Source organism: Mesorhizobium delmotii, from assembly GCF_900149755.1.
In the GTDB taxonomy this organism is placed as follows: Bacteria; Pseudomonadota; Alphaproteobacteria; order Rhizobiales; family Rhizobiaceae; genus Mesorhizobium; species Mesorhizobium delmotii.
The window spans coordinates 117,416-172,143 of sequence record NZ_FUIG01000092.1; the positions used below are offsets into that span (position 1 = coordinate 117,416).

General features: G+C 62.9%; 61 protein-coding genes and 1 pseudogene (2 of these 62 running past the window's edge). 32 read left to right on the forward strand and 30 right to left on the reverse strand.

The genetic code is table 11. The features are described 5' to 3' along the window. On the reverse strand, positions 1–338 hold the 5' end (the start) of the coding sequence (polA, locus tag BQ8482_RS34990) for a DNA polymerase I (protein WP_123151712.1). It extends 2,629 nt beyond the left edge of the window; the window shows 338 of its 2,967 coding nt (coding positions 1–338); its start codon is at positions 336–338; its stop codon lies off the left edge, out of view. A gap of 404 nt (positions 339–742) precedes the next feature. Between polA and BQ8482_RS34995 the strand changes: the two genes are divergently transcribed. The 8 genes from BQ8482_RS34995 to BQ8482_RS35030 all read left to right on the forward strand — a co-directional run bounded on the left by BQ8482_RS34995 (position 743) and on the right by BQ8482_RS35030 (position 8,052). After that, positions 743–2,128, forward strand: coding sequence for a M20/M25/M40 family metallo-hydrolase (locus BQ8482_RS34995; RefSeq protein ID WP_123151713.1), 1,386 nt, complete (start codon positions 743–745; stop codon positions 2,126–2,128). 196 nt (positions 2,129–2,324) lie between these two features. Further along, entirely contained in the window at positions 2,325–2,945 is a 621-nt protein-coding gene (locus BQ8482_RS35000; RefSeq protein ID WP_095496889.1) for a ribonuclease D, read from the forward strand. A gap of 50 nt (positions 2,946–2,995) precedes the next feature. Beyond that, positions 2,996–3,244, forward strand: a complete 249-nt coding sequence (locus BQ8482_RS35005; RefSeq protein WP_095496888.1) for a hypothetical protein — start codon at positions 2,996–2,998, stop codon at positions 3,242–3,244. A gap of 105 nt (positions 3,245–3,349) precedes the next feature. After that, a complete protein-coding gene (locus BQ8482_RS35010; protein ID WP_123151714.1) occupies positions 3,350–3,604 on the forward strand; it encodes a GlsB/YeaQ/YmgE family stress response membrane protein in 255 nt (84 codons plus the stop codon). Positions 3,605–3,630: 26 nt separating this feature from the next. Then, positions 3,631–3,777, forward strand: coding sequence for a hypothetical protein (locus BQ8482_RS35015; protein WP_123151715.1), 147 nt, complete (start codon positions 3,631–3,633; stop codon positions 3,775–3,777). A gap of 208 nt (positions 3,778–3,985) precedes the next feature. After that, positions 3,986–4,375 (forward strand): hypothetical protein, encoded by a 390-nt coding sequence (locus tag BQ8482_RS35020; RefSeq protein WP_123151716.1) that lies wholly within the window; start codon positions 3,986–3,988, stop codon positions 4,373–4,375. 461 nt (positions 4,376–4,836) lie between these two features. Then, entirely contained in the window at positions 4,837–7,092 is a 2,256-nt protein-coding gene (locus tag BQ8482_RS35025) for a transglycosylase domain-containing protein (protein ID WP_123151717.1), read from the forward strand. Positions 7,093–7,299: 207 nt separating this feature from the next. Then, positions 7,300–8,052: an SDR family NAD(P)-dependent oxidoreductase gene (locus BQ8482_RS35030; RefSeq protein ID WP_027153080.1), complete on the forward strand. Its 753-nt coding sequence runs from the start codon at positions 7,300–7,302 to the stop codon at positions 8,050–8,052. A gap of 25 nt (positions 8,053–8,077) precedes the next feature. Here BQ8482_RS35030 and ybaL read toward each other — a convergent pair. Further along, positions 8,078–9,876: pseudogene (ybaL, locus tag BQ8482_RS35035) on the reverse strand (YbaL family putative K(+) efflux transporter). A gap of 205 nt (positions 9,877–10,081) precedes the next feature. Continuing rightward, positions 10,082–10,531, reverse strand: a complete 450-nt coding sequence (locus BQ8482_RS35040) for a baeRF12 domain-containing protein (protein WP_095488474.1) — start codon at positions 10,529–10,531, stop codon at positions 10,082–10,084. A gap of 315 nt (positions 10,532–10,846) precedes the next feature. Between BQ8482_RS35040 and BQ8482_RS38540 the strand changes: the two genes are divergently transcribed. The 8 genes from BQ8482_RS38540 to BQ8482_RS35075 all read left to right on the forward strand — a co-directional run bounded on the left by BQ8482_RS38540 (position 10,847) and on the right by BQ8482_RS35075 (position 17,452). Continuing rightward, the gene (locus BQ8482_RS38540; protein WP_156768434.1) at positions 10,847–11,017 is read left to right on the forward strand and encodes a hypothetical protein; all 171 of its coding nucleotides are present in this window, start codon (positions 10,847–10,849) and stop codon (positions 11,015–11,017) included. Beyond that, positions 11,010–11,483 carry a cupredoxin domain-containing protein gene (locus BQ8482_RS35045; RefSeq protein ID WP_123151718.1) on the forward strand — a complete coding sequence of 158 codons (474 nt, stop codon included), beginning with the start codon at positions 11,010–11,012 and terminating at the stop codon, positions 11,481–11,483. Before BQ8482_RS38540 ends, BQ8482_RS35045 begins: the two co-directional genes overlap by 8 nt. Positions 11,484–11,761: 278 nt before the next feature. Continuing rightward, positions 11,762–13,213, forward strand: coding sequence for a siroheme synthase CysG (gene cysG / locus BQ8482_RS35050; RefSeq protein ID WP_123151719.1), 1,452 nt, complete (start codon positions 11,762–11,764; stop codon positions 13,211–13,213). Continuing rightward, positions 13,210–13,515, forward strand: coding sequence for a DUF2849 domain-containing protein (locus BQ8482_RS35055; protein WP_123151720.1), 306 nt, complete (start codon positions 13,210–13,212; stop codon positions 13,513–13,515). The genes cysG and BQ8482_RS35055 overlap by 4 nt, the downstream gene beginning before the upstream one ends. A gap of 46 nt (positions 13,516–13,561) precedes the next feature. Next, on the forward strand, positions 13,562–15,232 hold the full coding sequence (locus BQ8482_RS35060; protein WP_123151721.1) for a nitrite/sulfite reductase: 1,671 nt from the start codon (positions 13,562–13,564) through the stop codon (positions 15,230–15,232). Further along, the gene (locus BQ8482_RS35065; protein ID WP_095496871.1) at positions 15,207–15,971 is read left to right on the forward strand and encodes a phosphoadenylyl-sulfate reductase; all 765 of its coding nucleotides are present in this window, start codon (positions 15,207–15,209) and stop codon (positions 15,969–15,971) included. Before BQ8482_RS35060 ends, BQ8482_RS35065 begins: the two co-directional genes overlap by 26 nt. 187 nt (positions 15,972–16,158) lie before the next feature. Next, a complete protein-coding gene (locus BQ8482_RS35070) occupies positions 16,159–16,695 on the forward strand; it encodes a DUF934 domain-containing protein (protein WP_027153075.1) in 537 nt (178 codons plus the stop codon). A gap of 136 nt (positions 16,696–16,831) precedes the next feature. After that, positions 16,832–17,452: a DJ-1/PfpI family protein gene (locus BQ8482_RS35075; protein WP_123151722.1), complete on the forward strand. Its 621-nt coding sequence runs from the start codon at positions 16,832–16,834 to the stop codon at positions 17,450–17,452. A 44-nt stretch (positions 17,453–17,496) separates the two neighbouring features. Here the strand turns inward: BQ8482_RS35075 and BQ8482_RS35080 are convergent, their stop codons facing one another. Continuing rightward, on the reverse strand, positions 17,497–18,519 hold the full coding sequence (locus BQ8482_RS35080) for a fatty acid desaturase (protein ID WP_123151723.1): 1,023 nt from the start codon (positions 18,517–18,519) through the stop codon (positions 17,497–17,499). Between the two features lie 149 nt (positions 18,520–18,668). Next, the gene (locus BQ8482_RS35085; protein WP_244603111.1) at positions 18,669–18,905 is read right to left on the reverse strand and encodes a hypothetical protein; all 237 of its coding nucleotides are present in this window, start codon (positions 18,903–18,905) and stop codon (positions 18,669–18,671) included. Positions 18,906–19,143: 238 nt separating this feature from the next. Between BQ8482_RS35085 and grpE the strand changes: the two genes are divergently transcribed. Then, the gene (gene grpE / locus BQ8482_RS35090) at positions 19,144–19,779 is read left to right on the forward strand and encodes a nucleotide exchange factor GrpE (protein WP_123151724.1); all 636 of its coding nucleotides are present in this window, start codon (positions 19,144–19,146) and stop codon (positions 19,777–19,779) included. A gap of 145 nt (positions 19,780–19,924) precedes the next feature. On the opposite strand, the gene olsB is transcribed toward grpE, so the two are convergent. The 11 genes from olsB to sppA form a co-directional block, all read right to left on the reverse strand. After that, positions 19,925–20,800 carry a l-ornithine N(alpha)-acyltransferase gene (gene olsB / locus BQ8482_RS35095; RefSeq protein WP_165848842.1) on the reverse strand — a complete coding sequence of 292 codons (876 nt, stop codon included), beginning with the start codon at positions 20,798–20,800 and terminating at the stop codon, positions 19,925–19,927. 176 nt (positions 20,801–20,976) lie between these two features. Next, positions 20,977–23,265 carry a hybrid sensor histidine kinase/response regulator gene (locus BQ8482_RS35100; RefSeq protein WP_123151726.1) on the reverse strand — a complete coding sequence of 763 codons (2,289 nt, stop codon included), beginning with the start codon at positions 23,263–23,265 and terminating at the stop codon, positions 20,977–20,979. 112 nt (positions 23,266–23,377) lie between these two features. After that, positions 23,378–24,367 (reverse strand): acrylyl-CoA reductase (NADPH), encoded by a 990-nt coding sequence (gene acuI, locus BQ8482_RS35105; protein ID WP_123151727.1) that lies wholly within the window; start codon positions 24,365–24,367, stop codon positions 23,378–23,380. Positions 24,368–24,419: 52 nt separating this feature from the next. Further along, positions 24,420–24,920 carry a signal peptidase II gene (lspA, locus tag BQ8482_RS35110; RefSeq protein ID WP_123151728.1) on the reverse strand — a complete coding sequence of 167 codons (501 nt, stop codon included), beginning with the start codon at positions 24,918–24,920 and terminating at the stop codon, positions 24,420–24,422. Between the two features lie 8 nt (positions 24,921–24,928). After that, positions 24,929–25,786 carry a TrmH family RNA methyltransferase gene (locus BQ8482_RS35115; RefSeq protein WP_123151729.1) on the reverse strand — a complete coding sequence of 286 codons (858 nt, stop codon included), beginning with the start codon at positions 25,784–25,786 and terminating at the stop codon, positions 24,929–24,931. Beyond that, positions 25,787–26,833, reverse strand: coding sequence for an RsmD family RNA methyltransferase (locus BQ8482_RS35120; protein WP_123151786.1), 1,047 nt, complete (start codon positions 26,831–26,833; stop codon positions 25,787–25,789). A gap of 89 nt (positions 26,834–26,922) precedes the next feature. Continuing rightward, positions 26,923–27,408 (reverse strand): DUF1772 domain-containing protein, encoded by a 486-nt coding sequence (locus BQ8482_RS35125; protein ID WP_123151730.1) that lies wholly within the window; start codon positions 27,406–27,408, stop codon positions 26,923–26,925. Between the two features lie 129 nt (positions 27,409–27,537). Next, on the reverse strand, positions 27,538–28,518 hold the full coding sequence (gene lhpI, locus BQ8482_RS35130) for a bifunctional Delta(1)-pyrroline-2-carboxylate/Delta(1)-piperideine-2-carboxylate reductase (RefSeq protein WP_123151731.1): 981 nt from the start codon (positions 28,516–28,518) through the stop codon (positions 27,538–27,540). A 135-nt stretch (positions 28,519–28,653) separates the two neighbouring features. Next, entirely contained in the window at positions 28,654–28,986 is a 333-nt protein-coding gene (locus BQ8482_RS35135) for a LapA family protein (RefSeq protein ID WP_123151732.1), read from the reverse strand. 82 nt (positions 28,987–29,068) lie between these two features. Continuing rightward, positions 29,069–29,353 (reverse strand): integration host factor subunit beta, encoded by a 285-nt coding sequence (locus BQ8482_RS35140; RefSeq protein WP_006200394.1) that lies wholly within the window; start codon positions 29,351–29,353, stop codon positions 29,069–29,071. Between the two features lie 70 nt (positions 29,354–29,423). Further along, on the reverse strand, positions 29,424–30,374 hold the full coding sequence (gene sppA / locus BQ8482_RS35145) for a signal peptide peptidase SppA (RefSeq protein ID WP_123151787.1): 951 nt from the start codon (positions 30,372–30,374) through the stop codon (positions 29,424–29,426). 320 nt (positions 30,375–30,694) lie between these two features. On the opposite strand from sppA, the gene lptC reads away from it, so the two are divergent. The 6 genes from lptC (at position 30,695) to ptsN (ending at position 35,942) form a co-directional block, all read left to right on the forward strand. Then, positions 30,695–31,408 carry an LPS export ABC transporter periplasmic protein LptC gene (gene lptC / locus BQ8482_RS35150; RefSeq protein ID WP_123151733.1) on the forward strand — a complete coding sequence of 238 codons (714 nt, stop codon included), beginning with the start codon at positions 30,695–30,697 and terminating at the stop codon, positions 31,406–31,408. Further along, positions 31,395–32,006, forward strand: a complete 612-nt coding sequence (locus BQ8482_RS35155) for an LptA/OstA family protein (protein WP_123151734.1) — start codon at positions 31,395–31,397, stop codon at positions 32,004–32,006. Before lptC ends, BQ8482_RS35155 begins: the two co-directional genes overlap by 14 nt. Beyond that, positions 32,006–32,824 (forward strand): LPS export ABC transporter ATP-binding protein, encoded by an 819-nt coding sequence (gene lptB / locus BQ8482_RS35160; RefSeq protein WP_123151735.1) that lies wholly within the window; start codon positions 32,006–32,008, stop codon positions 32,822–32,824. Before BQ8482_RS35155 ends, lptB begins: the two co-directional genes overlap by 1 nt. A gap of 190 nt (positions 32,825–33,014) precedes the next feature. Then, the gene (gene rpoN / locus BQ8482_RS35165; RefSeq protein WP_123151736.1) at positions 33,015–34,541 is read left to right on the forward strand and encodes an RNA polymerase factor sigma-54; all 1,527 of its coding nucleotides are present in this window, start codon (positions 33,015–33,017) and stop codon (positions 34,539–34,541) included. A gap of 268 nt (positions 34,542–34,809) precedes the next feature. Continuing rightward, entirely contained in the window at positions 34,810–35,394 is a 585-nt protein-coding gene (gene hpf, locus BQ8482_RS35170) for a ribosome hibernation-promoting factor, HPF/YfiA family (protein WP_123151737.1), read from the forward strand. An 83-nt stretch (positions 35,395–35,477) separates the two neighbouring features. Next, complete coding sequence (ptsN, locus tag BQ8482_RS35175; protein WP_095488401.1) at positions 35,478–35,942, forward strand: PTS IIA-like nitrogen regulatory protein PtsN; 465 nt, start codon at positions 35,478–35,480, stop codon at positions 35,940–35,942. A gap of 74 nt (positions 35,943–36,016) precedes the next feature. Here the strand turns inward: ptsN and BQ8482_RS35180 are convergent, their stop codons facing one another. After that, positions 36,017–36,274 (reverse strand): BQ00720 family protein, encoded by a 258-nt coding sequence (locus BQ8482_RS35180; protein ID WP_095496852.1) that lies wholly within the window; start codon positions 36,272–36,274, stop codon positions 36,017–36,019. A gap of 165 nt (positions 36,275–36,439) precedes the next feature. Next, complete coding sequence (locus BQ8482_RS35185) at positions 36,440–36,865, reverse strand: Hsp20 family protein (RefSeq protein ID WP_095496851.1); 426 nt, start codon at positions 36,863–36,865, stop codon at positions 36,440–36,442. A gap of 143 nt (positions 36,866–37,008) precedes the next feature. Here BQ8482_RS35185 and BQ8482_RS35190 point away from each other — a divergent pair, with 143 nt between their 5' ends. Further along, complete coding sequence (locus BQ8482_RS35190; protein WP_123151738.1) at positions 37,009–37,950, forward strand: nucleoside hydrolase; 942 nt, start codon at positions 37,009–37,011, stop codon at positions 37,948–37,950. A 51-nt stretch (positions 37,951–38,001) separates the two neighbouring features. Here the strand turns inward: BQ8482_RS35190 and BQ8482_RS35195 are convergent, their stop codons facing one another. From BQ8482_RS35195 to BQ8482_RS35220, 5 genes are all read right to left on the reverse strand, one after another. Further along, positions 38,002–38,616 (reverse strand): LysE family translocator, encoded by a 615-nt coding sequence (locus tag BQ8482_RS35195; RefSeq protein ID WP_123151788.1) that lies wholly within the window; start codon positions 38,614–38,616, stop codon positions 38,002–38,004. 109 nt (positions 38,617–38,725) lie between these two features. After that, a complete protein-coding gene (locus tag BQ8482_RS35200) occupies positions 38,726–40,174 on the reverse strand; it encodes an amidase (protein WP_123151739.1) in 1,449 nt (482 codons plus the stop codon). A 9-nt stretch (positions 40,175–40,183) separates the two neighbouring features. Further along, a complete protein-coding gene (locus BQ8482_RS35205) occupies positions 40,184–41,092 on the reverse strand; it encodes a ribokinase (protein WP_123151740.1) in 909 nt (302 codons plus the stop codon). Between the two features lie 216 nt (positions 41,093–41,308). Beyond that, a complete protein-coding gene (locus tag BQ8482_RS35210) occupies positions 41,309–42,187 on the reverse strand; it encodes a methylated-DNA--[protein]-cysteine S-methyltransferase (protein ID WP_123151741.1) in 879 nt (292 codons plus the stop codon). 249 nt (positions 42,188–42,436) lie between these two features. Further along, complete coding sequence (locus tag BQ8482_RS35220; protein WP_123151742.1) at positions 42,437–42,931, reverse strand: DUF2244 domain-containing protein; 495 nt, start codon at positions 42,929–42,931, stop codon at positions 42,437–42,439. A 22-nt stretch (positions 42,932–42,953) separates the two neighbouring features. On the opposite strand from BQ8482_RS35220, the gene nth reads away from it, so the two are divergent. Then, positions 42,954–43,757 carry an endonuclease III gene (gene nth / locus BQ8482_RS35225; protein WP_123151743.1) on the forward strand — a complete coding sequence of 268 codons (804 nt, stop codon included), beginning with the start codon at positions 42,954–42,956 and terminating at the stop codon, positions 43,755–43,757. On the opposite strand, the gene BQ8482_RS35230 is transcribed toward nth, so the two are convergent. Beyond that, positions 43,751–44,206 (reverse strand): DUF2214 family protein, encoded by a 456-nt coding sequence (locus tag BQ8482_RS35230; protein ID WP_123151744.1) that lies wholly within the window; start codon positions 44,204–44,206, stop codon positions 43,751–43,753. The two genes, nth and BQ8482_RS35230, sit on opposite strands and share 7 nt — an antisense overlap. A 244-nt stretch (positions 44,207–44,450) precedes the next feature. Between BQ8482_RS35230 and BQ8482_RS35235 the strand changes: the two genes are divergently transcribed. After that, the gene (locus BQ8482_RS35235; protein WP_123151745.1) at positions 44,451–44,990 is read left to right on the forward strand and encodes a GNAT family N-acetyltransferase; all 540 of its coding nucleotides are present in this window, start codon (positions 44,451–44,453) and stop codon (positions 44,988–44,990) included. A gap of 50 nt (positions 44,991–45,040) precedes the next feature. Here BQ8482_RS35235 and BQ8482_RS35240 read toward each other — a convergent pair whose 3' ends face one another. Further along, the gene (locus BQ8482_RS35240; protein ID WP_095496906.1) at positions 45,041–45,814 is read right to left on the reverse strand and encodes an IclR family transcriptional regulator; all 774 of its coding nucleotides are present in this window, start codon (positions 45,812–45,814) and stop codon (positions 45,041–45,043) included. Positions 45,815–46,018: 204 nt separating this feature from the next. Between BQ8482_RS35240 and BQ8482_RS35245 the strand changes: the two genes are divergently transcribed. From BQ8482_RS35245 to BQ8482_RS35265, 5 genes are all read left to right on the forward strand, one after another. After that, complete coding sequence (locus BQ8482_RS35245; protein ID WP_095496841.1) at positions 46,019–46,996, forward strand: Bug family tripartite tricarboxylate transporter substrate binding protein; 978 nt, start codon at positions 46,019–46,021, stop codon at positions 46,994–46,996. 130 nt (positions 46,997–47,126) lie between these two features. Then, positions 47,127–47,663 (forward strand): tripartite tricarboxylate transporter TctB family protein, encoded by a 537-nt coding sequence (locus tag BQ8482_RS35250; RefSeq protein ID WP_123151746.1) that lies wholly within the window; start codon positions 47,127–47,129, stop codon positions 47,661–47,663. Positions 47,664–47,667: 4 nt separating this feature from the next. Next, a complete protein-coding gene (locus tag BQ8482_RS35255; RefSeq protein ID WP_123151747.1) occupies positions 47,668–49,191 on the forward strand; it encodes a tripartite tricarboxylate transporter permease in 1,524 nt (507 codons plus the stop codon). A 15-nt stretch (positions 49,192–49,206) separates the two neighbouring features. Further along, entirely contained in the window at positions 49,207–50,391 is a 1,185-nt protein-coding gene (locus tag BQ8482_RS35260; protein ID WP_123151748.1) for a CaiB/BaiF CoA transferase family protein, read from the forward strand. 13 nt (positions 50,392–50,404) lie between these two features. Further along, positions 50,405–51,256: a citryl-CoA lyase gene (locus BQ8482_RS35265; RefSeq protein ID WP_123151749.1), complete on the forward strand. Its 852-nt coding sequence runs from the start codon at positions 50,405–50,407 to the stop codon at positions 51,254–51,256. On the opposite strand, the gene BQ8482_RS35270 is transcribed toward BQ8482_RS35265, so the two are convergent. The 3 genes from BQ8482_RS35270 to BQ8482_RS38545 all read right to left on the reverse strand — a co-directional run bounded on the left by BQ8482_RS35270 (position 51,232) and on the right by BQ8482_RS38545 (position 52,471). Continuing rightward, on the reverse strand, positions 51,232–51,741 hold the full coding sequence (locus BQ8482_RS35270) for an NUDIX hydrolase (protein WP_123151750.1): 510 nt from the start codon (positions 51,739–51,741) through the stop codon (positions 51,232–51,234). The genes BQ8482_RS35265 and BQ8482_RS35270 overlap by 25 nt on opposite strands. A 128-nt stretch (positions 51,742–51,869) precedes the next feature. Further along, complete coding sequence (locus BQ8482_RS35275) at positions 51,870–52,166, reverse strand: hypothetical protein (protein WP_123151751.1); 297 nt, start codon at positions 52,164–52,166, stop codon at positions 51,870–51,872. Positions 52,167–52,231: 65 nt separating this feature from the next. Further along, a complete protein-coding gene (locus BQ8482_RS38545; RefSeq protein WP_165848835.1) occupies positions 52,232–52,471 on the reverse strand; it encodes a hypothetical protein in 240 nt (79 codons plus the stop codon). 151 nt (positions 52,472–52,622) lie between these two features. On the opposite strand from BQ8482_RS38545, the gene BQ8482_RS35285 reads away from it, so the two are divergent. After that, positions 52,623–52,943: a hypothetical protein gene (locus BQ8482_RS35285; protein ID WP_123151752.1), complete on the forward strand. Its 321-nt coding sequence runs from the start codon at positions 52,623–52,625 to the stop codon at positions 52,941–52,943. A 25-nt stretch (positions 52,944–52,968) separates the two neighbouring features. Here BQ8482_RS35285 and BQ8482_RS35290 read toward each other — a convergent pair whose 3' ends face one another. Together BQ8482_RS35290 and BQ8482_RS35295 are read right to left on the reverse strand one after the other, a co-directional pair. After that, on the reverse strand, positions 52,969–53,667 hold the full coding sequence (locus BQ8482_RS35290) for a response regulator transcription factor (RefSeq protein WP_123151753.1): 699 nt from the start codon (positions 53,665–53,667) through the stop codon (positions 52,969–52,971). Beyond that, a protein-coding gene (locus BQ8482_RS35295; RefSeq protein WP_123151754.1) for a sensor histidine kinase crosses the window boundary here: on the reverse strand, positions 53,664–54,728 show its final stretch. 1,653 nt of this gene lie beyond the right edge of the window; 1,065 of the gene's 2,718 nt are visible here — the last part of the coding sequence; its start codon lies off the right edge, out of view; its stop codon occupies positions 53,664–53,666. Before BQ8482_RS35295 ends, BQ8482_RS35290 begins: the two co-directional genes overlap by 4 nt.

Sequence of the window (54,728 nt, forward strand, 5' to 3'; positions counted from 1 at the left end):
AGGCAGGGCAGGTTGAAGGCCCTGGTCGCCTGGCGGATCAGGCCGAACTGCGGGATCAGATCTTCCGGCGGTGCCGAGCGGTTGGCCTTGTATTCGGGGTAGAGGTCGTTGCGGAAGGTTTTCGACGAATAGTCGAAGATGACGGCGAAATGCGTCGGCACGATGCCGACATCGGTGTTGCGGGCGTCCTGCGTCAGCTTCCACACCATGTTGCAGAAGCCGAGCACGGCACTGGTCGGCAGCCCGTCGGATTTGCGGGTCAGCGGCGGTAGCGCGTGATAGGCGCGGAAGATGTAGCCGGAGCCGTCGACAAGGAAGAGATGATCGCCTTTTTTCATGGGACGAAGGGATAGCGCGGCGCGGCGTCGTGGTCCATGCCAAAGGCGGCCTCGGCCACCGGTTCCGGCAACATCCCTGACAAGTCGATCCGATCACGGGTATGTTACGAAAGTGTAATCTTCGTGCCCTTGAATCGCCACGTTCGGAGACACAGATAAACGCCATCGGCATTTTTCGCCGAGGTCCGGAGCAAGGCCCGTCCCCCGCCTATCCCGGACACTTGCGGCAGCCTATCCCCCCTCTCCGGGCTGCCGCATCGTTTCGAGTAAAGGCCGCCGTGGTTCCCCCTCCACCACGGCGGCATTTTTTTGCTCTTTGGAGCCCGTGGTCCAACGACCGCCGGCTTTTCGTTTCTGCCTCGCAGCTTTAGGGTTGCCGCTCAGAATCGAAAGGCCTGATAAAAATGTCCAGAATTTCTCCCGTCCTCGACCGCCTCGACAACAACCTCGACGAGAGCCTGGAGCGCCTGTTCGGCCTGCTCAGGATCAAGTCGATCTCGACCGACCCGACCTATGCCGCAGACTGCCGCAAGGCGGCGGAATGGCTGGTGGCGGAGCTCAAACTGATCGGCTTCGACGCCAGCGTGCGCGACACGCCAGGCCATCCGATGGTGGTGGCGCACCATGACGGGCCGGCGGGCGCACCGCATGTCCTGTTCTATGGCCATTACGACGTGCAGCCGGTCGACCCGATCGAGCTTTGGGAAAGCGATCCGTTCGCGCCTTCGGTGAAGGAGATCGAGCCCGGCCATCAGGTGATCACGGGACGTGGTTCGGCCGACGACAAGGGTCAGCTGATGACCTTCGTCGAGGCTTGCCGCGCCTGGAAGCAAGTGCATGGCGGGCTGCCGTGCCGCATCACAATCCTGTTCGAAGGCGAGGAGGAGTCCGGCTCGCCATCGCTGAAGCCGTTCCTCGAGGCAAATGCGGCCGAGCTCAAGGCCGACTTTGCGCTTGTCTGCGACACCGGCATGTGGGACCGCGATACGCCGTCCATCTGCGTCGCGCTGCGCGGGCTGGTCGGCGAGGAGATCACGGTGAAGGCCGCCGACCGCGACTTGCATTCCGGTCTCTATGGCGGTGCTGCCGCCAATCCAATCCGCATCCTGGCCAGGATACTGGCCGACATCCACGACCAGAACGGCCATGTCACCATTCCGGGGTTCTATGACGGCGTCGAGGAGACGCCTTCGCAGATCCTGAAGTCATGGGAGGCGCTCGGCGAGACCGCCGAGACGTTCCTTGGGCCTGTCGGCCTGTCGATCCCATCCGGCGAAAAGGGCCGCTCGGTGCTCGAACTCACCTGGGCGCGGCCGACGGCCGAGTTCAACGGCATTACCGGCGGCTATACCGGCAAGGGGTTCAAGACGGTGATCGCGGCGGAAGCCTCGGCAAAAGTGTCCTTCCGCCTCGTCCACAAGCAGAATCCCCAGAAGATCCGAGCCGCTTTCCAGGCCTTCGTCAGGGAGCGCATCCCGGCCGACTGCTCAGTCGATTTCCACCCGCATGGCGGCTCGCCGGCGATCCAGCTTTCCTACGACTCGCCGTTCCTCGCCAAGGCCAAGGACGCGCTGTCCGACGAATGGCCGAAGCCGGCGGTGACGACGGGAAGCGGCGGCTCGATCCCGGTGGTCGGCGATTTCCAGACCTATCTCGGCATCGAATCCTTGCTGGTCGGTTTCGGGCTCGACGATGACCGCATCCATTCGCCGAACGAGAAATACGAGATGAGTTCCTTCCACAAGGGACAACGCTCCTGGGCGCGCATTCTCGATGCGCTGACACGCTGACAGGGCAAGAATTCAACTTTCTGTTGATTTTTCATCGGATCGCGGCAAGGACGGGCTAAAGCGCGTCGCGTTTGATCTGCCTGATGCGACGCGCTTTAGGTTGTTGTTTTATGCATGTCGTTATCGCAAAACCGCTGCACACTTTTGCGCGACATGCATTAGAGCGACGCGCGTCCAGTCGCGACCGGAGAAGATGATGAGCGATATCCGCTTCCATAAGAACGACCTACCGGGGCTCTTGCACTACGATGTCGGGGCGGTTGCCATCGACACGGAGACGCTGGGACTCAATCCGCATCGCGACCGGCTTTGCGTGGTGCAGATCTCGCCGGGCGATGGTTCCGCCGACGTCATCCAGATCGCGCCCGGCCAGAAGAAGGCGCCGAACCTCGTCAGCCTGCTTAAGAACCGCAGCATAACCAAGCTGTTCCATTTCGGCCGTTTCGATCTCGCCGTGCTCTACAACGCCTTCGGCGTCATGCCGGAGCCGGTGTTCTGCACCAAGATCGCCTCGCGGCTTACGCGAACCTATACCGACCGGCACGGGCTGAAGGACATCTGCTTTGAGCTTCTCGGCGTCAGCCTGTCGAAGGCGCAGCAATCGTCGGACTGGGCGGCGGAGACGCTGTCGCCCGAACAACTCGAATACGCCGCCTCCGACGTGCTCTATCTGCACCAGCTGCGCGATGTTCTGACAGCGCGGCTGGCGCGCGACAACCGGAGCAAGGAGGCCGAGGCCTGCTTCCGCTTCCTGCCCACGCGTGCGAAACTCGACCTGATGGGCTGGGATGAGGCAGACATCTTCGCCCACAGCTAAGGTGAACCAGGTGTTCGCCGCGACGTTCTGTCGGTCCATGGAGGGATGAAATGGCTGCCAGAAAACCAATCGAAACAGCGCCCAAGGATGGCTCCAAGGTCACCGTCTACTGGAAGGACAGCGACGGCGTGATGAACGAATCCATCGCGCAGTACCGGTCGCTCGACCGCCTGAAGGCGGCCGGCGGCGACTGGGACGAGAACGACACCGGCTGGTGGGCGTATACGGACGGCCATACGCAAAGGAAGATCGAACCGATCAGCTGGCGGCCTGCATCCGGGGATGACGACGACGAATGACGCCGCTGGCGGCGCCGGCTCCTTTCCAATAGTTTGGACCTGTTGCAATCGGAGGTCGATTCGGAGCTTTCTGCTCCACGGCCGTTCGCTCAGGAGGGATCTGCAATGGGTACTGAGAGCCTGCTTGTCTTCATCATCATCGGCGCCATCGCCGGTTGGCTCGCCGGCCTGATGGTCAAGGGTTTCGGCCTCGGCCTTGTCGGCAATATCGCCGTCGGCATTGTCGGTGCCTTCATCGCCGGCTGGCTCTTCCCAACGCTGGGGTTCGCCATAGGCGGTGGCATATTTGCCTCCATCGTCCACGCCACGATCGGCGCGGTCATCCTGCTCGTGCTGATCAAGCTGGTGAAGCAGGCCTGATCCTCGAAGCACATCAAGGGCGCGCCATGAAACAGAACATGCTCTATCTCGTCATCGGCGCGCTCGTCGTCGTGGTCATCGCGCTCGGCGTCTATGTCTATCGCGAGCAAACCAGGCCGAAGGGCGTGGAACTCAAGATCGACGACAAAGGCATTTCGATCCAGCAGAACTGAGCGGCGTTGGGTTGGCACGGCAAAGGTGCCGATGACCTATCCCCCATCAGGCCGAAAATTGACGATAAGGCAGGGGCCGCTCCATCCTTCGATGCACCCGGAGAGAAGCCAAGCTGGATATGGAATGAGAGTGACGTATCGACACATTCGCGGTATGATCTTGGTACAGGGAGTTTGGGGCCAACCCACCTACTATTAGGAGGTTGCCATGAGGCACCAAACACTGGACCAACTGCATACGGTGGCAAAGGTACACAGAGACCCAACACCTCCTGCAATGGACCGAACCCAGCGTCTCGAACGTTGGTCAAAACTTCTTGAACGGCAGCCCAACCGACTCCTCACCGCACTTATCGGGACCGAATATCGTTCGTCACCCGAGCGCGAAATTATGCGTGGCGAAGGCTCGCCAATATCGGTTGCCTTCGAGGATTCGGTCCTGCGCGATGAGGGGCTGAAAGACGATACTTATGGCGAAGCAAAGCGTTTCTTCGAATTGACCGACAATGAGCTCCACGAAATTGTCTGCTACTGCCATGTGGGCGAGACGATGCAATCATCCTGGGCAGCGCTTTCCGTTCGTGCTGCGATTGGCTAACTCATGATCCCCTAGTGCGCGTGACTTTGGTGACAAGGTCATGCGTAGATTCAATGGTTTAGAGCGCGATCGAACGCACTTTACCGATCGCGCTCTAATGACGAGCATAGATTGGCGGCTACCTTGCTATGGGCGGTCCGCGCCGAACGACTGCGGCTGGGCAGTTGATGCCGAAATGCGAGAACGCTCCGCCGTCTCGCGATAGACGCCATTGTTGCCGACCGCCAGGAGCAAGGAACGGAGCGGTGACGTGCCCGTAACGCATTGAATTAACTTTGAACCATTTAACCCGCCCTTAAATCGCCGCATCTACTCTTCACCCCGAACGCCATGGAGCGACGTGCGTCCGTTCGGACGCACAGCGTACGCTCTAAGACTTTGAAGCTTCGCATCGTGCTTTCCGAAAATCGATTCCGATTTTCGGGCCGATGCGATAGGCATCGGGACAGACAGCACAGCGCATGGCGAACCGTAGAGACAGCCGCATCGAACCGAGCTTCGAGGGACCGCCACGGGCGAAATCCTCGGCCGGTTTTTCGGTGAGCGAGGAGGATCGCGTCGTGCCGAGCAACCGCAAGACCTCTGCAAAGCGCCAATCGGCCAAGACAAAATCGTCGCGTCGAGGACGCGGCAAAAGCCGGCGCGGCCTGTTCGGCGTGCTCGGCCGGTTGGCCTACTGGTGCTTCGTTCTGGCCATATGGGGCGGCATCGCCACCGCCGGCATCATTGTCTATTACGGTGCGAAAATGCCGGCGGCCACCACCTGGGCCATTCCCGACCGCGCACCCAATATCAGGATCGTCTCCGTCGACGGAAAGCTGCTTGCCAATCGCGGCATGAGCGGCGGCGAAGCCGTCGGCCTGCATGAAATGTCGGCCTATATTCCCGAGGCCGTCATCGCCATCGAAGATCGCCGCTTCTATTCGCATTTGGGCATCGACCCGATCGGTCTGTCCAGAGCCATGGTGGCCAACGTTCTCGGCGGGCGTTTTTCGCAGGGCGGCTCGACACTGACGCAGCAATTGGCGAAAAACCTGTTCCTGACGCCCGATCGCACGCTGGAACGCAAGGTGCAGGAAGTGCTTCTGGCGCTGTGGCTCGAGCACAAGCACACCAAGGACCAGATCCTCGAAATGTACCTCAACCGGGTCTATTTCGGCTCCGGCGCCTATGGTGTCGAAGCGGCCTCGCGCCGCTATTTCGGCAAGAGCGCGCGCGATGTCACGCTGCCCGAAGCCGCACTCCTCGCTGGCCTGTTGAAGGCGCCCTCGCGACTGTCTCCGGCGCGTGACCCGAAGGCGGCCGAGCAGCGCGCGCAGCTCGTTCTCGCCGCCATGCGCGACGAAGGCAAGATCAGCGCCAAGGAACTGACCACGGCGATGACCGCGCCGGCGTCGCGGGTGGCATCCTACTGGACGGGCTCGGAAAACTATGTCGCCGACACCATCGTGGAAGAACTGCCCGACCTGATCGGCGACGTGCGCGGCGACATCATCGTCGACACCACCGTCGACCTCACGCTGCAGAAGCTCGCCGAACAATCGATCCGCCGGCTGATCGACGGGAGCGGCAAAAAGCTCAATGCCAGCCAGGGCGTGCTGGTGTCGATAGACAATTCCGGCGCGGTACGTGCCATGGTCGGCGGCTATGATTATTCGACCAGTCAGTTCGACCGCGCCTCGGAGGCGCGCCGCCAGCCGGGCTCGGCGTTTAAGCCGTTTGTTTACATGGCGGCGCTGGAGGCCGGCCGTACGCCCGACAGCGTGCGCAATGACGCGCCGGTCAGAATAGGCAAATGGACGCCAACCAATTACGGCGGCAAGTATTTCGGCAAGGTGACGCTGGCGACGGCGCTGGCGAAATCGCTGAACTCGGTGGCCGCCCAGCTGACGATGGAAGTCGGACCTGACGCCGTCGTCGAGGCGGCGCATCGCATGGGCATCCAGTCCGACCTCACGGCCAACACCTCGATCGCGCTCGGCACCTCTGAAGTGACGCCGCTTGAATTGACGTCGGCCTATGTCCCCTTCGCCAATGGCGGCCACCGGCCGGACGTCCATTTTATCCGCCGCGTGACGACAGCCGGCGGCAAGGTGCTCTACGACAACAATGGTGGCGGCGCCCCGCGCGTCGTCAAGCCCGAGATTGTCGGTATGATGAACTCGATGATGACCGGCACTGTCGAAATCGGCACTGCCAGGAAGGCGGCCTTTGCCTGGCCGGCCGCCGGCAAGACCGGCACCAGCCAGAATTCGCGCGACGCCTGGTTCATCGGCTATACCGCCAATCTCACCACCGGCGTCTGGTTCGGCAATGACGATGGCAGTCCGATGAAGAAGGTCACCGGCGGCGCGCTGCCGGCGCAGGCCTGGCATGAATTCATGGTCGCCGCGCATGAAGGCGTGCCGGTGCGGCCGCTGCCTGGAACATGGAGGTCGACGCCTGCGGATACGATCGTGCAGGACGAAATACCGTCCAACACGCCGCAACCGGCGCCGGTACCGTCCGCTTCGGTCAGCCAATCCGCGCCGTCCGCCCAAAAAGCGTCATCGCCTCGCGCTGTGCGTCCAGCCGAAACGGTCGATGGCGGCGGCTTCGGCATGCCGGGCGGTGACAGCAACACCGCATCGATCAAGCGCCCGGTGCCGCCCGGTGATGTCGGCGGCCCGGTCAAGAAGCGGCAGACCTCGATCCTCGACATCCTCACCGGCGGCTGACCCCCTCGTCATCGCTGCCGTGTTCCGCTACATCTCCGGGTTAAAAGTGCTAGAGCGTACTTTGTGCGTCCAAAGGGACGCACGTCGCCCTAAAGCGCGTCGCGTTTGACCGGCCTCATGCGACGCGCTTTAGGTTGTTGTTTTACGCATGTCGTTATCGCAAAACCGCTGCACACTTTTGCGCGACATGCATTAGAGAGATCGCGAATGGCCGAGACCGACACCAGAAAGACCATCGTGCTGACCGGCGCCAGCCGCGGTATCGGCCATGCCACGGTCAAGCGCTTTTCGCGCGAAGGCTGGCGCGTCATCACCTGCTCGCGCCAGGCCTTTGCCGAGGACTGCCCGTGGCCGGCCGGTCCGGAAGACCACATCAAGGTCGATCTGGCCGACCAGGAGGATGTCGGTATCGCGATCTCGGAAATCCGCCATCGGCTGGAAGCGCATGGCGGCCAGCTTCATGCGCTGGTCAACAATGCCGGCATCTCGCCGAAGCTCAAGGACGGCAACAGCCGCATGAATTCGATCGACACGCCGATGCACGTCTGGCGCGACGTGTTCCAGGTCAATTTCTTCGCACCGATCATGCTGGCGCGGGGATTGTTTAGGGAATTGGCGTCGGCCAAAGGCTCGATCGTCAACGTCACCTCGATCGCCGGCACCCGGGTGCACCCCTTCGCCGGCACCGCCTATGCGACGTCAAAGGCCGCGCTCGGCTCGCTGACGCGCGAAATGGCGCATGATTTCGGCCCGCACGGCATCCGCGTCAACGCCATCGCACCCGGCGAGATCGACACGGCGATCCTGTCGCCCGGCACGGAAAAGATCGTCGAGACGATTCCGCTGCGGCGGCTGGGAACCACGGCCGAAGTCGCCGACATCATCTTCTTCTTGTGCTCTCAGCAGGCGTCCTATGTGACGGGTTCGGAAATCCACATCAATGGCGGCCAGCACGTGTGAATGGTGTTTCGCTCCACTGAAGGAGCTATGCCTTCGGCTTCTCGGCCGCCATTAACGGCAACGCAGGTGCCGCAGCATGTCCGATCACCACTTCGACGATGCCGCGCGCGATCTCGCGCTCGCCCATGATAACGATGTCGGCTCCGAGCCCCTTGAGATGCTCGACCTCGGCATCGGAATGGGCGCGGGCAATGACGTTGATCTTCGGGTTGGCGGTGCGGGCGCGCAGCACGATCTGTCCCGCCTCGAAGGCGTTGGGGATGGCGAGGATCAGCCGCTTCGCGCCCTCGGGATTGGCTGCGGCGAACACCTCGCTATTCGCCGCATTGCCGGATACGGTTTCGATGCCGTCGTCCCTGAGCTTCGCCAGCGTCTTGTCGGCATCCTCGATGACGAGGAAGGGCAGGGCGGCCTCCTTCAATGACGCGCCGACGAGGCTGCCGACACGGCCATAGCCGACCAGGATGGAGTGGCCGGTAAGCGCTGTGCTGGGTGGCGGGCCGTCCTCTTTCACCGGTGCCGCAACCGAAGCCAGTTGGCCTGGCTCCGTCGCGGGGCCGATCGGCTTTGCCTCATCGAGCGGCGCCGTCTTGCCGGCGCGCCTTTCCAGCCAGGGTTTCATCCAGTCGACGGCAAGGAACATCAGCGGGTTGAGAACGATCGACAGGATAGCACCGGCGAGGATCAGGTCGCGTCCTTGTTCGGGCAGCAGCTTCAGCCCGACGCCGAGCTCGGCCAGAATGAACGAGAATTCGCCGATCTGGGCAAGGCTTGCCGAAATCATCAACGCGGTCGCGATCGGATAGCGGAAGGCGACGACGATGACGAAGGCGGCCAATGATTTGCCGATGACGATGATGGCCAGTGTCGCCAGGACCGGCCAGCCATTGCTGACCAGGCTGAACGGGTCGAACAGCATGCCGACCGAAACGAAGAACAGCACGGAAAAGGCGTCGCGCAGCGGCAGCGATTCCTCGGCCGCCCGATGGCTGAGTTCGGATTCGCTCATGATCATGCCGGCGAAGAAAGCGCCCAGCGCCAGCGAGACGCCGAATAGCTTGGCCGCGCCGAAGGCGACCCCGAGCGCGATGGCCAGCACCGCCAGCCTGAACAATTCACGCGACCCGGTATGGGCGACGTAGTGCAGGATCCAGGGAATGACCCGGCGGCCGACCACCAGCATGACGACGACAAAGGCCGCGACCTTGGCCAGCGTCATGCCGACGATACCCCAAACGCCGTAGCTCGCCGGCAGCAACAGCAGGCCGCCGCTGTGGATCTCCATCTGCTCCTGGCCGCCCAGCACACCGGCCAGTGCCGGCAGCAATACCAGCGCCAGCACCATGGCCAGATCCTCGACGATCAGCCAGCCGACGGCGATGCGGCCGCGCTCGGTCTCGATCAGACGCCGCTCCTGCAAGGCACGCAGCAGCACTACGGTCGAGGCGACGGAAAGCGCCAGCCCGAACACCAGCCCCGCGCCCATCGACCAGCCGAGCATCCAGGCAAGAGCGGCGCCGAGCGCTGTCGCGAAGCCGATCTGGACGATGGCGCCGGCACGGCGATGGCGCGGACCGACAACAAGTCCTTCAGCGAGAAATGCAGGCCGACGCCGAACATCAACAGGATCACGCCGATTTCGGCCAGTTCATTGGCGAGGCCGGCATCGGCGACGAAGCCCGGCGTGTTTGGCCCAACCAGCACGCCGGCGATGAGGTAACCGACCAGCGGCGGGATGCGGAAGCGATTGGCAAGTGCGCCGAAGACGAAAGCCAGCCCCAAACCTGCGACGATGGTGGCGATAAGGGGCGTGTCATGCGGCATGGTCTATGGAGCGCCTTTCAAAAATCACGATGTCGGATATGCGTCGCCAAAAAGCAGCCGCCTTTGCAATATGGCGGCTCGGATGGCCGCGAGGCAACCCGCAAATGCCATGAAATCGACGACAAAGATGGCAGAGGGCGAGTTGCCTCGGGGCTGGCAACGGTTGCTGCAAAAAAGAAACGGCTAGCGCGCCTGATGCCTGCGATCAGGCCGCCTGCAGCAGGTTCTCGATGTCGACGATGGTGTGGTTGGTCAGTGTCTTCGGAATTTCCACTGTGATCTTCTCGGCAACTTCCTTGTGCAGTTTTCGGCGCATGTCGCCCAGCACCTGCGGCGGTGCGATCAGCACCATCTCCTTGAAAGCGCCGCGGTGCGCGAGCTTGTACAGCCGCTCGGCAATTTCGTCGGCGAAACGCTCCTTGCCGAGACGATGCCAGTCAGTGTCCTCGACTGCGCTGCGGTGGACGGAAGGGCCGTCGCTGTAGCGGCCGGGGCGGTCCGAACCTTGCTCTCGCGTCGCCGGATTTGCCTGTTCCATCTCCTGCACGACCTGAAGGTCGGGATATTGGGTATCACCACGGTTCTCGAGGAACAGCGCCTTCTCGCCGTCGGCCACCACGATCCACAGTCCGCGTTTCAGCTTGAGGTTGTTCACGGAGCGCTCCTTTTTCCTGTTTTTCATGGTTTTCTAGGCCCGTCTCTGGAGCCATTGCCGCAGCTGAACAGCCAGGCTCGGATTCGCAGGGCAAACGCGCGCCGAGGCAGGAATGTTCCGGTGACGACAAGAACAGCGAGCGAGCCAACCAACCAGCCAAGGATGACGGTGTTCGGCCACGACATCGAAGCGGGCTATCATGTAGCAGTCTTCGTGCCCGAGACGTGGCAGTGGAGCACTCACTCGCCACAGGGGCAGCCTGCTTGACGGGCTGCGTCTTAAGGCTGGAAGAATCCGGCGTTTGGAATCGTTGATATGGCGATACACCCGTTTGAGGTGATCCCCATGCAAGCACGATTGATCGTCAGCCTGGTGTCCTTGCTTGTCGATGCGCGCCTTGTGATCGCTCCCGCCTTTTCGGCCGGTGGCGGTGGCAGCGCGCGTTTCACAGTGGATAACAACATCAAGGGAGGTCCAAATGTTTAAGTCTAGCACAACCGCGACGCTGCTTTCGTTAGGTGTGGCGCTGAGCGCGGCGGCGTCGGCCGATCTCGCGCAGGCGGCGAAACGCACCATCACCATGGTCGCGGTCGAGGCCAAGGGCGGGACGACCGTCGACAAGGAGCCGTTCCCGACCGCGGGCCTACCAGAAGGTAAGGGCTACGAGCTCGAAGCGCCCAACGCCGAGGGTCGGTGGGAGGTATCGGCCTACCGCTGGGAGCCCAATCAGATCATCGTGAACCAGGGCGACGAAGTCACGCTCGAAATCCTGGGTGTCAATGGCGCGGAGCATCCGGGGGTGATCGACGGCTACGATGTCAGCTTCACTGTCAAGCGCGGCCAGCTCACCACCGTAACCTTCACCGCCGATAAGACGGGTGTGTTTGAATTTCGGTGTGGGACTCATCAGCCGTCGATGGTGGGCGAGTTGATCGTGCTGGCAGGCGGTTGATCAGCGTGTTCGGCGCTTGGTGACTTTAATCTACTAGATTGGTAGAATTTAGAAGAAAGTGTTTTGTGATACACCTCGCTTGCCGCTAGAACGGCGGCAGATCAAGGCGCGCAACAGCGGCTTGGATCCGCTCCATTCGTGGGTGTGGAATTTTTTTCTCCTGCCTTCGGTGCTTGCGGAAAAGCGATTGCCTCGCACGAAGCGATGCGCGAGTGCGTTCCTTCTGCTTTTTCGCGCTCGCGCGTAGAACTGACAGCGTATTCAGGATTCCGCTCGCCATGCCGCAGGCCATAACCAAGCTCAACGCCTTTCCCGTCTTCATGCGGGTCGAGGGCGAAGCCGTGGCCATCGTCGGCGGCGGCGAGGAGGCTCTGGCCAAGGCACGGCTGATCGGCCAGTCGAGCGCCGTGCTGCGCATCATAACCGATGCCGCCGAGGCCGAGTTGCTGGCCTTCATCGCCGCGAATGGCGCCATCCACATCGCTGCCGCTTACGATGCCGCGCATCTCGAAGGCGCGGTGATGGTGTTTGCCGCCAGCGGCAATGAGGCGCTCGACCGGCGCGTTGCCGAAGATGCGCGCCGGCTGGGTATTCCGGTCAATGCCGTCGATCGGCCGGAGCTGTGCGATTTCTTCACTCCGGCGCTGGTCAACCGCGCGCCGGTCGCCATCGCCATCGGCACGGAAGGGGCAGGTCCGGTGCTTGCTCAGATGCTGCGCAGCCGCATTGACCGCATGCTGTCGCCATCGCTCGGGCCGCTTGCTTCGCTTGCCGCCTCGTTGCGCGGCACCGCCGAGAGATTGCTGCCGAAAGGCAATGCTCGCCGCCGCTTCTGGAGCGACTTTTTCGGCGGCGCACCGGCTCGCGCCATGGACGCCGGCCAGCTTTCGCAGGCGCATGACGCCGCCGTCGACCTGTTGCTTTCGAGCGCGCCGGCATCGGGTCACATTGCGCTGGTTGGCGCGGGTCCAGGCGCCGAAGACCTGCTGACGCTGCGCGCCCACCGCCTGCTGATGGAAGCCGATGTCATCGTCCATGATGCGCTGGTGCCGGAGGCGATCGTCGCCATGGGCCGTCGCGACGCCGAGCGTCTGCCGGTGGGCAAACGCAAGGGCTGCCATACCAAGAGCCAGGCCGAAATCAACGCGCTGCTGATCGAACTCGGCCGCGACGGCAAGCGCGTCGTGCGGCTGAAATCCGGTGATCCGCTGGTGTTCGGGCGGGCGGGCGAGGAAATGGCAGCGCTGCGCGATGCCGGCATCGCCTATGAGGTGGTTCCGGGCGTCACCGCGGCCTTCGCCGCCGCCGCCGATTTCGAGCTGCCGCTGACGCTGCGCGGCGTGTCGTCGTCGATGGTGTTCACCACCGGCCACGACCTCAAGGGAAATTCGCTGCCCGACTGGGCCAAGCTCGCCATTTCCGGCGCCACGGTCGCCGTCTATATGGGCCGCTCGGTCGCGGCCGAAGTTGCCGGCCGGCTGATCGAGGCCGGCCTGTCGCCGGATACGGCGGTCGCCGTGGTCGAGAATGCCAGCCTTGCCAACCGCCGCCGATTCCACGGCACGCTCGCCGACCTGCCGTCGCTGGAGGTCCGCGCCGACCTTACCGGCCCGGTCATGACGATTATCGGCGATGCGGTCGCCGGCGCCAACTTTGAACGTTCCGAGCCGCTCGCGGCACACAGGCATGAAGGCGCGGCCCAAACAGCCGCCGAAGGAGCTGAACGATGAAAGTTCTGACCGCAAACCGCCTGACCAACGGCGAAGCCGTCTGGTACGCCAATGGCGGCTGGGCCGAGACCATCGACCATGCCGACGTGGCCCATGACAAGGTGGCTGAAGACCGGCTGGAGGCAATCGGCGCCACGGCCTACGCCAACAACGAAGTGGTCGACGTCAATCTGATCGACGTGACCGTCGCCAATGGTGTGGTCGAGCCGGTGCGGCTGCGTGAAAAGATCCGCGCCGCCGGCCCGACCAATCGCAACGATCTGGGCAAGCAGGCCCGCCCGGTAGCCGCCCGGGCGGCGTAAACGACAAATTTGATGAAACGGGCGGACGCGCCCGGAAAGACCAGACATGTACCGTTACGATGAGTTCGATCACGATTTCGTCCAGGCCCGCGTCGCCGAGTTCAGCGATCAGGTCACGCGGCGGCTTGCCGGCGAGATCACCGAGGATCAGTTCCGGCCGCTGAGGCTGATGAACGGCGTCTACCTGCAGTTGCACGCCTACATGCTGCGCATCGCGGTGCCTTACGGCACGCTGAACAGCAAGCAGCTGCGCATGCTCGGCCACATCGCACGCAAATACGACAAGGGCTACGGCCACTTCACGACGCGCCAGAACATCCAGTTCAACTGGCCGGCGCTGTCGGACATTCCGGCGATCCTGGCCGATCTGGCGAGCGTCGAAATGCACGCCATCCAGACCAGCGGCAACTGCATCCGCAACGTCACCGCCGACCACTTCGCCGGTGCCGCCGCCGACGAGGTGGCCGATCCGCGTCCTTATGCGGAAATCCTGCGCCAATGGTCGTCGGTGCATCCGGAGTTCTCGTTCCTGCCGAGAAAATTCAAGATCGCGGTGACCGGCGCCGAGCGCGACCGCGCCGCCATCCAGACGCATGACATCGGCCTGCATTTGAAGAAGAACGCGGCCGGCGAACTCGGTTTTGCCGTCTATGTCGGCGGCGGCCAGGGCCGTACGCCGATGATCGCCAAGAAGATCCGCGACTTCCTGCCCGAGGCGGACCTTCTGTCCTATTGCACGGCGATCCTGCGCGTTTACAACCTCTACGGCCGCCGCGACAACAAATACAAGGCGCGCATCAAGATCCTAGTCCACGAGACCGGTGTCGAGGAGATCACCCGCCAGGTCGAAGCCGAATGGCAGGAGCTGAAGGATGCGGATCTGAAACTGCCGGAAGCCGACATCCGCGCCATCGATGCCTATTTCGCGCCGCCGGCGCTGGCCGACCGGCCGGAAGGCGACGAGGCGGTCAAGCTTGCCCGCCTCGATTCGAAGAGCTTTTCGGAATGGCTCGACCAGAACGTGGTGACCCACCGTCATCCCGATTATGCCGCCGTGACGATCTCGCTCAAGGGCATCGGCGAGGTGCCGGGCGACGCCTCCGACAGCCAGATGGAAGCGGTCGCCGACCTTGCCGAAAAATATGCCTTCGACGAGTTGCGCGTCAGCCATGAGCAGAACCTGATCCTGCCGCATGTCGCGCGCGCCGACCTCAAGGCGGTCTATGACGCACTGGTCGACATCGGACTGGCAACGGCCAATTCCAACCTGATATCAGACATCATCTCGTGCCCTGGCCTCGATTATTGCGCGCTGGCAACGGCGCGTTCCATTCCGGTGGCGCAGGAAATCTCGCTTCGTTTCGCTTCGCTCGAGCGGCAGCGCGAGATCGGCGAATTGAAGCTGAAGATTTCCGGCTGCATCAACGCCTGCGGCCATCACCATGTCGGCCATATCGGCATCCTCGGCGTCGAAAAGAAGGGCGCCGAACTCTATCAGGTCACACTCGGCGGCTCGGCCGACGAGAACACCTCGGTCGGCGAGATCATCGGCCGCGGCTTCAGCTCGGCAGAGATCACCGACGCCATCGAACAGATCGTCGAGACCTATCTCGGGCTTCGACTGGACAGAACCGAAAAATTCATCGACGCCTACCGCCGTGTCGGTCCCGCGCCGTTCAAGGAGGCGCTCTATGCTGGCGAAGCCAAGGCCGCTTGATCGTATCGTCGACGTCGAGGCCGGTATCGCCGCCGAAGCGGCGGGGCTCGATGCGCTCTATGGTCATCTGAAACCGCTGGAGATCATCGAGCGGTCGGCCCAGGAATTCTTTCACGGTGAAATCGCCGCGGTTTCGTCCTTCGGCGCGGATTCGGCAGTGCTGCTGCACATGATCGCCAAGATCGACCGGACGCTGCCGGTGATCTTCCTCGACACCGGCAAGCACTTCGAGGAGACGCTCGGCTATCGCGACGCGCTGGTTGCCGATTTCGGGCTGACCGACATCCGGGTGATCACGCCCGAAGAAGCGGCACTCGAACGGATCGATCCGACCGGCAATCTGAACGAGACCGACACCGACGCCTGCTGCGGTGTTCGCAAGGTTGAGCCATTGGCGCGCGGCGTCGAGCCGTTCCGCGCCTGGTTCACCGGCCGCAAGCGTTTTCAGGCGACGACGCGGGCGTCCCTTCCGGTGTTCGAGGCGGTCGGCTCGCGAATCCGCATCAATCCGCTGGCGCATTGGACGACCGCCGACCAGGCCAACTATATGCGCGCGCATGCGCTGCGTGAGAATCCGCTGGTCGCCTATGGCTATCTGTCGATAGGCTGCTTCCCGTGCACGCAGCCGGTGCAGCCGGGCGATGACGCGCGCAGCGGCCGCTGGGCAGGGCACGCCAAGACCGAGTGCGGCATCCATTTGTCGGGGCTGGAAAAGTCGCTGACCGACGCATCGCTTTAGGGTATGTCGATATTCAGGTGAGGCCGGCCTGCGAATGGCGGCTTCCTGCGCTTCCGGTGCTCACGTACCCAAAGTACGCTTCGCTCCGGTTCTCGGAAGCCACCATTCTCGGCTCGGCCTGACCTGAATCTCAACACACCCTTGAGCGTTTTCAACTTTAGAATTTTGTGGACTTGGGAATTTCTCGATGAGTGAATCGATAGCGGAAAACGCCACCCGCCTCTGGACCCCGACTGGTTTTAGCGAGGACGAGTGGAGCCATGCCGAGAGTGCCGACGCACTCTCCGGCAATGGCCGCTTCATCCTGCCGCTGCAGGCATTTCTCGACCTCGATCCGGCGGTGCGCCGGTCGGCGAAGGAGCGCCTCGGCGTGCTGCTTCAGCCCGGCGATCAGCTCGAGAAGATTGCGGATCTGCTCGACCAGATATCGCTGGTGGCGCTGGCCTTCCCGGCTTTCAGTGACGGCCGGTCCTTCTCCAAGGGCGAACTGCTGCGCAGCCGCTACCGTTTCGAGGGCGCGGTCCGCGCCACGGGGCAGGTTCTGGTCGACCAGCTTCCGCATATGCTGCGCCTCGGCTTCGACGAGTTCGAAGTATCAAATCCAGTGTTGCTGAAACGGCTCGAGGAAGGCCGCACCGGCGGTCTGCCGCTCTCCTACCAGCCGACCGTGAAGCCGGAGGCCAAAGGCCCCAAATATTCCTGGCGGCGGGTGCGCGCTGGCTGATCTTCCCCCGGAGCAGGTCGCATCTGGTCGGACCACTTTGCAGATTCAATCTTTTATTTTCGGCGTCCGCACCTTAAGATAGGGCCTATTATTTCGCGATCCGAAATAAATACCGCCACCAAGGGAGGAACCGGGAATGGCTGGTAAGAAGATACTGATGCTCGTTGGCGAGTTCAGCGAGGAATACGAGATTTTCGTCTTTGAACAGGCCATGCATGCGGTCGGCCACACGGTCCATGTCGTGTGTCCCGACAAGAAGGCGGGCGATATCCTGAAGACGTCGCTTCACGACTTCGAGGGTCACCAGACCTATACGGAAAAGCTCGGCCACGACTACATCCTCAACAAGAGCTTTGCCGAGGTGAATCCGGCCGAATACGACGCCGTCTATGCGGCAGGCGGGCGCGGCCCGGAATATATCCGTATCGACAAGCGCGTGCAGGCGCTGGTGCGGCATTTCCATGAGACCGGCAAGCCGATCTTCACCATCTGCCATGGCGCGCAGATCCTGATGGCAGTCGACGGCGTGCTGCGCGGCAGGGAAGTCGCGGCGCTGCAGTATTGCGAGCCGGAAGTCACGCTCGCCGGCGGCACCTACATCGATGTCGCGCCGACCGGCGCCCATGTCGACGGCAATCTGGTATCGGCCAAGGGTTGGCCGGGCCTCGCCGCCTTCATGCGCGAATGCCTGAAGGTGCTCGGCACCGAGATCCGCCACGGCGAGATCCTGATGCGCGACGAACGCAAGGCGGCTTGAGCCAGGTCTTGGAAAACCGCCGCACCTGTGGTGCGGCGGTGCGTTTACGCAGTCATCCGCGCTTCGCGAAACGACACCAGCTTGCTGCGGCTCTCATCCCACAGAGCCAGCTTGACGCAGCGCAGGCTGTCGAGAAGCGTGACGCGGCCGATTTCGCGCAGTTCCGGATAGTCCCTCAGGACTTCCTGCAGACGATAGCACGGCACCTTGGCGGAGAGGTGGTGCACGTGATGGACGCCGATATTGCCGGTGAACCAGTTCAGTACCGGCGGCAGGTCATAATAGGACGAGCCGTGCAGGGCCGCATGCTGGAACTCCCATTCGGAGTCCTTTGCCCACTCGGTCTCTTCGAACTGGTGCTGGACATAGAACAGCCAGATGCCGGCGGAACCGGCCAGAACGACGATGGGCAAATGGACAACCAGGAACGCTTCGAGGCCGACGAACCAGACGAGGGCAGCGGCGGCGACCGCGATGGCCACATTGGTGGCCATTGACGACACCCAGGGCGTGAGGCCGCCTCGCATCATGCCGACCGGCAGTCTCTGCTCAAAGATGAAAAGCCAAATGGGGCCGAGGCCGAACATGACGAGCGGATGGCGATAGAGACGATAGGCAAGGCGGCCCCGCCAGGACATTTGCCGATATTCGGCGACAGTCAGCGTCGTGATGTCGCCCGTGCCGCGTTCATCGAGGTTGCCGGCGCTTGCGTGATGGGTAGCGTGGGCACGCCGCCAGCAATCGTAAGGGGTCAAGGTCAGGATGCCCAGCCCGCGGCCGATCCAGTCGTCGGCGGTGCGGTTGGCGAAGAAAGAACCGTGGCCGCAATCGTGCTGGATCATGAAGATCCGCACCAGAAAGCCGGCGGCCGGAAGGATCAGGATCAGACCCCACCAATGACCATGGGCATAGGCAGCCGAGGACAGTGCCCACAGCGTGGCAAAAGGGATGAGGGTGATGGCAAGTTCGACGGCGCTGCGCCGCCTGTCAGGTTTCTTGTAACGCGCCAGGATTTTCAACCAGGCACGTTTGCTGTTCGCTACAGCTTCGGGGGAAATCATGTTCATCAGGAAGCATAGACGGACCATTCCGTCGCCGCAAGGCAGGGATCACGCGAAGTTACTGCGCGTAATTGTCGCGCGATGCTCTAGGTGCTGCAATGTCGAAGGGCATGCTTGGACTCCGGTGGCACGCAACGACAGGCGAATGTGTTGGTCTATCGCCGTCTGCCACCGGCGGCTACGCTGCTTTCGATGCCGTCCAGGCGGTCAAGCAATTCCTTGAAACGATCGGGAATGTCGTTCTCCGTCCGGAACGCCGGCAACGCGCGCAGAAAGTGCATCGTTGCCTCGGTGCCGAACTGGCGCCTGATGCCGGCCGCGAGCCTTTCACGTCTTTCGTCATTGTTGCGGGCGCCATTCTTGTTACAGTCGCCATCGTTGCGGGTCATCATCTCAAAATCCTGTGTCGGCTTCGAAACTCTTCCAGCAGACGAATGGTTCCCCCATCGCAGCATCTTGGCAAGCAAAGCCGGCGCTTACAGTAAAATTTGAATTAATATCGAAAGGTCTTCATGGTGCGTCGTCGAAGCGCGAGCGGCCGCTCCAGTATCGCTTGCCCCTTGATTTTTGGCCGCCAAACCTCGATATCGGGCACAAAATCCACATCATTCGAAAAGACGGGAAACGGCGATGAGCGACCAGGCAAAAGACGAACGCGCGCCCGAGGATATCGAAGCGGCTGAGGCCGCCGCCGAGCGCTCGGAAGGCAGCGTCGACGGCGACTATGAAGCGCTTGTGCGGCTGTTGAAGGAAAACGACGAGCTGAAGGACCGCGCACTCCGTGTCGCGGCCGAGATGGAGAATCTGCGCCGCCGTACCGCCCGTGACGTGCACGACGCGCGTGCCTATGCGGTTGCCAATTTCGCCCGTGACATGCTGTCGGTATCGGACAATCTGCGCCGCGCGCTGGATGCGATCCCGGCTGAAACCAAGGCGTCGGGCGATGCCGGCTTCAAGGCGCTGATCGAGGGCGTCGAGCTCACCGAGCGCGCCATGCTATCGGCGCTGGAGCGGCACGGGGTGAAGAAGCTCGAGCCGGAAGGCGAGAAATTCGACCCGAATTTCCACCAGGCGATGTTCGAGGTGCCCAATCCGGAGGTGCCGGCCAACACCGTGGTCCAGGTCGTGCAGCCAGGCTATTCGATCGGCGAGCGGGTGTTGCGGCCGGCCATGGTCGGCGTTGCCAAAGGCGGTCCCAAGCATGTGGCTGGTGAAGCGCCGGTCGAGCCAGGGCCGGTGAATGAGCAAGCTGAGAAGGATGCGTAAGTTAGGGGAGTAGGGGGAATAGGGCAGTACGGGAGTAGGGAATAACGCCACCTACGATAAAGTAGAGCAATTGCCTACTCCGGCCGTTGGCCTGCTCCCCCCTACTCCCCTACTCCCCTGCTGCCTTATTCCGCTACTGCCCTACTCAGGCGGCGAAACGCTGGGCTTCCCCGCCATAATAATTGACGTAGCGGGCGCCGATCTCCTGGACCGGCATCACGACGAACACGTCGACCGTCGAGAATTCGCGGTCGATGACGCAGCCGTCGCCGATGCGCGCGCCGACGCGCAGATAGCCCTTGACCAGCGGCGGCATCGCCGCGATCGCGGCCTTGGCATTGACCGCCTCGATCGGCATCAAATCCATGGAACAGTAGCGCCCGGCGACCGCACGCACGTCCCAGGCCGAATTCGTCCGGCAGTGATGGGCGAGATAGGTCAGCGCTTCGGCGTGCGCCGCCGGCACGGTGCCGTGGAACGAAGCGCAACCGGTCATCACGCCGATCCCGTAATGGTTGATATAGGCCCAAATACCTTGCCAGAGCGCCTCGATGGTGCGCTTCGAGCGGTATTCCGGCAAGACGCAGGAGCGGCCGAGCTCGAGGAAACGCTGGCCGGGATGGCGGGCGATAAGATTGGTCAGTTCGAATTCGCCCTCGGAATAGAAGCCGCCGGCCGCTGCCGCGATTTCCTGCCGCAGCAGGCGGTAGGTACCGACAATGCGGCGATGCTCGGGACCGGACAGCGAGGTATCGAAGACGAGCAAATGATCACAAAGCGGATCGAAATGGTCGGCGTCGCGGCGGTCCTGCACCTGGAACAGGTTCTTCCTGGCACCAAGCTCGTCATAGAACACCCGGTAGCGCACTTCCTGCGCGGCGGCGATCTCGGCCTCGTTGCGGGCGAGCCGCACTTCGAGGTTGCCGATTCGGCCGAGCGCTTCGCCTTTTATGACGGCATCGACGTTCCGCCCGGTGAGCAAAGCACCACTGGCGTTCGGCCGAGCGTCACGTTCCGGCATAACTGTATGCACGAGTGATTCTCCTTCGAGCCATCCCTCTTGGCACGGGGATACGGTGTAGGTGCAACAGGATTGTGACAGTACCGTGATACGGTGCTACGGGCAATACTTCGTCGGCTGGGTAATCCTTCAACCGGCTATGTTACGCAGGGAAGCCAGGAAGGACAGCCGGCGGATCAGGCGGCCACCTGGCCCTCGATCGCATGGACAAGCGCGTCGGGGTCGAGCGGCTTGGTGACGAAGCCGCTGGCGCCATGGGCAAGCACCGCGTGGCGCGTCGTTTCCTGGCTGTCCGCCGAAAGCACCATGATTGGAACCGGCGGCACGGCGGTTTCCTCCTCGTGCCGGCGGATGGCGGCGATGGCGTCCAGCCCGTCCATGACAGGCATGTGCAGGTCCATCAGCACCACGTCGAAGCGGTGCTTGTGACCGGTCCCAGTGACGGCCTCGACGGCGGCCTTGCCGTTGCCGACCACTTTCACGCGATGCCCGGCCTTCAGCAGAGTGGCACGAGCAAGCATGGCGTTGATGTCGTTATCCTCGGCGATCAGCACGGACAGCCCCTGCCTGCGGCCGCCAATGGCACGGACGGATGGTGCGCCGGGCTTTTCCAGCTGTGGCTGGGTGAGGGCGGGCACGCTGCTGGTCAAAAGCACGCGCAGCAACGTCTCGCCGCGCACCGGCCTTGCCAGGAAGGTGGCGTAGCCGCTGGCGCGGAACTCGCCCAGCATGCCGCGGTCGGTAGGCGCGATCAGCGTGATCGCCTCGCAATCGGCAAAGCCGCTCTGGCGAAGGCGTTTGAGCAACTTGCCGTCGCCCTCCTCCATGGCCGCATCGACCAGAAGCACGTCGCAGCCTTCTGCGAAGGACGCTGCCTGGGAGGCGGTCGCGGCCAGATCGACCATGCCGCCATTGGCACGGATGGTGCGGGCGATGGCGTCGGCCTCGATGGCGTTCTTCGACAGGATCACCGCGCGCCGTCCTGACAGCGCATTCAGGCGGGTCTGCGGCGGCTCGGTGGCCGATATTGCAGGGATTTCGAAGACGAACTCGGAGCCTTGGCTGAGCCGGCTCGATACCGAAATCGTGCCGCCCATGGCGATCACGAGGCGCCTGGAGATGGCAAGACCGAGCCCGGCGCCGCCATGCGCGCGGGTCGACGTGCCATCAGCCTGTTCGAATTCCTCGAAGATGCGCTCCATGTCGTCCTCGTGCAGGCCGGGACCGGTGTCGGCGACGGTGAAGCATATGCGGTCGGTGGTTTCGGTGCGGGTACGAGCGATGCTCACCAAAACGCCGCCGCTGTCGGTGAACTTGATCGCGTTGCCGATCAGGTTGAGCAGCACCTGCCGGACCCTTCCCGGATCGGCTGATATCATCTGCGGCACGTCGGGTTCGACATGGCAGCCAAGGCCGATATTCTTGGCGAAGGCGCGCGCAGCCAAGAGTTCGACGACGTTGTCGGCGATCTCGCGCACCGACATTGGCTGCGGTTCGGGATCGAAGCGGCCGGCCTCGATCTTCGAATAGTCGAGCAGATCCTCGATCAGCGCCAGCAGTGCGCTGGCCGAGGTCGAGACGGCGCCGACATAGGTCCGTTGTTCGGGCGAGAGATTGGTGTCCGCCAGCAGCCTGGCCATGCCGATGATGCCGTTCATCGGCGTGCGGATCTCGTGGCTGACGGTGGCGAGGAAGCGCGATTTGGCCTGGCTTGCATATTCGGCTCGCTCACGGGCGGTGATCAGCGACGATTCGGCGTGCTTGCGGGCGGTGATGTCGCGGGCGATGGCGCGATGCGAGGCGCCGCCGTTCTCCTTGTCGCGCACGGACAGTTCGATCCATGAGAACCAGCGCGGGCCAGCCGGCGTGCGAATGGCGACGTCGGTGGAACTCAGGCATTCGTGGTCGGAAAAAGCGGCATCGGGAACGATGCCGACGTCGATGCCGAGTTCGGCAAGGGTCCTGCCGGCAAGGTCGCGCTGATCGGCTCCGACAAGATCGGCGAAAACCTTGTTGGCATAGACGATGTTGCCGTCACGGTCGCGGTGGACGACGAGATCGCCAAGCGCGTCGATCAGCCCGCGAAAGCGTTCCTCGCTCTCCTGCATCTCCCACATGCGGTCGGCCAGGGTCTCGACCTCGGCGCGGCTGCGAGCTGCGGTCTCGCCAAGGAGGGCAACCGTACGACGCTCCTTGCGCCTGGCACGCAGATGCACGGCGAGACCGGCCATGCCAGTCGCCAAAAGGCCGAAAGTGATGAAGACCGGCGCTCCGGTCAGATGCGACAGACCTGCCAGCACGACTATGGCGACGAGCGTCAGGAACGGCAGGCCTTCGCGATTGGCGGCGGGCAGCTCGGGCGCCAGTGGCGGCGCTGCGATATGCTGCCGTCTTGGCGCCTCCGGGCCGATCTCGTCGACGCTTTCGGCGCTCTCCGTTTCTCTGATGCCGGATTCCGTGACCATGCGGAAACCCTTGCCAGACAGAGATTATGGAAAATTGCGGCCGATCGTTCGAATTTTATCGGTCGCGCGGTTTTTTTGCCTTCCTTTCGCGCAAAACGGCAGACGACAGAACTCACATATCCACCACCACGCGGCCACGGATCTTGCCCTCGACGATGTCGTGCGCGGCGTCGATGATGCCGTCAAAGCCAATGGTCGTGGATAGGCTGGCGAGCTTCTGGAGATCGAGGTCCGTGCCGATGCGGCGCCACGCCTCCAGGCGGACCGCTTTTGGCGCCATCACCGAATCGATGCCGAGCAGACAAACGCCGCGCAGGATGAACGGGGCGACGCTCGCCGGCAGATCCATGCCGCCTGCCAGGCCGCAGGCGGCGACGGCGCCGCCATAGGAGGTCATCGAAAGGACGTTGGCCAGCGTGTGACTGCCGACCGCATCGACGCCGCCGGCCCAGCGTTCCTTGGCGAGCGGCTTTGCCGGCTGGGCAAGCTCGTCGCGCGAAATCACTTCCGCAGCACCCAGGTCGATCAGATAGGGGCTTTCAGCGCTGCGGCCGGTCGAGGCGATGACATGATAGCCGAGGCTGGACAGGATCGAGACCGCGACCGAGCCGACGCCGCCGGCCGCGCCCGTCACCACCACCGGGCCGCGATCGGGCACGATGCCGTGCCGTTCCAGCGCGATGACGCAAAGCATGGCGGTGTAGCCGGCGGTGCCGATCGCCATGGCATCATGCGGGCTCATCCCCTGAGGCAGCGGCACCAGCCAGTCGCCGTTGACACGGGCACGCTCGGCATAGGCGCCAAAATGCGTCTCGCCGACGCCCCAGCCGTTCAATATGACCTTGTCCCCCTTGCGCCAGTCGGCATGGGAAGACGAGACGACGGTGCCGGCGAAGTCAATGCCCGGCACCAATGGCCAGCGGCGGATCACCGGCGCCTTGCCTGATATGGCGAGGCCGTCCTTGTAGTTCACCGTCGTCGCCTCGACGGCGACGGTGACATCGCCTTCCATCAGGTCGGCCTCGGTGAGGTCGGTCACCGCGACCGACTGCTTCTTCTCGGCGTCGCGCGAAACGAGGATGGCTTTGAAGGTTTCGGACATGTCTTCTCCTCGGGCTTTTCGAATGGCCACTGTATGGCGGCAGAGGGCCAGGTCAATCGCTTGAGGGTTTGGCCTCGCGCCGCCAACCGATGAGTTCGTCGAAGACGACCACCACCGCGCCGACCGCGATGAAGGCGTCGGCGAGGTTGAAGATGGCAAAGGACCATACCGGGGTGTGGAACAGGATGTAGTCGATCACGTGACCATAGGTAACGCGGTCGAACAGATTGCCGATCGCGCCGCCGACGATCAGCGCAAAACCGATGCGGGTAAGCACGTGGCCGGGCGGGGTGCGGGCCGCGAGATAGAGCACGAAAGCGACGACGAAAGCGGCGATGACCACCAGGCCGGTGTCGCCGAAGGACGAAAACATCGAGAAGGCGATGCCGGTGTTGTAGGTGCGATACAGCGCCAGGAACGGCACAAGATCGACCTTTTCCTGGAAGGCGAGGCCGGTCTCGACCAGGTATTTCACCCACTGGTCGAGCGCTATCGCGGCGGCGACCAGCAGGGCGTAGGGGAACCATGATTTTGCCGTTGGGGATTTGACCATTTGGGATGTCACGGTTTGGCGTCCTCCGGGGCAAGTTTCAGCGCGCCGCGCCGGATCTCGAACAGCATGATGCCGGTGGCCACCGCGAGATTGAGCGAATCGGCCCGGCCGGCCTGCGGAATCCGCAGCAATCTGTCACAGCTTTCGGCCATGCTTTCGGGCAGGCCCTGCTGTTCGTTGCCCATCATCAGCAGCACCGGGCCTTTGGAAAAGTCGACCGAGCGGTAATCGACCGCACCCTTCAGATGTGTGCCGGCAACGAGGCCAGGAAAGCCTTTTCGCCACGCAAGGAAGGTTTCCGGCGTCGCCTTGGCGACCGGCACCGCGAAGATCGAGCCCATCGTGGCGCGCACGGTCTCGACGGAAAAAGGATCGGTGGTCTCGCCGACCAGGATGATGCCCTTGGCGCCAACGGCATCGACGGTGCGGATGACGGTGCCGAGATTGCCGGGGTCGCGCACGCGGTCGAGCGCCACCCAGACGTCGCCGTCTCGAGCGCGGATGTCCTTCAGCGGCAGGAATTTCTGCGAAAAGACGCCGACCACCATTTGCGGGTTATCGCGGCGGGTGATGGCGACGAGCACTTTTTCCGAAACTTCGAGCACGGTGCCGCCGGCGGCAACCGTGCGCGCCGCGACCTTTTCGACTGCAGCGTTGCCGCGTCCGGCCTTGGCGAAGACCAGCGTCCGGATCGACCAGCCGAGGTCGAGCGCGTCGATGACCAGCTTCAGCCCCTCGGCCATAAAGGCGTTCTGCTGGTCGCGGAATTTCTTCAGGGAGAGCGCCTTGATGTCCTTGATCAACGGATTGGCGAGGCTGGTCACTTCCTTCACCTGCCCTGGCGCGCCGGCGTGCCGCTCGCTCATTCAGGCCACCCAGCGTGAGAACAGCGACGTAGACAGCGCCCGGCCGGCGGATTTCTCGCGGATGATCAGTTCGCCCGATTCGACCGTGCCGCCCATGCCGGCAAATGTGTCGCGCATCAAGGCATGGATGGCGAAGAAGGAGGCGCGGATCGAATAGGCGGTCAGCACGACAGCAAGCGGCTTCGGCGTCAGGATCGAGCGGCAGAGGTCGGTCAGATCAGGCAGGTCCTCGAACAATTGCCAGACCTCGCCCTTGGGGCCACGGCCATAGGCGGGCGGATCGAACAGGATGATGTCGTAGCGGCTGCCGCGGCGCTCCTCGCGCTCGGCGAATTTCATGGCGTCGTCGATGATCCAGCGGATCGGCTTTTGCGACAGGCCCGCCATCTCCTGGTTCTCCCTGGCCCAGCCGATCGCCTTCTTGGACGCATCGACATGGGTGACCTCGGCGCCGGCGCGCGCCGCCACCAGCGAGGCAAGGCCGGTATAGCCGAACAGATTCAGCACCTTGACCGGTCGCTTCGTCGCCGCGATCAGCCCGGCCATGTGGTCCCAGTGCGAGGCCTGCTCGGGGAAGACGCCGACATGGCGAAACGAGGTGAAGCGGCCGAGATAGTCGATTCCGTCATGCTTCATCGGCCAGGTCTCGCCGAGCGGCGTCTTGGGGAAGCGCCAGCGGCCGATGCCTTCCTCGTCGGTGTCGCCGGTGAAAATGGCGTCGGCGCGGTCCCAGTCTTTGGCCGGCAACGCTTTTTGCCAGATCGCCTGGCCTTCGGGCCGGACGATGCGATAGGGCCCGTACTGCTCGAGCTTTTGACCGGCGCCGCTGTCGAGCAGCGCATAATCGGCGTTGGGCGCCACTTCGAGGATCAGCGGCAGGTGTTCGGCGGGCAGGGCGCCGTCGCGGCGGGAAAGGACGCGCGGCGCGGCTTTCGGCTCGGTGCGGTTGCCCGATGCTGTGCCAGTCCCGCGCTGCGCCTGTTCCGCCCCGCTCTTTGCGAGCTGATGCGAGCGGCTGTCGCGGCGTTTGTCGCGAAAAGGTTTCAAGAAGAGCATCTCCGGGGCGACTTGGCCCGCTTCTGCCACAGCACATTCACCGGTGCAACAAACGCGGTCGCTGGACATTTCCGAAACGGTCAGCCGCGCCTGATCCAAAGCAGGGCGGCAACCAGCGATACGAAACCGACTGCCTTGAAGCCGGCGACGATCATATGGCCGGTTTCCCAGCGCCGTCGGATCGCTTCGAAATTTTCCGGAATCGGTCCAGGCACCCAGGTGGCCAGAATATCGTTCGCCGGCTTGACGAGAGCAAACCACATCGCAAGAGACACCGCATAGAGCACGGCAGCGGCCAACGCGTACCAGAACGCCGGACGGTCATTGCGCAGCATCCATGCGAGAAGTCCCGGGCAGCCGATCGCGGCCACGTCGAGTGGCGCGCCAATGACGGCAAACAGCTGGAACTGGGCGTTGAAGACAGTCGTCTCGCGCCAGAGCGAAGGCGACCACTTCGTCAGCCGAGGAGCCGATTCCAGGACATGGGCGAAGGACGGTCCAAGGCTGAGCGCCGCGACGACTGCGGCCAAGATGGACCAGAACAACAGGAACCCGCGTATCTCCATAACGCCCGAACAACGGCGTGACGCCGGAGACGTTCCCCGACGGGAGGCAGTAGGGCAGTAGGGGAATAGGGAGTAAGTGAATAGGGAAAATACGACTTGTAGGAAGCCGCACGATTGGTACGGCTTGCCCTACTGCCCTACTGCCCTACTCTTCAGCGCCTTGTACACCGCAATGCCGGCGGCGAGGTCTTCGAGGGCTGCGCCGACCGATTTGAAAAGCGTGATCTCACCTGGGCTCTGCCGGCCCTTCTTTTGGCCGCGTGCCAATTCATGCAGGTCGGCGACGATGGCTTGCGCCTCCAGCACGCCCGAGGCCAGCGGCTGGACGATGTCGCCCGCTTCCTTGGTGGCGCCGGCCCGGGTGTCGACGTAGACGCGGGCACGCGCAATCGCATCGTCGTCGCTTTCGCGCATATCAGGCGTGAAACCGCCGACCAGATCGACATGGGTTCCCGGCTTCAACAGCGCGCCCTTGATCAGCGGCGTGGTCGTGATCGTCGCCGACGAAACGATGTCGGCCTGGCCGAGTTCGGCGTCGAGATCGCTCGCGGCGGTGGCCGCAAAGCCCTCGGCGCGCAATTCCGCTGCAACCTTTTCGGCATTGGCCGGTGTGCGGTTCCAGATGCGGATGGCGGTGATCGGCCGCACCGCTGAATGCGCCCTGGCGAGGAACGGCGACAGCGCGCCGGCGCCGACCACCAGCAGCCGCTCAGCGTCCTCGCGGGCCAGATAGGAGGCGGCCAGCGCCGAGGCGCAGGCCGTGCGCCACTGCGTCAACCGCTGGCCGTCGATCATGGCTTCAGGCTCGCCGGTCGCGCCGTCGAGCAGGAGGTAAAGCCCCATCACCGCGGGTTTGCCTAAGGTGTTGTTGTCGGGCGACACCGTGACGATCTTGACGCCGATATGGCCGCCTGCCGACGTGCCGGCCGCATTGAAGTCGGTCCAGGCCGGCATCAGGAGCAGCGTCAAGGCCGCGCCGTCGGGCCGTTCGACCGTATGGTGATGCCTGACCGGTTGCATCGCGCCATCGCGAAAGGCCGCGCGCAGCGTCTCGACCAGGCCGGGAAAGGTCAGCGCATGATCGACCTCGGCCGCCGAAATGGTCAGCATGGGAAACTCCGTGGAGAGAAATACGCCTAACGCATAACCGCGGAAATCGGAACCGATTTTCGGAAAAGATCATGCGTAATCAAAATGGTACGGCGTCCTTTGTGCGTCCCAAAGGACGTGCGGCGCTGTGTTGGCTCAGTTCGTCGGCTTCGGCAAGGCCGGGCCTTGTGGCGCAGCCGGCGCACGGCTGACCGCCTGGCGCAGGTTCTCGGCCTCGACGCCGCGCTGGCGCGCCAGCCTGCGATAGCGGCCCTGCTTGATCCAGGTCGCCAGGCTGCCGACGACCATGCCGATGGCAAGAGCCAGGAACAGGAAGATGAAAAGCGGCAGCGTCACCGTCAGCGCCGGATTGCCGGGGTTGAACGGATCCAGGGTGAAGGCAACCGGATCGCGATTGGCGACCGCCAGCGCAATCAGGATGACGGCCAGCGGCACGAAGACCACGACGAGCATGAAACGATTGAACATGGAATTTCCTGTCGAAGGCGGGCTCTACCGCGGGCCGGGCCCTACTGAAAAGGCCGGCATGCTGCACGAGCTCGCGCGGCGCCTATTTGCCGCCGTTCAGCCTTTCACGCAATTCCTTGCCGGTCTTGAAGAACGGCACCCATTTCTCCTCGACCTCGACGGATTCGCCGGTGCGCGGGTTGCGGCCGGTGCGGGCGGGGCGGTTTTTCACCGAGAAAGCACCGAAACCGCGCAGCTCGACCCGGTTGCCTTCGGCAAGCGCGTCGGTGATCTCGTCGAAAATCGCGCCGACGATGTTTTCGACGTCGCGCAGAAAAAGGTGCGGGTTGCGTGTGGCGATGATCTGCACAAGTTCGGATTTGATCATGAGAAGGCTCCCCGTGAAAACACTGCGGTCAAAATTATGAGGATGATTTTATTTGCTTTTTTCACTCGTCTCAAGGGTGCCAGACGGAAACGAGACCGTCAAGAAACAAGCGGTCGGCACCAAGTTCGTGAATGATCTCGCCGCCATAGTCGGGCAGGCCGAGCGCACTGCCGATGGTTCGCGCCATCGCTTTCGAGAACAGGAAGCCGCCTTCCGCGTCCTTCCACTCCACCACCTTGAGCTTGGCGTCGACGCCCTTTGTCGCGAGCCAGTCGATCGCTTCGGTCTCGCCGCCGACCGCGTCGACCAATTTGTTGGCAACAGCCTGCCGGCCGGTGAAGATCGAACCGTCGGCCAGGGCCAGCGCCTCCGGCTTGGTCATGTTGCGTCGTTCGGCGACGACGCCGACGAACCAGTCGTAGCTGTCCAGGATCAGCTTGCGGACCATGGTGCGCTCGTCGTCATTGGTCGGCTTGAAAGGCGATGGCGAGGCTTTCAACGGCGAGGATTTCACTTCCTCGAGCTTGATGCCGAGCTTGTCCATAAGGCCGCTGACGTCCGGATACTGGATCAGCACGCCTATCGAGCCGACGATCGACGATTTGCGCGCGACGATATGATCGGCCGCGGTGGCGATCATGTAGCCCGCCGATGCGGCCAGCGTGCCGACCTCGGCCACCACCGGCTTCTCGGTGGCCAGCTTGCGCACTGCCTCATAGATCGATTCGCCCCCGACGGTGGTGCCGCCCGGTGAATCGATCGACAGGATCACAGCTTTCACCCTCGAGGATTGACGGATGGTATCCAGTTGTTTGATCAAGTCTTCGTCTTCGGTAATGGTGCCCTCGATCTTGACCTTGGCGATATGGTCCACCGCCATGCCAGTGAAGTCGTCACCGTAAATCCAGCTCGAAAAGGCAATCAGCCCGACAGCCGCGACAACAAGCGCTGCAACGCGCCAGAATGTCAGCTTGCGGCGCAAGCGGCGGCGGTCGATCAGGTCGTCGGCTCTCAGTGCCATGGTCAGCCTCATAGTCGGTGGAAGCAGATGCTTTTAAAGCAACCATCCGCGCCCGGCTACCGATTCCTGACGAGCTTGCGCCAAAGACAGGGTTTCGACGTTCGCGAGCCGGCGTTTCAAGAGACATCAAGACCAATCCACAGGCCCCTAACGCTGTGCGCCTGTATCTGGTATGAGATGCAAGTCGTGCCGGTTTCATTTTCGTTTGTGCAACAGCAACCGTCACACTTTTGCGGTTTTCCTCCGCTTGTGCTTGCTTGAGGGCGCCGGCATCCCACCTATAGGGGTGCTTGGCGGCAGGGGTTTAAAAGAAAGCAGTTATGTTAGCGCGACCGATCGAACCGACCAACACCGAGACGGAGTTGGCTCCCCCGGACGTAGGCCCGGCGCGGGTCGACGCCTTCGGCATTGCCCAGCGCCACTCGCGCCGCGTGCGGATCTTGAAGCTGGCGGTGCCGCTGGCCGCTGCCGCGATCGCGGTCGCCTTCCCGGTCTATTCCTATCTCGCGGCGCCTGGCTCAATCCAGGTCCAGGCCGACGGCAGCGCCTTCGCCAATGGCAAGCTGGTGATGGCCAACCCCAAGCTCAACGGGTTCACCAAGCAGAAACTGCCCTATTCCATGACGGCTTTGCGCGCCATACAGGACGTGACCAAGCAAGGCATCATCAATCTGGAGGGCATCGACGCCAAGCTGCCGATATCGACTGACAATGTGGCGGCCATCAATGCCTCGCACGGCACCTACAATCGTGACGGCAACACGATGAGCCTGACCAGCGATGTCACCATAACCACCACCGATGGCTTGGCGGCAAAGTTCAAATCGGTCTTTCTCGATATGGGCAAAGGCACTATGAAGACGAACGACCCGGTCGACGTCAGCCGCGGCGGGTCGCGGATCACCGCAGATTCGATGTCGATCCAGGACAACGGCAAGATCGTGGTTTTCGAGAACAGAGTGCGTGTCAACATCGATCCCGCCAGCTTGAAAGCGGCAGAGGCAATGAGCGGAGAATCCAATGCGGTTCAGTAGTTCGACACGGCTCAGGGCAGCAGCTTCGGCGTTGCCGGCCCTTGGGCTGGCTTTGGGGCTGAGCTTGGGGACGACGCCGGCTCTGGCGCAGTCCAAGGCCACCAGCCAGTTGTCGGGCCTCAAACTGTCCGGCGACAAGCCCATCCAGATCGAAAGCGATAAGCTCGAGGTCCGCCAGGCGGAAAGCGTCGCCGTGTTCACAGGAAATGTGAGCGTCGTCCAGGGGCCGACTTTGCTCAAGGCCGGCAAGATGACGGTCTATTACGTCAAGGACGCCGACGCTGACGCCAAGGATGCGCAGGCCGCAGGTGCCGCGATGACCGGCTCGGCCAACATCGACCGTCTGGAGGTCGCCAACAAGGTCTATATCAAATCGGACGACCAGGTCGCCACCGGCGACAGCGGCACCTTCGACATGAAGACGGAAGTGCTGGTGCTTTCAGGCAGCAAGGTCGTGCTTTCGCAAGGTGACAATGTACTGGTCGGCTGCAAGCTCACCGTGCAGATGAAGAGCGGCCTGGCCCAGGTCGACGCCTGCGGGGGCCGCGTCATGATGTCGATCACGCCGCCGGCGAAGTCGGGAGCGGCGAACCCCTGATGGTCGACGTAGCATCGCTGATGGCGCGTCTTCCAGGACGCGCCGCCAGCAAACTTGCGGCACCGGCCACGGTCAGCGTCGACCAGGTAAAGTTCAAGGGAACCTTGATCGCCAAGGGCCTGACCAAGAGCTACAAGGGCCGCAAAGTCGTCAGCGGCGTGACGATCGGCGTGCGCGCCGGTGAGGCGGTCGGGCTGCTCGGTCCCAACGGCGCCGGCAAGACGACCTGCTTCTACATGGTCACCGGCCTTGTGCCGGTCGATGAAGGCACAATCGAAATCGACGGCTTCGATGTCACCTCGATGCCGATGTACCGCCGCGCCCGCCTCGGCATCGGCTACCTTCCGCAGGAAGCGTCGATCTTTCGCGGCTTGAGCGTCGAGCAAAACATCCGTGCCGTGCTCGAAGTGGTCGAAAAGAGCCGCAAGGAGCGCGAACGCAGTCTCGACGAACTGCTCGAGGAGTTTCACATCAGCCATTTGCGCAAGGCCCCGTCGCTGTCGCTTTCCGGCGGCGAGCGGCGCCGCCTTGAAATCGCGCGCGCACTGGCGACCCGCCCCGCATACATGCTGCTCGACGAACCTTTCGCCGGCATCGATCCGATCGCCGTCGCCGATATCCAGCAACTCGTGCGCCATCTGACGGCGCGGGGCATCGGCGTGCTCATCACCGATCATAATGTCCGCGAGACGCTCGGCCTGATCGACCGCGCCTACATCATCCATGCCGGCCAGGTGCTGACCCACGGCCGGGCCGATGAAGTGGTCGCAAACCCGGATGTGCGGCGGCTTTATCTCGGTGAGGGGTTTACACTCTAAGCGGGAAAATTCCCCTCCAAGCGCGATTTTTGGCGCGAGACGAGCCTTTTTCTCCGATTTCTCCTCCAAATAACGCACCGACAGGCGAGTTTTGATCGCTGTCGCCTTGACAAGCAAAAGCCGGGCCAGTTTCTATGCCCAACTCCTTCCGGCAGTCCGGATGCGTAGACAGGGCGTTTGAAACCGAACCATGGCGTTGGCGGCAAAACTACAGCTACGACAGTCCCAGTCGCTGGTGATGACGCCGCAACTCATGCAGTCGATCCGGCTGCTGCAGTTCACCCACGTCGAGCTGGAACGCTTCATCGACGACGAGATCGAGCGCAATCCTCTACTCGATCGCGCCGAGCCGCAGGACGATGCCGTCAGCGATCAGGCGCAGAAGATCGATGCCGCGCCGGAAACGGCCACCGGCGGCGACTGGTTCGAGAAGGAAACGGCGTGGAGCGCCGAGGCGATCTCGGAAAAGCTCGATACTTCGCTGGAAAACCTGTTTCCCGACGACCCCGGCACCAGCGAGCGGCTCGGTCCCGACCTGACGGCCCAATGGAAATCGGCCTCCGGCAACGGTTCCGCGTCCTCGTCGGACGGCTTCGAGGTCGGAGACATGGCGGCCGCCGCCATCACGCTGCGCGAGCATGTCGGCGAACAGGTCGCGCTTGCCTTCGCCGACCCGGCAGCACGCCTGATCGCCAGCGAACTGGCCGATGGCCTCGATGAGGCCGGCTACATGCGCGCCGACATGGCTGAGATCGCCGCTCGTCTCGGCACCGACAGAGCGGCGGTGACGAATGCACTCGAGGTCTGCCAGACATTCGAGCCCGCCGGCATCTTTGCCCGCGACCTCGCCGAATGCCTGTCGCTGCAGCTTGCCGTCCGCGACCGGCTCGACCCGGCGATGAAGGCTTTGATCGCCAATCTCGAGCTCCTGGCGCGGCGCGATTTCCAGACCCTGAAACGGATCTGTGGGGTCGACGAGGAGGATCTGCTCGACATGCTGGCCGAGATACGTGCGCTCGATCCGCGCCCGGGGATGGCGTTTTCGGGCGGTGCCAGCGATGCGATCGTCGCTGATGTCGAAGTGCGGGCGGCCAATGACGGGAGTTGGGTGATCGAACTCAATGCCGAAACGCTGCCGCGCGTGCTGGTCGACCATATCTATTTTGCCCAGGTTTCACCGCATGCGAAAAACCAGACGGAAAAGGATTTCCTGGCGGAATGCCTGCAAAACGCCAACTGGCTGACGCGCAGTCTCGACCAGCGGGCGAAGACCATCCTTAAGGTTGCCTCAGAAATCGTGCGCCAGCAGGACGCCTTCCTCGTCCATGGCGTGCGTCACCTGAAGCCGCTCAACCTGCGCACGGTGGCCGACGCCATCGGCATGCACGAATCGACCGTCAGCCGGGTCACCGCCAACAAATACATGCTGACGCCGCGCGGCGTGTTCGAACTGCGCTATTTCTTCACCGCCTCGATCGCTTCGTCGGGTGGCGGCGATGCGCATTCGTCTGAAGCGGTGCGCGACCGCATCAAGCAGTTGATCGACGAGGAGAAACCGGCCGACGTGCTTTCCGACGACGCGATTGTGGATATGTTGCGGGAAAGTGGCGTCGATATCGCCAGGCGCACGGTCGCCAAGTATCGGGAGGGCATGAATATTCCCTCGTCGGTGCAGCGGCGGCGTGAAAAACGCGCTTTGGCCAGCGCCGGACGTTGATCCCCGACGGAATTTCCACAGCTTTCGCGCTTCATTGACAAGCCGCAATGAAGTGGCTAGAAGCCCGCCCGCATGGGACGGGCTACTGCCCGCATGCGGATGGTCCGTCACGACGTTGGCCACGGGACGGTCAAAGAAGGCGGCTTGTGATCAACCGGAAAGTTCGGATTTAAAATCGGCGCAAGTGACGCCGCAAAGCTTGTGCGCACAGACCACGGGTATAAACTCGGGACAGTTTGAAGCCTGAGCAAGGAAGGTCAGTTTTCAGATGACACTGCGCATATCAGGAAAACACATGGATGTCGGCGATGCGTTCCGTACGCGCATCAACGACCGTGTCGGAGAAGTGATCGGGAAATATTTCGATCGGGGCTTTTCAGGGCAAATTGTAGTCGTCAAATCGGGGTCGCGCTACACGGCCGATTGCATGATCCGGCTGGATTCCGGCGCTTCGCTGCAGGCGACCGGTGAAGCCCAGGACCCGACGCTCGCTTTCGAGGCCGCGGCGGATCGCCTCGAAACCCGCCTTCGGCGCTACAAGCGTCGGCTGAAGTCACATAATTCAGGCAATGCCAATGGCGAACTCACCGACATCGCCTATACGGTGATGGCGCCGCTTGCCGATGACGATGAGGAAATACCGGAGAATTTCGCGCCAGCCATCGTCGCCGAATCAACCATGACGCTGCGGACCATGTCGGTGGCGTCAGCCGTGATCGAGCTCGACACCAAGGACAGCCCGGTTCTCGTCTTCCGCAACGCCGGAAACGAGCATCTCAATATCGTCTATCGCCGGCCGGACGGAAATATCGGCTGGATCGACCCGTCTACGACCAAGGTCGCGCAGGGATGACGACCAAGGCCGCACTGGGATAAGGAACCAGCCGCACGCGAGAGTGAGGGCTGGCGACGGCAGGCGAACAAGGGATTTCAAGTATGGATCTGAGCGATCTTATCAACGTTCCGGCAATCTTGCCGGCGTTGAAGGCGAACTCCAAGAAGCAACTGCTGCAAATGCTGTCCGAAAGGGCGGCAGCGATTTCCGGCATTCCGGAACGGGAGGTGTTCGACACCATCCTGCAGCGGGAACGGCTGGGCTCGACCGGTGTCGGCAACGGCATTGCCATTCCGCATGGCAAGCTGGCCGGGGTCAAGCGGATCGCCGGGGTTTTCGCCCGGTTGGAGACGCCGGTCGATTTCGAGGCGCTGGACGACCAGCCGGTCGATCTGGTGTTCCTGCTTTTGGCGCCCGAAGGCGCCGGCGCCGACCACCTCAAGGCGCTGTCGCGCATCGCGCGGGTGCTGCGCGACGCCGACACGGTGGCCAAGATCAGGGGCACCCGCGACGCCGCAGCGATCCACGCGCTTTTGTCGGACACGCAAGCCTCACACGCGGCCTGAGTTTTTGATTGGATCCGTTGAAGGGCCGCCGTGAGCGGCCCTGTCCGTTTCCAACCAGATCGCTGCGCCTATTGTTAGTGGATGGCGACGGGGATCAGGTCGTTTTCCAGGGCGCCAGCCAGCGCCCGGTCGCGAGCGTCCGAAAGCAGGATCGGCTGGCCATTGGCGGCAAACAGGGCCCACAGTTCAAGGCCGGGCGCGATTTCGCCGAGGCCCGGGAAACGGCCGCGCAGATCGTCGCTCGACACTTTCCTGAGATAGGCGACCGAGCCTTCGCCGAGATGGGCGAATTCGCCGCTGGTCATGATAAGATTTTCGTCAGTTCTAGTCATTTAAGCCTCCTTGTCGCGAGGACGCCGCTCAGGCCGCCTCGCATGAGAGCCATTAGAGCGCCGTGTGTCCAATTGGGCACACAAAGGACGCTCTAACACTTCAATTTGCTGCATCGTACTTTCGGAAAATCGATTCCGATTTTCCGGCCGATGCAGCGGTAAGGATCAGTCTTTCACCGATATGTTTATTTTCCGTACCAGCCGTTCGGACTCGGGCCGATCGAGATCGATCGACAAAAGCCCGTTCTTCAGCTCCGCGGTGATCACCCGCATGCCGTCGGCCAGCACGAAACAGCGCTGGAACTGGCGCGCGGCAATGCCGCGATGAAGAAATTCGCGCTCGGTATCGTCGTTCTGGCGGCCGCGCACGACCAACTGGTTCTCCTCCGTGGTCACATCTAGATCGTTCTCGGCGAAACCGGCGACAGCGAGCGTGATACGCAACCTTTCGGCCTTGCCGTCGGCACCGCTGAGGCGCTCGATGTTATAGGGAGGGTAGCTATCACCCGACTTCGCCAGACGCTCCAGGGTCTTTTCCATGGCGTCGAAACCCAGGAGAAGCGGGCTGGAAAAAGGCGTCATTCGGCTCATGTTACATTGTCCTCTCAAGAGCGACATAAAGTGGAAAAACCCAGATGGCATTTTTCCCGATGGTCTTGATATGGTCCGCCCCGCGGTCAAGTTCAAGCCGTCAAAAGCCCCGCCCAAAAAGACTCCCCAAACAAGGAATTGAAATGCCCCTATCCCGCAAGATCATCATCGACACGGATCCCGGCCAGGATGATGCCGTCGCCATATTGCTGGCGCTCGGCAGCGCCGAGCTGGAGATCGTCGGCATAACCGCCGTCGCCGGCAACGTGCCGCTGAGGCTCACCGAAAAGAATGCACGCAAGATCTGCGAACTGGCCGGCAGGTCTGACATCAAGGTCTATGCCGGCGCCATCCGGCCGCTGGCGCGCGAACTGGTTACCGCCGAGGAGGTGCATGGCGAGACCGGTCTCAACGGACCGCAATTGCCCGAACCGACAATGAAGCTGCAGGACCAGTATGCGGTGGATTTCATCGTCGAGACACTGATGAAGGAAGAGAGCGGCACGATTACGCTCTGCGCGCTCGGACCGCTCACCAACGTTGCGCTGGCGCTTATCCGCGAGCCGAAGATCGCGCCGCGCATCAAGGAAATCGTCCTGATGGGCGGCGGCTTCTTCGAAGGCGGCAACGTCACGCCCACCGCCGAATTCAACATCTATGTCGACCCACATGCCGCCGACGTCGTGTTCAAATCCGGCATCCCGATCGTCATGATGCCGCTCGACGTCACCCACAAGGCGCTGACCACTGCCAAGCGAACCCAGGCCTTCCGCAAGCTCGGCACCAGGGTCGGCACGGCTACGACGGAGATGCTGGAATTCTTCGAGCGCTTCGACGAGGAGAAATACGGCACCGATGGCGGTCCACTGCACGACCCTTGCGTCATCGCCTATCTGTTGAAGCCGGAGCTGTTCAGGGGCCGCAACTGCAACGTCACCGTGGAAACCGCCTCGGAGCTCACCATGGGCATGACCGTGATCGACTGGTGGGGCGTGACCAAGCGACCGAACAACGCCATGGTGATGCGCGACATCGACCATGATGCGTTTTTCGCACTGCTGCTGGAAAGGCTGGGGCAGCTTTAGGGCTTCTTCCTTCTCCCCTTGTGGGCCCACAAGGGGGAAGGAAAGGTGCCCTCACTTCGCCTTTGAAAACGCCAGCCACAGGCCGCCGCCGACCAGGAAACTGCCGCTGATTCTGGACATGAGCTTGACGCGGCCGGCCGAGAGCAGGCGCCCGGCGCGGCCGGCGGCGAGCGCGAAGGTCGAATCCGACACGGCGGCGAAGATCAGGGCGGTGAGACCCATGACGACGATCTGCAATGTGTAGTTGCCTTCAGGGGCGATGAACTGCGGAAAGAAGGCGCCGAAGAACACCAGCGTCTTGGGATTGCTGATCGCTACCAGCAGGCCCTGCAGGAAGAAACCGCCGCGCGGTGTCTTCGCCGATCCGTCCGCGTTCAGCTTGCCCTTGGAGCGGAACATCTGCACGCCCATCCAGATCAGATAGGCGGCGCCGATCAGCCTGACCCACTCGAACCAATGGCCCATTCCCGCGATCAGCGAGGTCAATCCGATGCCGACAATGGCGATCATGATGGCCAGCCCAGCCTGCGTGCCGGCGACATTGGCGAGGCCGGCGCGGGAGCCATGGCGGATGCTGTTGGCGATGATCAGCGTGACCGTCGGTCCAGGCACCAGGACAATGACGATGCAGGCGACGACATAGGTAGCGTAGAGTTCCAGCGACATGGTTTTCCTCGACAATATGCGGCTTGCGACGCGGCCGACCGCGATCAATGCATGACAGCAACGCCGGTGCAAGCCGGCAGCATATGTCGCTGGCGGCCTTGACCTGGATTTAGGCTCCGGTCTGCCACGGCAGCGTCGTCTCGTAGGCTGCCGCTGCTCTCAACACGGCCATGTCGCCGCGCGGCCGCCCGATCAGTTGCATGCCCATCGGCCTGCCTCTGGCATCGAAGCCGGCCGGTACGTTGACCGCCGGGCAGCCACCCAGCGTGGCGAGCGCTGAAACCTGCATCCAGCGGTGATAGCTGTCCATGGCACGTCCGGCCACTTGCGTCGGCCAGTGGGTGGAAACCTCGAAGGGGAAGACCTGTGCGGTCGGCAGTGCGACGAGGTCGAAGCGGTCGAAGAGCGACAGCAGGGTTTGGTGCCAGGACGAGCGCCTCACCGTGGCGGCGTGGATCTGCGGCGCCGTGAGCTGCAGCGCACGTTCCACCTCCCACACGGCCTCCGGCTTCAGAAGACTGCGTTTCAAGGGATCGTCGTAATGCGCCTTGAGCGCGCAACCGCTGCTCGCCTGGCGCAGCGTCACAAAGGCCTGCCACAGCGCCTCGAAGTCGAAATCCGGCACCAGCGCTTCGGTCTGAAAGGATACATCGGCGAATCGGCCGAGAGCGGCCTCGCAAAGATCAAGGATGCCGGGTTCGAGCGGCAGATGGCCGCCGAGATCGCCGAACCAGGCGATGCGGCCGCCGGCGGCTGCCGTTTGCAGTCCCTGTAGGAAGCAGCCCTGCTTGTGATGCGAGAGCGGCGAGCGAGGGTCGTAGCCGGCCTGCTCGTCGAGCAGCAGCGCCATGTCGCACACGCTCCGCCCCATCGGTCCTTCGACGCCCATCTGTGTGTGAAAGACGTCAGGTTCGGGACCGGCCGGGACAAGTCCCTGCGACGGACGGAAGCCATAGACATTGTTGTAGGCGGCCGGGTTGCGCAGCGAGCCGCCAAAGTCGCTGCCGTCGGCGACAGGCACCATGTCGAGCGCCAGTGCGACCGCCGCGCCGCCGCTCGAACCGCCGGCGGTCAAGGCCGCGTCGAAAGCATTGAGCGTCGGGCCGAACACCGTGTTGTAGGTGTTGGAGCCAAGGCCGAATTCGGGAACGTTGGTTTTGCCGATGATGATGGCGCCGGCCTTGCGGATGCGCTCGACGAAGAAATCATCCTCTTGCGGCACGAAATCGGCGAAGATCGGCGAGCCGAAGCTGGTCCTGAGGCCCTTGGTGTGCGCGAGATCCTTGATGGCGATCGGCAGGCCGAACAGGGGGCCGGCATGCCCTGCATGCGCCAGATGGGCGTCCGCCTTGTCGGCCTCGCGCAAGATGTCGGCACGGTCGCGCAGCGAGACGATGGCGTTGACCAGCGGGTTCACCGCTTCGATCCGGTCGAGGAATGCCGTCACCACCTCGCGCGCGGACAGCTGACGGCGCCTGATCGCGCCGGCAAGGTCCACGGCGGACAGGCGGCAGATATCGCCGGCAGGCGGCACGGCGTGTTTTGTGGCCGGACGCATGGCTCTCACCTAGCTGGCGGATTTTTGTAGCGCCGCGTCGACGTCCTTCGCCAGCGGGATCGCCGGCTGGGCGCCGGGCTTCAGGCAAGCGAGCGAACCAGCGGCTGCAGCAAGGGCGAGCGCCTGATCGAGCGGCAGGCCGGATGACAGCCCCGCGGCGAAATAGCCGCAAAACGTGTCGCCGGCGCCGACCGTGTCGACAGGGGTGATCTTCAGCGCCGGAAGCATCAGAAGATCGGCTGGTGTCGCCGCCAGAACGCCGTCACCGCCGAGCGTGACGACGATTGTGCGGCCGGTCTTCCCGGCGTAATCGCGCATCCGCGCCGGGCGATCGCGGCCGCTCAGCGACAGCGCCTCGCCATAGAGGTCGAATTCGGTCTCGTTGGCGACGACATAGTCGGCCTTGCCGAGGAAGGCGGCCGCCTCGCCGCGGAACGGTGCCGTGTTGAGCACGGTAACCGCGCCCGCCGCCCGGGCGGCGTCCAGTGCTGCATCGACAGTCTGCAGCGGGATCTCCTGCTGCAGGAGCACGACATCGCCCTTTTTCATGAAAGCCTTGGAGAGGTCGCCTGTCACGACCGAATCATTGGCGCCCGGCACCACGGCAATGACGTTCTCGCCGTCGTCGGCGACCATGATCAATGCCGTGCCGGTCGAGGCGAAGGTTTCGCCGACACCGGACAGGTCGATCTTGCCGTCCCGCAGCAGCGCCAGCGCTTCAGTGGCGAAATTGTCCTTGCCGACCGCGCCGACCATGCGCACCTTGGCACCGGCGCGCGCGGCGGCCAGGGCCTGGTTGGCGCCCTTGCCGCCGGGTGCGGTGGTAAATCCGGAGCCCCGAACCGTCTCGCCCGGTGCGGGCAAGCGGTCGACATTGGCGATTAGGTCAAGGTTGATCGAGCCGATAACGATGATCAAGTGGTGCCTCCCTGCTGACGCATCGTGCTTTCCGAAAATCGGAATCGATTTTCGGAAAGCACGAATGCGTAGAATTAAAGTGTTAGAGCGTACTTTGTGCGTCCAAATGGACGCACGTCGCTCTAATTGTGCGGGAAGCTACTCCGTAAGGCCGCTGCTTGCCAGACCGCGCGAGATGAACCCGCGCGCTGCTGGCCCGAATCTATGGGCGTTTCATCAAGATCCGACTTGTCCCGCTTCCCAGCCAAGGATGGCGCGTTTGCGGGTCAGGCCCCAGTGGTAACCGGTGAGCGCGCCGGACTTGCCGAGAGCCCGGTGACACGGCACCACGAACGACATCGGATTGGCGCCGACCGCGGCCCCCACCGCTCGGCTGGCGCTCGGCGCGCCGATGCCGGCGGCGATCGAGGAATAGGTGCAGGCCTTGCCCATCGGGATGCGCAGCAGGGCCTCCCAGACGCGGACCTGGAAGTCGGTGCCGATCATGACGACGCGCAGCGGCTGGTCGGCGCGCCACAGCGCCGGATCGAAGATGCGCGCGGCATAGGGCGCCGTCGCGGCCATGTCCTCGACATAGTTTGCGTTCGGCCAGCGGCCGGACATGTCGGCAAAGGCCGCACGCTCGCCGCCGGCATCGCTGAAGGCGAGGCCGGCAAGGCCGCGGTCGGTGACCATGATCAGGGCGATGCCGAAGGGCGAGATATGATAGCCGTAGCGGATCGTCAGCCCGGCGCCGCGCGTCTTGTAGTCGCCCGGCGACATCGCCTCATGCGTGACGAAAAGGTCGTGCAGCCGGCCGGGGCCTGACATGCCGACCTCTAAAGAAGCCTCGAGCAATGGCATGCCGGAATCGAGCAGTTTGCGCGCATGGTCGAGCGTGACCGCCTGGAGGAAAGCCTTGGGCGACAGGCCGGCCCAGCGTGTGAAGAGCTTCTGCAGGCCGGTCGGCGTCTCGCCGACTTCCTCGGCCAGTATTTCGAGGGACGGCTGGTCACGGTAGTCAAGGCTGATCTTCTCGATCGCGCGCCGAACAACTTCGTAGTCACCGCCTTCGGGCGTGATGTCTTTCTTCAGAATAGCTGTCTGTGCGTTCATCGGACTATCTCCTTGACCGCGAATATCGTCCTTCGCGGCTCCGATCACCACCCGAAACTTGCCTTCTCGCGGCACATACCCAGATAGAATTGGCTTCGAGGAAGGAGCCGATGATGGGCTGGCGAAAAGGTGCATCTCACCAAGGAGAGGGAGACGCTGCTGATTACCGTCTATGGCAAGGCACTGGAGAGCCGGTTGCCTCAATCGCTGCTGAAAGATCATTTTGCGGACGAGGCGGTTCGCTCACATTTAGCGCGCTTTGGCGGTCGCCAGGGCGCGCGAAAAAGCTGACGCAAAGCTCTCGCGGTCGTCGGGATTGAGGAAACCGCCGATCGGCACATTCTGGCCTTGTGCTTCCACCGCCATCCTGGTGATGCCGATTTCGGCGTGGCGGGCGACCGAAAAACGCGCCCAGAACGGATTGAAGCGATGCGCTTCCGATTTGCCTGACGGTGCGGTCTTGCGGATGTCGAGGCTGGTGCGCGAGACCGACACTTCCTCGCGGGCGCGGGCGGCACGATAATTGGCGCGAAAGGCGATGTAGACGGCAATCACGTCGAAACCGAGGAAGCCGAACACCGGCCAGGCGCCGCGCGACAGGAAAAACGCTCCGGTCACCAACGAGCCGAACAGCAGAGCGCCCATCAGGATGGCAAAGCCGGTTTTGCCCAGCGACCGATGCGGTATCAGCAACGCCTGGAAGAATGGCTCGTCGGCCTGAAATGAGGCGTTTGTGTCGCTCATGACGGGATATTATAGGAAGGGGATGACGAGCCCCAAGCCCAAAAATTCCTCTACACCCGAAAATGAACCGCCCCCCGGCCGACGCGACGGCTCGAACGCCAAGCCGCGTGCCCGGCCGGTGCGGTCCCATTCGCGCTACAGCCCGGCCGAGGTGCACGAGATTTTCCGACGCTTTTCCGTTCAGCGGCCCGAGCCGAAGGGCGAGCTCGAACACATCAACGCCTTCACGCTGCTGGTGGCGGTGGTGCTTTCGGCACAGGCGACCGATGTCGGCGTCAACAAGGCAACTCGGGCGCTGTTCAAGGTCGCCGACACGCCGCAAAAGATGCTGGCGCTCGGCGAGGCCAGAGTCGGCGACTATATCCGCACTGTCGGGCTTTGGCGCAACAAGGCCAAGAACGTCATTGCGCTGTCGGAAGCGCTGATCCGCGACCATGACGGCGAGGTGCCTGACGACCGCGACCATCTGGTCAAGCTGCCGGGCGTCGGGCGCAAGACCGCCAATGTCGTGCTTAATATGGCCTTCGGCCAGCACACGATGGCGGTCGACACGCATATCTTCCGCATCGGCAACCGGCTGGGACTGGCGCCCGGCAAGACGCCGGAACAGGTCGAGCAGGGGCTGTTGAGGATCATTCCGGACGAATATATGCGCCACGCGCATCATTGGCTGATCCTGCATGGCCGCTACGTCTGCAAGGCGCGCAAACCGGATTGTCCGGTCTGTGTCATCGCCGACATCTGCAAGGCCGAGGAGAAGACGAATGATATTCCGGCGCCGCTGGTCGAAATTGCGCCGCTCGAACCCGTAGGCGAAATTCAGTAGCCGTAGCCGCGCGCCATCGCCGCGGCGAAGACCGGGATCAACAGGAAAATCAAGGCTTCGGCGCGGACATAAGTTCGAACCGATGCAAGTTGCGCCGCAGGTACCTGAAAACCGGGGTTGGCCGAGGCCTGCCTGTTCCAGGAAACAAAGCGGACCGTCGGAATGATCGACAGCAGGCCGACGATGACGAAGGCCGCCATCTTTGCCCAGAACACCCAGTTGTAGACGTAGAATTCCCAGCCCTTCAGGCCGTAGATGACGCGGCCGATGCCGACGATGATGATCAGCATGGCGAGGATGCCGTAATGGCGATCGATGCCGACAAGCCTCCGGAGCGTCGCGGCGGGCAGATCGCCGCGGATCAGGACAAATTCGGCGCCGATGATGCCCGCCAATGAAAACACCAGCAGATGATGAAAGATGGCAAGCGCAAGATCGGTGGTATCCATGCCCTTTTCCCTCCGTCGGACGGCACAGCGGATGCTGAATCAGCTGCTGGTGAAAAGTAGCACCGCTGGGCAGGATTCACATTGGGCTGGAAGATGATCTGCACAGGCTTTGGCTCTTGTCTGGTGCAGGCGATTTGGATCTCTGTCGCATATCGCTGTCCCCCAAAACCGCCGAGCACCCCCGGGTCAAATCCAAGGGCAGGCTACTAAGCACAGGCAAACTTACGCAACCGAGGCACGACACATGATCAATCCACAGGCGCTTGTCGCTCCCGTCATTGAAACGCCGCGCACCGTGCTGCGGCCACACCAGCTCGATGATTTCGACGCCTATGTCGCCATGTGGGCCGATCCGGCCGTCACACGCTTCATCGGCGGCAAGCCGCGCACGCGGGAGGAAAGCTGGATGCGCTTCCTGCGTCATGCCGGCCTGTGGTCGCTGCTGGGCTATGGCTTTTGGGCGATCGAGGACAAGGCGACCAGCCGCTTCATCGGCGAAGCCGGCTTTCACGATTTGAAGCGCAACATCGTGCCGTCGATCGAAGGCGTTCCGGAAGCCGGTTGGGCGCTGGTCCCGAGCGCCCATGGCCAAGGCTTCGCCAGCGAAGTCGTCGGACGGGTTCTCGCCTGGGGCGACGACGCATTCGGGCGCGCAAGGACTGTCTGCATCATCGATCCGGAAAACACCGCTTCGCTGAGCGTCGCGGCCAAATGCGGCTACAGCGAAGTGTTGCGGACCACCTATCACGACGATGCGACGATCCTGCTGGAACGGCAGCCTTGAGGGTTGCGGCCTGTCATCCTGTGGTTCCGATCGGGCCGAATCGAGGCTTTCTAGGCCTGCCGCTTCAGCACCGGGCCTTCCGCTTTGGCTTTTAGGGCCGCCTGTTCGAGCATCGAGGCGTCTTCGCCGAAAGCGCGGGTGGCGCGCGCGGCCGCCTCGATCAGCGGATTTTTCATGCGCTGCAGAAAGGCCGCGTCGACGCGCGTGCTCGGGCCTGACAGCGTCAACGCACCGAGCAAGGTGTGCCCCGGCCCGAACACTGGTGCCGAAACGCCCGCCGTCTCGGGGTCGCGATCGCCGACCGACAAACAATGATAGGTTTTGCGGATCGTCTCGTAAGGCTCGCCCTGCTGACCGGAAAACGCCGCAAGCACGCGGCCGCCCGTACCGGCCAGCAACGGCAGCACGTCGCCTTCCCGTATGGTGTAGCGGATGGGATGCTTGGACTCGACGCGGTAGAGGCAGGTGCGCACGTCGCCCGAGCGGACATAGAAAGCGACGCTTTCCCAGCTTCGCTCGGCCAGATCGCGCATGATCGGCAGCAGGATGTCGATCGCCACGACCGAACGCTGGTATAGGGCACCCAGCCGGAAGGTGGCAGGGCCGACACGGTAGCGGCCGTCGTCGAGACGCTCCAGCAGCTGCCCGCGCAATAATGAGTTCGCCAGCCTCAGGATCGTGCTCTTGTAGAGGCCGGTCCGCGCCGCGATTTCGGCGAGGCTGAGCGACCGGTCGGCGGTAGCAAAAGCATCGAGGATGGCGATCGCACGGTCGAGCGCGGCAACACCGTTGGTCGACGCAGGCTTGGATTGTGTTACGGTCATCTGCTTGACCACGTCGTTCCGTTCCTAGTTGGACAGAAGGGCCGATCGAAACAACTATGCCGCGTGCAGACAGTTCTGTCCAGTAGAATGCCGTTCCTGTTGACAGAACAAGACAAAGGCTGCATGAATTTTTGTCGAGCGGGTCTGAATTCAGGCTACGTTGCTGGCAGGCACCAGAGGAGGTGTCGTGATTGGAGGAATCCCATGCTGAACAGACGCAGATTTTTAATGAGCACCGCCGCTGCCGGCGCCGCCGGTTTCGCAGCGTTGCATCTCTCGCCCGCTTTTGCGCAGGATGCGCCGCAGATCCAGATCTTCGTGCCGGCAGCGCCCGGCGGCGGCTGGGATCAGACGGCGCGCACGATGGATCAGGTGCTGCGCAGTGAGAAGCTGATCTCCGGTTCGCAGATCACCAATGTCGGCGGCGCCGGCGGCACAGTCGGCCTGCCGCAATTCATCAGCCAGTGGAACGGCAAGGGCAATTCGCTGATGGTTGCCGGCATGGTCATGGTTGGCGCCATTATCGCCAACAAATCGGCCAACAATCTCACCGAAGTCACGCCGATCGCCCGCCTCACCGGCGAATTCGAGGCGCTTGTGGTGCCGGCGGCCTCGCCGTTCAAGACCGCAGCGGATTTCGTCGCCGCCCTCAAAGCCGATCCGACCAAGGTTCCGGTGGCTGGCGGTTCGGCCGGCGGCTCGGACCACATATTGTTCGGCCTTATCGCGAAGACGGCCGGTGTTCCGGCAGCCAACCTCTCCTACGTGCCGTTCGCCGGCGGCGGCGAGGCACTGTCGGCGCTTCTCGGCAACCAGGTCGCGGCCGGCATCTCCGGCTATGGCGAGTTCTCCGAGCAGGTCAAGGCAGGCGCGCTTCGGCTGCTTGCCATTTCTGCGGACAAGCGCCAGGAAGGCATCGACGCACCGACGCTCAAGGAAGCCGGCATCGATGTCGAATTGTTCAACTGGCGAGGCGTCTTCGCACCGCCGGGCGTTTCCGACGCCGACAAGGCGGCGATGATCACGCTGGTCGAGACCATGGCTAAAAGCGATGCCTGGGCCACCGAATGCAAAAACCGCAACTGGACGCAAATCCTGCTCACCGGCGACGACTATGCCAAATTTCTCGCCGAAGACACGACCCGGATCGCAGCCATCCTCAAGGACCTCGGCCTTGCCTGATGTCCTCGGAGAGGGGCGGTCTGCACTGCCCCTTTCCGATGTTCGCCAGCCGCATGGACATACGATCCAGCGCGAGTGAAACTGCGGTGAGGTCGGCTGTGGGAGACCGGCCTATCCAGGGAGGACGATCATGAGCACCAGCGACCAGCAGGCGGCGCGGCCGCGCCTTGCCGTGCCCGAATTGCTGATCGGCATCGGGCTTCTCGCCTGCGCCGGCGCAGTAGCCTGGCAGACGCTGTCGATTCCGGTGTCGCCGCTCTACTCCAAGGTCGGCCCGACCGTCTTCCCGTACATCACCATGTTCGGCATGACGATCCTATCCCTCCTGTTGATCGTCGCCGCCCTGCGGGGCGGCTGGCAGCCAGAAGAAGAAAAGGAAACTCCGACCGACTGGAAGGCGATGGGCATCGTCGCCGTCGGACTGGTCGCGAACCTTGTGCTGATCCAGCCGCTTGGCTTCACCGCAGCGTCGGTGGTCATGTTCGTTCTCATCTGCCACGGGTTCGGCAGCAGACATCCGCTGCGTGACGTGCTGCTCGGCCTGATCCTGGCGCTTGCCGCCTATTTCGGCTTCGCCAGGGCGCTCGGCGTCAATATCGGCGCCGGCTTCATCGAGAACCAGCTGAACACGGGTCTCGATTCGATTATCCGTATGTTGAGAGGCTGAAGCCATGGAAACGCTCAGCCATCTCGCGCACGGATTTTCGGTCGCTTTTACGCCGGTCAATCTCATGTGGTGCCTGCTCGGCACGACGCTGGGGACAGCGATCGGCGTGCTGCCCGGCCTCGGACCGGCGCTGACCATCGCGCTGCTTTTGCCGATCACCTACCAGGTGGCGCCAGAAGCATCCTTCATCCTGTTTGCCGGTATCTACTACGGCGCCATGTATGGCGGTTCGACGACATCGATCCTGCTAAACACGCCGGGCGAAAGTGCTACCATCGTCACTGCGCTGGAAGGCAACAGGATGGCCCGTTCCGGCCGCGGCGGCGCGGCACTTGCCACTTCGGCGATCGGCTCCTTCGTCGCCGGCACACTCGGCACGCTGGGCGTCGCTTTCCTGGCCCCGGTCGTGGTCAAATTCGCGCTGTCTTTCGGCCCGGCCGAATATTTTTCGCTGATGGTGCTGGCCTTCATCACGGTTTCGGCGGTGCTCGGCTCGTCGTCGGTGCGCGGCCTGACCAGCCTGTTCGTCGGATTCGTCATCGGCATGATCGGCGTCGACCTGCAGACCGGGCAGCCGCGCTTCACCTTCGGCATGAGCCAATTGCTCGACGGCGTCGACGTGATCGTCGTCGCCGTCGGCCTCTTTGCGGTCGGCGAGACGTTCTACATGGCCTCGCGTCGCTATGCCGGCAAGGACGAGATCGTGCCGCTGAAGGGCTCGCTCTACATGACGGCGGCTGAATGGGCGCGCTCGTGGAAGGCTTGGCTGCGCGGCGCCCTGCTCGGCTTCCCGATTGGCGCCCTGCCGGCCGGCGGCGCCGAAATCCCGACCTTCCTGTCCTATGCGATCGAGAAGAAGCTCTCCAAACACAAGGAGGAGTTTGGGACGGTCGGCGCGATTGAAGGCGTTGCCGGACCGGAAGCCGCCAACAACGCATCGGCTGCCGGCGTGCTGGTGCCGATGCTGACGCTTGGGCTGCCGACCTCGGCGACGGCCGCGATCATGCTGTCGGCCTTCCAGAGCTATGGCATCAATCCCGGGCCGATGCTGTTCATGACGCAGGCCAATCTGGTCTGGGGGCTGATCGCCAGCCTGTTCATCGCCAACATCATCCTCGTCATTCTCAACCTGCCGCTGATCGGGTTGTGGGTGCGGCTGCTGAAAATCCCGGCGCCGCAGCTCTATGCCGGCATCCTGGTGTTCGCTACGGTCGGCACCTACGGTATTTCGCAGTCGCCGACCGACCTCGTCATCCTCTATCTGCTCGGCGGGGCCGGATTCCTGATGCGGCGCTTCGATTTCCCGACGGCGCCGGTCATCATCGGTATGATCCTCTGGCCGCTCGCCGAAACGCAGTTCCGCCGCGCGATGACCATCTCGAACGGTGACTGGTCGGTGTTCTACAAGCATCCGCTGTCGCTGACGCTGCTGACGCTGGCGTTCATCGGGCTGATTGGGCCGCATATCTACGCTTACGTCGAACGCAGGCGCCTGCGCGGACCGGAGCATGTGCCGGGCGATGCCTGACCTGTCTGTAACATCATGACCGATCTGCTGTCCGGTATCCGCGTCCTCGACCTGACCAATGTTCTGGCTGGCCCCTACTGCGCCTATCAGCTGGCGTTGCTCGGGGCCGATGTGATCAAGGTCGAAGTGCCGCAAGGCGGCGACCTGGCGCGCCAGCTCGGCGGTTCGCCGGAACTCAACAGCGCCGGCATGGGCGCTTCGTTCCTGGCGCAGAACGCCGGCAAACGATCGGTGGTGCTCGATCTCAAGAAAGAGGCCGATCGCGAACGCTTTCTCGATCTGGTCGCCTCCGCCGACGCGCTGGTCGAGAATTTCCGCCCCGGCGTGATGGACCGGCTGGGACTCGGCTATACCAGGCTGAAAGAAGTCCGCCCCAGCCTTGTCTATTGCGCGATTTCGGGCTTCGGCCAGACCGGGCCGATGCGCGACAATCCCGCCTACGACCAGATCATCCAGGGCCTTTCAGGCATCATGAGCATCACCGGCACGCCGGAGACCGCGCCGCTGCGGGTCGGTTATCCCGTCGCCGACACGCTGGGCGGACTGGTCGGGGCGTTCGCGATCGCCGCGGCACTTGTGAAGCAGAAGACGACAGGCGAGGGCGCCTTCCTCGACGTGTCGATGCTCGAATGCACGCTCTCCGCGCTGGGCTGGCCGGTCTCCAACTATCTGACGGCTGACGTCGAGCCGCAGCCGATGGGCAACGAGAACATGACGGCAGCACCTTCCGGAACGTTTCGCACCGGCGACGGCTTGCTCAACATCGCCGCCAACAAGCAGGAGCAGTTCGTCACGCTCTGCCGGCTGGTCGGGCTGCCGGAGCTGGCCTCGGACCCGCGCTTTGCCGAGCGCGAGACGCGCAAGCGCAATCGCATCGCCTTGAAGGCACTGATCGAGGATGCCCTGGCGAACAGCTCGGCCGCGGCCTGGGAGGAGACGCTCAATCGCGCAGGCGTGCCGGCGGGCAGGGTGCTGACGATCCCGCAGGTGCTGGCCGAGCAGCAAGTGATCGAGCGCGACATGACCACCCGTTTCGATAGCATGCCGAACATCGACCGACCGCTGACCGTCGTGCGCGGCGGGTTCATGGTCGATGGTGCAGCACCGTTGCCGACCAAGCCGCCACCGGCGCTGGGCGAGCATATGGACGAGGTGTTTGCCAGTCTGCCGCCGCGCGTCAAGAAAAGGGCGCAGGCATGAGCGACGCGAGAACATGAGCAACGTTGGGAAAAAAACCGGCCGCGAGCGCGGCGAGGAATGGTGGCAGACCGATATCATCGAAATGCGCCCTGGCGTGATCCGGCTGCGCGGCTATGAGATCCAGGACCTGATCGGCCGCGTCAGCTTTCCGGCGATGATCTGGCTGATGCTGCGCGGCGAACTGCCTGGTGAGGAGCAGGCGGCGCTGCTCGGCATCGCGCTGGGGGCGGCCGTCGACCACGGGCCGCAGGCACCGTCGATCGCCATTGCCCGCATGGCGGCCACCTGCGGCGTCGGCATCAACAGTGCCATGGCCTCAGCCATCAATGTGCTTGGCGACGTGCATGGCGGCGCCGGTGAACAGGCGCTTGCCTTCTACGGCGACATCGCCGCGGCACTGGATGGAGGCGTGACGCTTGCCGATGCCGTCGCGTCGCGGCTCGATCGGTTCTTCGCCGAGGAAAAATCCTATGTGCCGGGGCTCGGCCATCGCTTCCATCCGGTCGATCCGCGGGCGCCGCGCCTCATCGAGCTGACCCGCGATTTTGCCGCGCGCGGCGTCGTCAGCGGACGTTTCGCCGACATCGCCGAGGCTGTTGAGGCCGAGGTCGCGCGGCGCAAGGGCAAGAAGATCCCGCTCAACATCGACGGCGCCACCGCCGTCATCTATGGCGAGCTCGGCTTCCCGCCGCCGCTGACACGCGGCCTTTTCGTGCTCTCGCGCTCGGTCGGCATATTGGCGCATGCGTGGGAACAGTCGCAACAGAGCGACCGCAACAAGGGACCACTGCCGCGCGAATGGTTGTGGGCCTATACCGGCACGCCGGTGCGGCCGTTCCCTCAGGGAGATGGTGACTCCAAATGAGGCCTTGGTTCAAGTTCGCCAGCGGGCGCTGGTTGGGGGATTTTTAGGTTCTTCAGAAGCGTTAACAGATCGGGCTCGTCGATAAGCACGGCTGCGTCTTCCGGCGCCAGCCATGCCCGCTGCCGCCTTTTGGCTTCCTGCCAGTTGGCCAGTTCCTCCGTCACCGCCAGCAGATAGACGGTGACGTCGACGCGGACGAAGCGGTTCGTCAGCCGCTTCCAGTAGGAATAGGTGCCGGCCGGCTGCTTCAGCGTCTTGCCGAGGACGCCGGCTTCCTCCTGCGCTTCGATGGTGGCTGCTTTGCGCCCGCTCTTGCCCTTCATCGGCCAGCCCTTGGGCACGATAAAGCGCCTTGTCGATATCGAGGTGACCAGCATCACCTCGACGTCGCCACGCTCGCCCAGCCGAAAGGGAATCGCCGCGACCTGACGGATCCGCTCGCCCTTCCTCGCTTTGCGTACGACCTTCTTCTTGGTGGCTGCCATTCCCGACGATCCAATCAGGGCAGTGCCCAAGCGCAAGGCACGTTGCGAAAATCAAAACCGCCTTTGATGCTACTTAAAGTAGAGCGGCGTTCAAGCATATCGGCTAAGTAAATGAAAACGCCGGCTCATCAGCGGCAGATGCTGATGAAGCGGCTGCCTGACCGCCGCAACTGGCAAGTAGGCTTCATCTGCGGCACATCTGGCCGTTGCGGCGCGACCTCGCGATCCTGGGCACGGAACTGCTGTTGCTGCTGCTGATATTGCTGCCGCCGCAGCCTGTTCTCCAGCATCTGCAATTCGCCCTGCAGGACCAGCGCGTTGCGGTTGGCGGGAGTGACGTTCTGCGCGGAAACAGCAGCGCTCGACAGCATCGCTGTTGCCAGGGTTGCCGACATCAAGATCGTCGATAGGCGAAGCGGCGACATCTATCCATTCCCGCGCGAAACTGAGCCTCCAACTCATATAGGGCGTTTGTCTGGTGATGCCATGGTTAAAGCCTCGCCGAAGCGGAATTGGCGGGTTGAGCTGCCGAACTCAATGCCCATCGACCCCATGCGCGCCGGGCAAGGAGATAAATATCGAGATCGACGACAGGAAATTGGAGGGCATCCTGCAGTTCAGCACTTGGTAGGTCGTCGGTTGCCTGGTGCCTGTGGCATTCAACGCGAAAATCACGCCGCTGCTCAAGGCCGCCACCATTTTTGAAAATCAATGCGATTGCGGTCGACACAGGCAGCTTTCCCATCTCATTGACCGGCTTCAGAGGCGCGCTTTCTCGAATCGCGGACCTTTCGGCGGACTGACTCCAGTTCCTCCATAGCATCTGACGGCTCAAAAAACCGCCCCGCGATCCATTAAGATTTGCCTGTTATCTGGCATACATGAAGCACTTCGCCCTGCGGCTCTTTACCGGTTGCATAGCCATTGCCGGTGGAATCTATTTCCGCGATTTTTGGAGGTCTGATTTCGGGCCGCCAACATTCATTTTTTTGGTCTGTCTGGGCGTGACGCTGGTGATGAGCTGGCGAGGTAAAGGCAAATCTTGGTCGCTCTTGCCCGGGCTTATCTTTGGTATGGCAACCGCCATCACTCTGACCATCACCTATTTCGTAAATCTTTATGCAGGGGTGGCCACCTTAATTGTGCTCCTGGTTTTGGGCCGCAAGTCAGGTTTTTTGGATTGGTGGGTGTCTAAACAGTAGTTGAGATGCAAGACCAATCTGCGGATTAAACCGAGTCCACTTCGCGCAGACGATATCCGACGCCGGTTTCGGTGGTGATGTAACGGGGCTGGTCGGGCGTTTTCTCGATTTTTTGCCTGAGCTGCCGCACATAGACCCTGAGATACTGCACGTCGGTCGAATCGCCCCAGACCTGCTTCAAAAGAAACTGGTGAGTGAGAACCTTGCCTGCGTACTGCACGAGGATGCGCAGGATGTCGTACTCCTTCGGCGAGAGCTTTATCTCCCTGCCCTCGATCATGACGATGCGCTTCACCAGATCGACCGTGAGATCGCCGGTGTGGAAGATCGGCTTCTCGCCTTGCTGCTGGAACTTGTGGCGGAGGGCCACGCGGATGCGCGCGACAAGCTCGTTCATGCCGAACGGCTTGGTGACATAGTCGTCGGCGCCGAGCTCAAGTGCCGAGACGATGCCGGCCTCGTCGGTGCGGCTAGAAAGGATGACCACGGGAACATCCAGGCCGTCGTCCCGCCATTTGCGCAGCAATTCGTGGCCGCCCATGCCGGGCAGGCCGAGATCGAGCAGGATCAGGTCCGGCCTATCCGTCTCCATCAGTTCGATCGCCGTGTTGGCATTCGGCGCCTCGCTGATCGCATAGCCCTGGCTGCCCAGGCCGACGCGGAGCAGCTTGCGGATCGGCGGTTCGTCATCGACGACCAGTATCCTGACATTGGAGTTCGTCATGGCAAGTCATCCATGTCGGGGTCGTCCACATGTTGGTCTGCCGGCACCGGCATCCTGATGGTGAAAACCGCACCCGAGCGGTCGGTCCTGTTGGCCGCCGAAATCGTCCCACCCATCGCCTCGATGAAGCCACGGCAGATCGAGAGCCCGAGCCCAGTGCCGGCACGGACCTGGTCGCCCTTGCGCACCCGGTGGAACGTGTCGAAAATGCGCTCCAGATCCGCTGGCGGAATGCCCGGCCCCTCGTCCATGATCTGCAGGATGACGGAACCATTGTCGGCCCAGCCCTGCAGGCGGATCGTCGAACCTGGCGGCGCATATTTAGCGGCATTGTCGAGGAGGTTGAACAGCGCTTGCTCGAACAGGACGGGGTCGAGCCTCAACATCGGCAGATCCGCGGGAATGTCCATTTCGGTCTTGTGTTCGCCGATGATTTTCCTGGCCCGATGAAAGGCGGTGCCGACAATGTCGCCGACATAGTGGAATGCGTAGTTCGGCTCCATCGCACCGGATTCGATCTTGGTCATGTCGAGCAGATTGGCGATGAAGCGGTTCAGCCGTTCCGATTCGTCGAGCACGGTCGACAGCAGGTCCGCACGGTCCTGCTCGGGAAGCGCCGGCGCAAATTCCCGCAAAGTGCCGGCGGCGCCCATGATGGCGGCAAGCGGTGTTTTCAGGTCATGGGAAATCGAGGTCAGCAGCGCCGAGCGCAGGCGGTCCGCCTCGGCCTCGAGCTTGGCCCGGTCGACGTCGGCAACAAGCTGGATGCGCTCGATGGCGACCGCCGCTTGATCGGTGAGGGCGTCGAGCAGGCGCTGCTGCTCGGGCGTCAACAGCGGACCTTGCTTGTCGTTGTCGAGGCCGACGACGCCGACGGCGGTGCGCCCCGTCCGCAACGGCAGATACAGGCGTCTTGCTCCGGGAAGCGTGTCGGCGCCGCGGCCCGCGGGGCGATCGTGCTCCCAGGCCCAACGGGCGGCCGCGATGTCGGCCTCGGCCAGCGTGTCGTCAGGCGGATAGCCGGCCTTGACGGTGATCGAGCCGTTCTCCGGCAAGAGCAG

Coding starts and splice junctions, on each gene's coding strand:
- BQ8482_RS35250 (WP_123151746.1), top strand. CDS start 47,127: ATGAGCACCAGCGACCAGCAGGCGGCGCGGCCGCGCCTTGCCGTGCCC.
- BQ8482_RS35070 (WP_027153075.1), top strand. CDS start 16,159: ATGAGTGAATCGATAGCGGAAAACGCCACCCGCCTCTGGACCCCGACT.
- lptC (WP_123151733.1), top strand. CDS start 30,695: ATGTTAGCGCGACCGATCGAACCGACCAACACCGAGACGGAGTTGGCT.
- BQ8482_RS35115 (WP_123151729.1), bottom strand. CDS start 25,786: ATGAGCGAGCGGCACGCCGGCGCGCCAGGGCAGGTGAAGGAAGTGACC.
- BQ8482_RS35020 (WP_123151716.1), top strand. CDS start 3,986: ATGAGGCACCAAACACTGGACCAACTGCATACGGTGGCAAAGGTACAC.
- BQ8482_RS35180 (WP_095496852.1), bottom strand. CDS start 36,274: ATGACTAGAACTGACGAAAATCTTATCATGACCAGCGGCGAATTCGCC.
- BQ8482_RS35015 (WP_123151715.1), top strand. CDS start 3,631: ATGAAACAGAACATGCTCTATCTCGTCATCGGCGCGCTCGTCGTCGTG.
- BQ8482_RS35255 (WP_123151747.1), top strand. CDS start 47,668: ATGGAAACGCTCAGCCATCTCGCGCACGGATTTTCGGTCGCTTTTACG.
- BQ8482_RS35135 (WP_123151732.1), bottom strand. CDS start 28,986: ATGTTCAATCGTTTCATGCTCGTCGTGGTCTTCGTGCCGCTGGCCGTC.
- BQ8482_RS35140 (WP_006200394.1), bottom strand. CDS start 29,353: ATGATCAAATCCGAACTTGTGCAGATCATCGCCACACGCAACCCGCAC.
- grpE (WP_123151724.1), top strand. CDS start 19,144: ATGAGCGACCAGGCAAAAGACGAACGCGCGCCCGAGGATATCGAAGCG.
- rpoN (WP_123151736.1), top strand. CDS start 33,015: ATGGCGTTGGCGGCAAAACTACAGCTACGACAGTCCCAGTCGCTGGTG.
- ptsN (WP_095488401.1), top strand. CDS start 35,478: ATGGATCTGAGCGATCTTATCAACGTTCCGGCAATCTTGCCGGCGTTG.
- lspA (WP_123151728.1), bottom strand. CDS start 24,920: ATGGTCAAATCCCCAACGGCAAAATCATGGTTCCCCTACGCCCTGCTG.
- hpf (WP_123151737.1), top strand. CDS start 34,810: ATGACACTGCGCATATCAGGAAAACACATGGATGTCGGCGATGCGTTC.
- BQ8482_RS35030 (WP_027153080.1), top strand. CDS start 7,300: ATGGCCGAGACCGACACCAGAAAGACCATCGTGCTGACCGGCGCCAGC.
- sppA (WP_123151787.1), bottom strand. CDS start 30,374: ATGGCACTGAGAGCCGACGACCTGATCGACCGCCGCCGCTTGCGCCGC.
- BQ8482_RS35190 (WP_123151738.1), top strand. CDS start 37,009: ATGCCCCTATCCCGCAAGATCATCATCGACACGGATCCCGGCCAGGAT.
- nth (WP_123151743.1), top strand. CDS start 42,954: ATGACGAGCCCCAAGCCCAAAAATTCCTCTACACCCGAAAATGAACCG.
- BQ8482_RS35075 (WP_123151722.1), top strand. CDS start 16,832: ATGGCTGGTAAGAAGATACTGATGCTCGTTGGCGAGTTCAGCGAGGAA.
- BQ8482_RS35055 (WP_123151720.1), top strand. CDS start 13,210: ATGAAAGTTCTGACCGCAAACCGCCTGACCAACGGCGAAGCCGTCTGG.
- BQ8482_RS35010 (WP_123151714.1), top strand. CDS start 3,350: ATGGGTACTGAGAGCCTGCTTGTCTTCATCATCATCGGCGCCATCGCC.
- BQ8482_RS35060 (WP_123151721.1), top strand. CDS start 13,562: ATGTACCGTTACGATGAGTTCGATCACGATTTCGTCCAGGCCCGCGTC.
- BQ8482_RS35260 (WP_123151748.1), top strand. CDS start 49,207: ATGACCGATCTGCTGTCCGGTATCCGCGTCCTCGACCTGACCAATGTT.
- BQ8482_RS35195 (WP_123151788.1), bottom strand. CDS start 38,616: ATGTCGCTGGAACTCTACGCTACCTATGTCGTCGCCTGCATCGTCATT.
- lptB (WP_123151735.1), top strand. CDS start 32,006: ATGGTCGACGTAGCATCGCTGATGGCGCGTCTTCCAGGACGCGCCGCC.
- BQ8482_RS35265 (WP_123151749.1), top strand. CDS start 50,405: ATGAGCAACGTTGGGAAAAAAACCGGCCGCGAGCGCGGCGAGGAATGG.
- BQ8482_RS35270 (WP_123151750.1), bottom strand. CDS start 51,741: ATGGCAGCCACCAAGAAGAAGGTCGTACGCAAAGCGAGGAAGGGCGAG.
- BQ8482_RS35240 (WP_095496906.1), bottom strand. CDS start 45,814: ATGACCGTAACACAATCCAAGCCTGCGTCGACCAACGGTGTTGCCGCG.
- BQ8482_RS35005 (WP_095496888.1), top strand. CDS start 2,996: ATGGCTGCCAGAAAACCAATCGAAACAGCGCCCAAGGATGGCTCCAAG.
- BQ8482_RS35210 (WP_123151741.1), bottom strand. CDS start 42,187: ATGAACGCACAGACAGCTATTCTGAAGAAAGACATCACGCCCGAAGGC.
- lhpI (WP_123151731.1), bottom strand. CDS start 28,518: ATGCTGACCATTTCGGCGGCCGAGGTCGATCATGCGCTGACCTTTCCC.
- BQ8482_RS35230 (WP_123151744.1), bottom strand. CDS start 44,206: ATGGATACCACCGATCTTGCGCTTGCCATCTTTCATCATCTGCTGGTG.
- BQ8482_RS35080 (WP_123151723.1), bottom strand. CDS start 18,519: ATGAACATGATTTCCCCCGAAGCTGTAGCGAACAGCAAACGTGCCTGG.
- BQ8482_RS35290 (WP_123151753.1), bottom strand. CDS start 53,667: ATGACGAACTCCAATGTCAGGATACTGGTCGTCGATGACGAACCGCCG.
- BQ8482_RS35275 (WP_123151751.1), bottom strand. CDS start 52,166: ATGTCGCCGCTTCGCCTATCGACGATCTTGATGTCGGCAACCCTGGCA.
- olsB (WP_165848842.1), bottom strand. CDS start 20,800: ATGCCGGAACGTGACGCTCGGCCGAACGCCAGTGGTGCTTTGCTCACC.
- acuI (WP_123151727.1), bottom strand. CDS start 24,367: ATGTCCGAAACCTTCAAAGCCATCCTCGTTTCGCGCGACGCCGAGAAG.
- BQ8482_RS35155 (WP_123151734.1), top strand. CDS start 31,395: ATGCGGTTCAGTAGTTCGACACGGCTCAGGGCAGCAGCTTCGGCGTTG.
- BQ8482_RS35025 (WP_123151717.1), top strand. CDS start 4,837: ATGGCGAACCGTAGAGACAGCCGCATCGAACCGAGCTTCGAGGGACCG.
- BQ8482_RS35245 (WP_095496841.1), top strand. CDS start 46,019: ATGCTGAACAGACGCAGATTTTTAATGAGCACCGCCGCTGCCGGCGCC.
- BQ8482_RS35235 (WP_123151745.1), top strand. CDS start 44,451: ATGATCAATCCACAGGCGCTTGTCGCTCCCGTCATTGAAACGCCGCGC.
- BQ8482_RS35220 (WP_123151742.1), bottom strand. CDS start 42,931: ATGAGCGACACAAACGCCTCATTTCAGGCCGACGAGCCATTCTTCCAG.
- cysG (WP_123151719.1), top strand. CDS start 11,762: ATGCCGCAGGCCATAACCAAGCTCAACGCCTTTCCCGTCTTCATGCGG.
- BQ8482_RS34995 (WP_123151713.1), top strand. CDS start 743: ATGTCCAGAATTTCTCCCGTCCTCGACCGCCTCGACAACAACCTCGAC.
- BQ8482_RS35100 (WP_123151726.1), bottom strand. CDS start 23,265: ATGGTCACGGAATCCGGCATCAGAGAAACGGAGAGCGCCGAAAGCGTC.
- BQ8482_RS35065 (WP_095496871.1), top strand. CDS start 15,207: ATGCTGGCGAAGCCAAGGCCGCTTGATCGTATCGTCGACGTCGAGGCC.
- BQ8482_RS35285 (WP_123151752.1), top strand. CDS start 52,623: ATGAAGCACTTCGCCCTGCGGCTCTTTACCGGTTGCATAGCCATTGCC.
- BQ8482_RS35200 (WP_123151739.1), bottom strand. CDS start 40,174: ATGCGTCCGGCCACAAAACACGCCGTGCCGCCTGCCGGCGATATCTGC.
- BQ8482_RS38540 (WP_156768434.1), top strand. CDS start 10,847: ATGGCGATACACCCGTTTGAGGTGATCCCCATGCAAGCACGATTGATC.
- BQ8482_RS35000 (WP_095496889.1), top strand. CDS start 2,325: ATGAGCGATATCCGCTTCCATAAGAACGACCTACCGGGGCTCTTGCAC.
- BQ8482_RS35045 (WP_123151718.1), top strand. CDS start 11,010: ATGTTTAAGTCTAGCACAACCGCGACGCTGCTTTCGTTAGGTGTGGCG.
- BQ8482_RS35185 (WP_095496851.1), bottom strand. CDS start 36,865: ATGAGCCGAATGACGCCTTTTTCCAGCCCGCTTCTCCTGGGTTTCGAC.
- BQ8482_RS35125 (WP_123151730.1), bottom strand. CDS start 27,408: ATGGAGATACGCGGGTTCCTGTTGTTCTGGTCCATCTTGGCCGCAGTC.
- BQ8482_RS35085 (WP_244603111.1), bottom strand. CDS start 18,905: ATGATGACCCGCAACGATGGCGACTGTAACAAGAATGGCGCCCGCAAC.